The sequence below is a fragment of the Mesorhizobium sp. KACC 23794 genome (assembly GCF_052180275.1).
Taxonomy (GTDB): domain Bacteria; phylum Pseudomonadota; class Alphaproteobacteria; order Rhizobiales; family Rhizobiaceae; genus Kumtagia.
This window is the reverse complement of the sequence record NZ_CP197465.1, coordinates 5,308,051-5,364,352: the sequence shown is the minus strand read 5'-3', so window position 1 is coordinate 5,364,352 and position 56,302 is coordinate 5,308,051. Positions and strand designations below refer to the sequence as shown.

The 56,302-nt window shown below is 62.7% G+C and carries 55 protein-coding genes (2 of these 55 running past the window's edge); 26 read left to right on the top strand and 29 right to left on the bottom strand.

All coding sequences use genetic code 11. The features are described 5' to 3' along the window. A protein-coding gene (locus tag ACSBOB_RS26295) for a type 1 glutamine amidotransferase (RefSeq protein ID WP_442579000.1) crosses the window boundary here: on the top strand, nt 1-302 show its end. Its footprint begins 397 nt before the window's first position; only the last 302 of its 699 coding nucleotides appear in the window; its start codon lies off the left edge, out of view; its stop codon occupies nt 300-302. 275 nt (nt 303-577) lie between these two features. After that, a complete protein-coding gene (locus ACSBOB_RS26290) occupies nt 578-706 on the top strand; it encodes a hypothetical protein (RefSeq protein ID WP_442578999.1) in 129 nt (42 codons plus the stop codon). A gap of 38 nt (nt 707-744) precedes the next feature. Here ACSBOB_RS26290 and ACSBOB_RS26285 read toward each other — a convergent pair whose 3' ends face one another. The 4 genes from ACSBOB_RS26285 to ACSBOB_RS26270 all read right to left on the bottom strand — a co-directional run bounded on the left by ACSBOB_RS26285 (nt 745) and on the right by ACSBOB_RS26270 (nt 5,537). Then, nucleotides 745-1,440 (bottom strand): metallophosphoesterase, encoded by a 696-nt coding sequence (locus ACSBOB_RS26285; protein ID WP_442583834.1) that lies wholly within the window; start codon nt 1,438-1,440, stop codon nt 745-747. Between the two features lie 183 nt (nt 1,441-1,623). Next, nucleotides 1,624-3,024, bottom strand: coding sequence for a sugar porter family MFS transporter (locus tag ACSBOB_RS26280; protein ID WP_442578998.1), 1,401 nt, complete (start codon nt 3,022-3,024; stop codon nt 1,624-1,626). A 237-nt stretch (nt 3,025-3,261) separates the two neighbouring features. Next, on the bottom strand, nt 3,262-4,560 hold the full coding sequence (locus ACSBOB_RS26275) for a hypothetical protein (protein WP_442578997.1): 1,299 nt from the start codon (nt 4,558-4,560) through the stop codon (nt 3,262-3,264). Nucleotides 4,561-4,724: 164 nt separating this feature from the next. Then, nucleotides 4,725-5,537 (bottom strand): FCD domain-containing protein, encoded by an 813-nt coding sequence (locus tag ACSBOB_RS26270; RefSeq protein WP_442578996.1) that lies wholly within the window; start codon nt 5,535-5,537, stop codon nt 4,725-4,727. Between the two features lie 551 nt (nt 5,538-6,088). On the opposite strand from ACSBOB_RS26270, the gene ACSBOB_RS26265 reads away from it, so the two are divergent. The 7 genes from ACSBOB_RS26265 (at nt 6,089) to glcF (ending at nt 12,847) form a co-directional block, all read left to right on the top strand. Then, entirely contained in the window at nt 6,089-7,351 is a 1,263-nt protein-coding gene (locus ACSBOB_RS26265) for a DUF3422 family protein (RefSeq protein ID WP_442583833.1), read from the top strand. Between the two features lie 94 nt (nt 7,352-7,445). After that, entirely contained in the window at nt 7,446-8,942 is a 1,497-nt protein-coding gene (locus ACSBOB_RS26260) for an FAD-linked oxidase C-terminal domain-containing protein (RefSeq protein WP_442578995.1), read from the top strand. Beyond that, nucleotides 8,943-9,551 carry an ASCH domain-containing protein gene (locus tag ACSBOB_RS26255; protein WP_442578994.1) on the top strand — a complete coding sequence of 203 codons (609 nt, stop codon included), beginning with the start codon at nt 8,943-8,945 and terminating at the stop codon, nt 9,549-9,551. Next, entirely contained in the window at nt 9,548-10,750 is a 1,203-nt protein-coding gene (gene glcE / locus ACSBOB_RS26250) for a glycolate oxidase subunit GlcE (RefSeq protein WP_442578993.1), read from the top strand. Before ACSBOB_RS26255 ends, glcE begins: the two co-directional genes overlap by 4 nt. A gap of 28 nt (nt 10,751-10,778) precedes the next feature. Further along, nucleotides 10,779-10,994, top strand: coding sequence for a DUF433 domain-containing protein (locus ACSBOB_RS26245; protein ID WP_442578992.1), 216 nt, complete (start codon nt 10,779-10,781; stop codon nt 10,992-10,994). 93 nt (nt 10,995-11,087) lie between these two features. Beyond that, complete coding sequence (locus tag ACSBOB_RS26240; protein WP_442578991.1) at nt 11,088-11,537, top strand: hypothetical protein; 450 nt, start codon at nt 11,088-11,090, stop codon at nt 11,535-11,537. 8 nt (nt 11,538-11,545) lie between these two features. Further along, nucleotides 11,546-12,847, top strand: a complete 1,302-nt coding sequence (glcF, locus tag ACSBOB_RS26235) for a glycolate oxidase subunit GlcF (RefSeq protein ID WP_442578990.1) — start codon at nt 11,546-11,548, stop codon at nt 12,845-12,847. Nucleotides 12,848-12,931: 84 nt separating this feature from the next. Here the strand turns inward: glcF and ACSBOB_RS26230 are convergent, their stop codons facing one another. From ACSBOB_RS26230 to ACSBOB_RS26220, 3 genes are all read right to left on the bottom strand, one after another. Continuing rightward, on the bottom strand, nt 12,932-13,357 hold the full coding sequence (locus ACSBOB_RS26230; protein ID WP_442578989.1) for a GNAT family N-acetyltransferase: 426 nt from the start codon (nt 13,355-13,357) through the stop codon (nt 12,932-12,934). A 31-nt stretch (nt 13,358-13,388) separates the two neighbouring features. Beyond that, nucleotides 13,389-14,093 (bottom strand): DUF2161 domain-containing phosphodiesterase, encoded by a 705-nt coding sequence (locus ACSBOB_RS26225; RefSeq protein ID WP_442578988.1) that lies wholly within the window; start codon nt 14,091-14,093, stop codon nt 13,389-13,391. A 200-nt stretch (nt 14,094-14,293) separates the two neighbouring features. Continuing rightward, nucleotides 14,294-15,097: a L,D-transpeptidase gene (locus tag ACSBOB_RS26220; protein WP_442578987.1), complete on the bottom strand. Its 804-nt coding sequence runs from the start codon at nt 15,095-15,097 to the stop codon at nt 14,294-14,296. Between the two features lie 237 nt (nt 15,098-15,334). Here ACSBOB_RS26220 and ACSBOB_RS26215 point away from each other — a divergent pair, with 237 nt between their 5' ends. Beyond that, a complete protein-coding gene (locus tag ACSBOB_RS26215) occupies nt 15,335-15,967 on the top strand; it encodes a DNA-3-methyladenine glycosylase I (protein WP_442578986.1) in 633 nt (210 codons plus the stop codon). An 18-nt stretch (nt 15,968-15,985) separates the two neighbouring features. On the opposite strand, the gene ACSBOB_RS26210 is transcribed toward ACSBOB_RS26215, so the two are convergent. From ACSBOB_RS26210 to ACSBOB_RS26190, 5 genes are all read right to left on the bottom strand, one after another. Further along, nucleotides 15,986-16,444 (bottom strand): PaaI family thioesterase, encoded by a 459-nt coding sequence (locus ACSBOB_RS26210; RefSeq protein ID WP_442578985.1) that lies wholly within the window; start codon nt 16,442-16,444, stop codon nt 15,986-15,988. Between the two features lie 82 nt (nt 16,445-16,526). Next, the gene (locus ACSBOB_RS26205) at nt 16,527-16,943 is read right to left on the bottom strand and encodes a TspO/MBR family protein (protein ID WP_442578984.1); all 417 of its coding nucleotides are present in this window, start codon (nt 16,941-16,943) and stop codon (nt 16,527-16,529) included. Between the two features lie 164 nt (nt 16,944-17,107). Further along, nucleotides 17,108-18,394: an RsmB/NOP family class I SAM-dependent RNA methyltransferase gene (locus ACSBOB_RS26200; protein WP_442578983.1), complete on the bottom strand. Its 1,287-nt coding sequence runs from the start codon at nt 18,392-18,394 to the stop codon at nt 17,108-17,110. Between the two features lie 133 nt (nt 18,395-18,527). Next, nucleotides 18,528-19,010, bottom strand: a complete 483-nt coding sequence (locus ACSBOB_RS26195; RefSeq protein ID WP_442578982.1) for a hypothetical protein — start codon at nt 19,008-19,010, stop codon at nt 18,528-18,530. A 33-nt stretch (nt 19,011-19,043) separates the two neighbouring features. Next, entirely contained in the window at nt 19,044-19,253 is a 210-nt protein-coding gene (locus tag ACSBOB_RS26190) for a hypothetical protein (protein ID WP_442578981.1), read from the bottom strand. A 265-nt stretch (nt 19,254-19,518) separates the two neighbouring features. Between ACSBOB_RS26190 and ACSBOB_RS26185 the strand changes: the two genes are divergently transcribed. Beyond that, entirely contained in the window at nt 19,519-19,794 is a 276-nt protein-coding gene (locus ACSBOB_RS26185) for a helix-turn-helix domain-containing protein (protein ID WP_442578980.1), read from the top strand. Between the two features lie 72 nt (nt 19,795-19,866). Beyond that, the gene (locus tag ACSBOB_RS26180) at nt 19,867-21,594 is read left to right on the top strand and encodes a SulP family inorganic anion transporter (protein WP_442578979.1); all 1,728 of its coding nucleotides are present in this window, start codon (nt 19,867-19,869) and stop codon (nt 21,592-21,594) included. A 122-nt stretch (nt 21,595-21,716) separates the two neighbouring features. On the opposite strand, the gene katG is transcribed toward ACSBOB_RS26180, so the two are convergent. Further along, entirely contained in the window at nt 21,717-23,924 is a 2,208-nt protein-coding gene (gene katG, locus ACSBOB_RS26175; RefSeq protein WP_442578978.1) for a catalase/peroxidase HPI, read from the bottom strand. 145 nt (nt 23,925-24,069) lie between these two features. Between katG and ACSBOB_RS26170 the strand changes: the two genes are divergently transcribed. Continuing rightward, complete coding sequence (locus tag ACSBOB_RS26170) at nt 24,070-24,975, top strand: hydrogen peroxide-inducible genes activator (RefSeq protein ID WP_442578977.1); 906 nt, start codon at nt 24,070-24,072, stop codon at nt 24,973-24,975. An 88-nt stretch (nt 24,976-25,063) separates the two neighbouring features. Here ACSBOB_RS26170 and hisG read toward each other — a convergent pair whose 3' ends face one another. The 3 genes from hisG to ACSBOB_RS26155 all read right to left on the bottom strand — a co-directional run bounded on the left by hisG (nt 25,064) and on the right by ACSBOB_RS26155 (nt 28,696). Beyond that, nucleotides 25,064-25,765: an ATP phosphoribosyltransferase gene (gene hisG, locus ACSBOB_RS26165; protein WP_442578976.1), complete on the bottom strand. Its 702-nt coding sequence runs from the start codon at nt 25,763-25,765 to the stop codon at nt 25,064-25,066. Then, entirely contained in the window at nt 25,762-26,865 is a 1,104-nt protein-coding gene (locus ACSBOB_RS26160; protein ID WP_442578975.1) for an ATP phosphoribosyltransferase regulatory subunit, read from the bottom strand. Before ACSBOB_RS26160 ends, hisG begins: the two co-directional genes overlap by 4 nt. A gap of 181 nt (nt 26,866-27,046) precedes the next feature. Further along, nucleotides 27,047-28,696, bottom strand: coding sequence for a histidine--tRNA ligase (locus ACSBOB_RS26155; RefSeq protein WP_442578974.1), 1,650 nt, complete (start codon nt 28,694-28,696; stop codon nt 27,047-27,049). A gap of 1,012 nt (nt 28,697-29,708) precedes the next feature. Here ACSBOB_RS26155 and ACSBOB_RS26150 point away from each other — a divergent pair. Both ACSBOB_RS26150 and ACSBOB_RS26145 read left to right on the top strand, forming a co-directional pair. Further along, nucleotides 29,709-29,951: a hypothetical protein gene (locus tag ACSBOB_RS26150; RefSeq protein WP_442578973.1), complete on the top strand. Its 243-nt coding sequence runs from the start codon at nt 29,709-29,711 to the stop codon at nt 29,949-29,951. A 108-nt stretch (nt 29,952-30,059) separates the two neighbouring features. Beyond that, nucleotides 30,060-30,689 carry a 5'-methylthioadenosine/S-adenosylhomocysteine nucleosidase gene (locus ACSBOB_RS26145; protein ID WP_442578972.1) on the top strand — a complete coding sequence of 210 codons (630 nt, stop codon included), beginning with the start codon at nt 30,060-30,062 and terminating at the stop codon, nt 30,687-30,689. Between the two features lie 15 nt (nt 30,690-30,704). Here ACSBOB_RS26145 and ACSBOB_RS26140 read toward each other — a convergent pair whose 3' ends face one another. Continuing rightward, complete coding sequence (locus tag ACSBOB_RS26140) at nt 30,705-31,022, bottom strand: hypothetical protein (RefSeq protein WP_442578971.1); 318 nt, start codon at nt 31,020-31,022, stop codon at nt 30,705-30,707. An 84-nt stretch (nt 31,023-31,106) separates the two neighbouring features. On the opposite strand from ACSBOB_RS26140, the gene ACSBOB_RS26135 reads away from it, so the two are divergent. Then, entirely contained in the window at nt 31,107-31,610 is a 504-nt protein-coding gene (locus tag ACSBOB_RS26135) for a MarR family winged helix-turn-helix transcriptional regulator (RefSeq protein WP_442578970.1), read from the top strand. 55 nt (nt 31,611-31,665) lie between these two features. Further along, nucleotides 31,666-33,225 carry a glutamine-hydrolyzing GMP synthase gene (guaA, locus tag ACSBOB_RS26130; protein WP_442578969.1) on the top strand — a complete coding sequence of 520 codons (1,560 nt, stop codon included), beginning with the start codon at nt 31,666-31,668 and terminating at the stop codon, nt 33,223-33,225. A gap of 57 nt (nt 33,226-33,282) precedes the next feature. Here guaA and ACSBOB_RS26125 read toward each other — a convergent pair whose 3' ends face one another. From ACSBOB_RS26125 to ACSBOB_RS26115, 3 genes are read right to left on the bottom strand one after another with little or no spacing between them, the layout of a single operon-like run. Next, entirely contained in the window at nt 33,283-34,113 is an 831-nt protein-coding gene (locus ACSBOB_RS26125) for an alpha/beta hydrolase (protein ID WP_442578968.1), read from the bottom strand. A 10-nt stretch (nt 34,114-34,123) separates the two neighbouring features. Next, nucleotides 34,124-35,608, bottom strand: coding sequence for an NAD-dependent succinate-semialdehyde dehydrogenase (locus ACSBOB_RS26120; RefSeq protein WP_442578967.1), 1,485 nt, complete (start codon nt 35,606-35,608; stop codon nt 34,124-34,126). Nucleotides 35,609-35,613: 5 nt separating this feature from the next. Further along, nucleotides 35,614-36,852: an iron-containing alcohol dehydrogenase gene (locus ACSBOB_RS26115; RefSeq protein WP_442578966.1), complete on the bottom strand. Its 1,239-nt coding sequence runs from the start codon at nt 36,850-36,852 to the stop codon at nt 35,614-35,616. Between the two features lie 207 nt (nt 36,853-37,059). On the opposite strand from ACSBOB_RS26115, the gene ACSBOB_RS26110 reads away from it, so the two are divergent. Both ACSBOB_RS26110 and ACSBOB_RS26105 read left to right on the top strand, forming a co-directional pair. Further along, nucleotides 37,060-37,650, top strand: a complete 591-nt coding sequence (locus ACSBOB_RS26110; protein WP_442583832.1) for a GntR family transcriptional regulator — start codon at nt 37,060-37,062, stop codon at nt 37,648-37,650. A gap of 89 nt (nt 37,651-37,739) precedes the next feature. After that, nucleotides 37,740-38,360 (top strand): DJ-1/PfpI family protein, encoded by a 621-nt coding sequence (locus tag ACSBOB_RS26105; protein WP_442578965.1) that lies wholly within the window; start codon nt 37,740-37,742, stop codon nt 38,358-38,360. A gap of 539 nt (nt 38,361-38,899) precedes the next feature. Here the strand turns inward: ACSBOB_RS26105 and ACSBOB_RS26100 are convergent. The 5 genes from ACSBOB_RS26100 to ACSBOB_RS26080 are packed head-to-tail and all read right to left on the bottom strand — an operon-like array spanning nt 38,900 to nt 43,831. Continuing rightward, entirely contained in the window at nt 38,900-40,102 is a 1,203-nt protein-coding gene (locus ACSBOB_RS26100) for a mandelate racemase/muconate lactonizing enzyme family protein (RefSeq protein ID WP_442578964.1), read from the bottom strand. Nucleotides 40,103-40,110: 8 nt separating this feature from the next. Continuing rightward, nucleotides 40,111-40,437 (bottom strand): NIPSNAP family protein, encoded by a 327-nt coding sequence (locus ACSBOB_RS26095; protein WP_442578963.1) that lies wholly within the window; start codon nt 40,435-40,437, stop codon nt 40,111-40,113. A gap of 51 nt (nt 40,438-40,488) precedes the next feature. Then, complete coding sequence (locus tag ACSBOB_RS26090) at nt 40,489-41,847, bottom strand: mandelate racemase/muconate lactonizing enzyme family protein (RefSeq protein WP_442578962.1); 1,359 nt, start codon at nt 41,845-41,847, stop codon at nt 40,489-40,491. A 58-nt stretch (nt 41,848-41,905) separates the two neighbouring features. Beyond that, nucleotides 41,906-43,066 (bottom strand): mandelate racemase/muconate lactonizing enzyme family protein, encoded by a 1,161-nt coding sequence (locus ACSBOB_RS26085; protein WP_442578961.1) that lies wholly within the window; start codon nt 43,064-43,066, stop codon nt 41,906-41,908. A gap of 60 nt (nt 43,067-43,126) precedes the next feature. Continuing rightward, nucleotides 43,127-43,831, bottom strand: coding sequence for a GntR family transcriptional regulator (locus tag ACSBOB_RS26080; protein ID WP_442578960.1), 705 nt, complete (start codon nt 43,829-43,831; stop codon nt 43,127-43,129). Between the two features lie 212 nt (nt 43,832-44,043). On the opposite strand from ACSBOB_RS26080, the gene ACSBOB_RS26075 reads away from it, so the two are divergent. The 7 genes from ACSBOB_RS26075 (at nt 44,044) to ACSBOB_RS26045 (ending at nt 51,876) form a co-directional block, all read left to right on the top strand. After that, a complete protein-coding gene (locus ACSBOB_RS26075; RefSeq protein ID WP_442578959.1) occupies nt 44,044-45,519 on the top strand; it encodes an ABC transporter substrate-binding protein in 1,476 nt (491 codons plus the stop codon). Between the two features lie 72 nt (nt 45,520-45,591). Then, nucleotides 45,592-46,551 (top strand): carbohydrate ABC transporter permease, encoded by a 960-nt coding sequence (locus ACSBOB_RS26070; RefSeq protein ID WP_442578958.1) that lies wholly within the window; start codon nt 45,592-45,594, stop codon nt 46,549-46,551. Further along, nucleotides 46,548-47,426, top strand: a complete 879-nt coding sequence (locus ACSBOB_RS26065) for a carbohydrate ABC transporter permease (RefSeq protein ID WP_442578957.1) — start codon at nt 46,548-46,550, stop codon at nt 47,424-47,426. The genes ACSBOB_RS26070 and ACSBOB_RS26065 overlap by 4 nt, the downstream gene beginning before the upstream one ends. Before the next feature lie 12 nt (nt 47,427-47,438). Beyond that, nucleotides 47,439-48,533 carry an ABC transporter ATP-binding protein gene (locus tag ACSBOB_RS26060; RefSeq protein ID WP_442578956.1) on the top strand — a complete coding sequence of 365 codons (1,095 nt, stop codon included), beginning with the start codon at nt 47,439-47,441 and terminating at the stop codon, nt 48,531-48,533. Further along, entirely contained in the window at nt 48,533-49,705 is a 1,173-nt protein-coding gene (locus tag ACSBOB_RS26055) for a mandelate racemase/muconate lactonizing enzyme family protein (protein WP_442578955.1), read from the top strand. Before ACSBOB_RS26060 ends, ACSBOB_RS26055 begins: the two co-directional genes overlap by 1 nt. A 10-nt stretch (nt 49,706-49,715) precedes the next feature. Then, the gene (locus ACSBOB_RS26050; protein WP_442578954.1) at nt 49,716-50,456 is read left to right on the top strand and encodes a ribonuclease activity regulator RraA; all 741 of its coding nucleotides are present in this window, start codon (nt 49,716-49,718) and stop codon (nt 50,454-50,456) included. Nucleotides 50,457-50,799: 343 nt separating this feature from the next. Then, a complete protein-coding gene (locus ACSBOB_RS26045; RefSeq protein ID WP_442578953.1) occupies nt 50,800-51,876 on the top strand; it encodes an ABC transporter ATP-binding protein in 1,077 nt (358 codons plus the stop codon). A 35-nt stretch (nt 51,877-51,911) separates the two neighbouring features. On the opposite strand, the gene ACSBOB_RS26040 is transcribed toward ACSBOB_RS26045, so the two are convergent. The 4 genes from ACSBOB_RS26040 to arfA form a co-directional block, all read right to left on the bottom strand. Further along, nucleotides 51,912-52,754, bottom strand: coding sequence for a carbohydrate ABC transporter permease (locus ACSBOB_RS26040; RefSeq protein ID WP_442578952.1), 843 nt, complete (start codon nt 52,752-52,754; stop codon nt 51,912-51,914). After that, the gene (locus ACSBOB_RS26035; RefSeq protein WP_442578951.1) at nt 52,751-53,635 is read right to left on the bottom strand and encodes a carbohydrate ABC transporter permease; all 885 of its coding nucleotides are present in this window, start codon (nt 53,633-53,635) and stop codon (nt 52,751-52,753) included. Before ACSBOB_RS26035 ends, ACSBOB_RS26040 begins: the two co-directional genes overlap by 4 nt. Before the next feature lie 57 nt (nt 53,636-53,692). Next, nucleotides 53,693-54,967, bottom strand: a complete 1,275-nt coding sequence (locus ACSBOB_RS26030; RefSeq protein ID WP_442578950.1) for an extracellular solute-binding protein — start codon at nt 54,965-54,967, stop codon at nt 53,693-53,695. A 120-nt stretch (nt 54,968-55,087) separates the two neighbouring features. Beyond that, nucleotides 55,088-56,302 carry the 3' portion of an arabinosylfuranosidase ArfA gene (gene arfA / locus ACSBOB_RS26025; RefSeq protein ID WP_442578949.1) on the bottom strand. 291 nt of this gene lie beyond the right edge of the window, so 1,215 of the gene's 1,506 nt are visible here — the last part of the coding sequence; its start codon lies beyond the right edge, outside the window — the gene reads right to left on this strand; it ends in the stop codon at nt 55,088-55,090.

Sequence of the window (56,302 nt, the reverse complement as noted above, 5' to 3'; positions counted from 1 at the left end):
ATTTCTCGATCTTCCAGTGGCACGACGACACGTTCTCGATTCCCGAAGGGGCGTTGCATCTGGCATCGAGCCATGTGGCCAGCAGCCAGGCGTTCCGCGTCGGCCGCGCCACCTACGGCGTCCAGTTCCATTTCGAGGCCGACCAGAAACTGGTGCGCGAATGGAACGCCGCCTTCGCCGACACCATTGCCCAGAAGCAGCCGCAGTGGCCGGCGCTCTACGAGGCGGAAGCGGCGCGCCACGGCCCCGGCGCCGACGCCGCCGGACTGGCGCTGGCCCGCGCCTGGGTGGGCATGATTTGAGGAAAATGCGGAAATGCGGGGACAGTTTACTTAATTCCGATCACCGCTCTCGCCGCATCACCGGCGGAACCCGGAATTAAGTAAACTGTCCCCGCATTTCCAAGTCCTCGCCGTGACATAAAAATCACGCTTCAAAACACTCTGCGCCAATGATGGATATTTGCGTGGCTTTGCGCGTTTGCCCAGCCTAGAAGGCCGCCTCTCGACGGGGTCTGAAACACAATCGTAACCGTCAACGCGTAAGAATTTAAGCAATTCCAACCGAGATCACCGCTTTGCGTTCCGCTCTCCTGTCCCTAGCAATGCTCGTCGCCATCGTCCTCTGCGGGCTTGGCGTTTATTCGGTGGACGCCAGCGACCAGGTGGTCGTCGACGGCTACGGCGTCGTCGCCGCCACGCACTGATCCTTCCCGGCTGGCCCGGCCGGGTTCTTCAAGAAAATCTAGACCTGCGCGGTGATCAGGCGTTTTTCAGCGCCATTGATCACAAGCGCCGTCAGCACGCCGGAGTGATAGGCGCCGGTATCGACGTTGACGCGATTGGCCAACACTTCCGGCTGGTCGGTGATCGTATGTCCATGCACGATCACCTTCGGATGCAGGCCCGAAAAATCGAGGAATTCGTTGCGGATCCAGATCAGGTGGTCGGGGTCCTGCCGGTTGAGCGGCACACCCGGCCGGATGCCGGCATGGCAAAAGAAGAAATCGCCGAACGACACCGAAAAGCCGAGGTCGAGCATGAACGCCCGGTGCTTTCCGGGCACCTCGCAGCGCAGTTCCGCCCAACTCAGGCGCAGCGCATCCGGACTGTGGAATTTCGCGTCGACGCCGTAGGATTTTGCCGTCTCCTTACCGCCGTAGCGGGCGAACAGCCCGCCGCCGTCTGGATCGTCGAGGAATTCCAGAAATCCCATGTCATGGTTGCCGGCCAGCGTGATGTTGCGCTCGTCGCGTTTGCGCGCCGCGATCAGGAAGTCGATCACGCCGCGCGAATGCGGCCCGCGGTCGACATAGTCACCGAGATGGATGATGCGCCAGTCGGCGACCCTGTCCCGCGCGATCTCGCCGGCGATGCGCTCATGCATCCGCTCCAAAAGGTCGAGCCGCCCATGCACGTCGCCGATGGCATAGAGGCGCATCCCGTCCGGCCCGCGAGCGTCGAGGAAATGCACGCCCCCGGGCCTTGACGCCGGAGACCTGTCGAGATGTTCACTGGCCATGTCTTGCCGTTCGCAGCGCCGATCGAGTTCAGCCATACCGTTAGGACTCGGAGACTGATATCCTGAAATTTCGTCCGCTTCGTGGATTTTTTCAGGGGTAGGTCAAACGCGCCAAAGTCGCTCGATGTCCTCCAGTGAACGCCCCTTTGTTTCGGGCACTTTGCGGTAAACCCATATCCATCCCAGCAGGCAAAGCGCTGCGAAAAGCCAGAAAGTGGCCGGCCTGCCCGCCACCTCGACGAGAGACAGGAAAAATTCGCTGACCAAAAAGGCGGCTCCCCAGTTCACCGCCGTCGCAATCGCAACGCCCCGGCTTCTGATACGGCTCGGAAAGATCTCGTTGATGACCGTCCAGACGACGGGGCCGAGCGAAAACGCAAACGACGCGATGAAGATGACGAGCGCCACGACCGTGATGATCGCGCCATAACTGACGCCATCGCCGGATGTCTCGACGAAATGGAAGGCGAAACCCACGGTCGCCAGGCTAACGCCCATGCCGACCAGTCCCGCCAGCAGCAGCGGCACGCGCCCGATCCTGTCGATGAATGCTATGGCGATCAACGTCGCCAGCACGTTCGTGGCGCCAATGCCCCAGGTTGTCGCGGCGGCCTGTGCCTGCGGCGTCGCAAAGCCCGAGGCGGCAAAGATCGGGTTTGCATAGTAGATGATGGCGTTGATGCCGGTGACCTGCTGGAATATGGCCAGCCCTATCCCGATCGCGAGCGGCTTTCGATAGACCGGCTGGAACACCTCGCGCCACGAAACAGCGTTGGTCTCCAGGCGCAGCGCGTTTTCGATCTCGCTCAATTCGGCCTGGTAGTCATCCTTGCCGAGAAGGCGCGCCAGAATGGTGCCCGCGGCCTCCCGCCGGCCCTGCTTGATCAGCCAGCGCGGCGATTCCGGCGCCATGAGCGCAAAGACGGCCAGCAATAGTCCGGGAACCGCAGCCAGACCCAGCATCAGGCGCCAGTCGGCGCCGTCCGAGAGCGCGCCGTTGACCAGATAGGCGAGAAAGATGCCGACGGTGATGGCCATCTGATAGGCCGAGACGAGGCGGCCTCTCCAGGCTGCCTGGGCCAGTTCGCTTCCGTAGAGGGGAGCGGCGACAGCGGCGACGCCGACCCCGAAACCGACGATCAGCCGTCCTGCAACAAGTACCGTCGTGCGCGGGGCCGACACCTGGATCAGCGCGCCCAGAATGAAAAGAACCGCCGCGGCCAAAACCGTCCTCTTGCGGCCGATGAGATCGGCGAGTTCGCCCGCCGCCAGCGAGCCGAACAAGGCGCCGAGCGTGACCCAGCTTGTGACGACTTCGATCAGCAGAGGGCTGAGGTCCAGTTCCTGCTTGATGCCGCTCAACGCACCCGAGATCACGCCCTGGTCGTAGCCAAAGAGCAGTCCCGACGTCAGGATCACGAGGACGACGATTGCAACGAGGGTGGTCGGGCTTCTTGCCCAGAATGCCGGAGCCGCGGAAGTCGAGGCCGATTGTGTCGCCATGATAGGTGCCTGAAGCGCGGATGGCGGAAACCGTATCAGAAAATCGTGCCGTTGCTACTGGCCCGCGCTACCGTCCCTCTGGGTGCAGCGTGGATATGGGCCAATCTTAAGGATGTCCTGGAATCTTTCGTCTTCCGCTATGAGGCTTTTGTGACGAGTCAGGAACTTAGAGACAGGACGAAAAATCTGGTTATGCGACACACCGTCGCGCAATAATCACCTGTGAGGTCCGTTGGTTTAGTCGTTCGTCGATTTGGTTCCGGTATCCGGGCTACCATTGTCGGGTTTTTGTATAATAAGCGCCTCAATCCGCTCACACTGGCCAAATTCCCGCAGAAAGTTGCCCGAAGCCTGCCTAACGCCTTCTCTGAAGGCATCGGAAGCGCATTTTGAGCGGTCAACGATAAGCCCTACACTGTCGCGCTCGTAGCGAAAGCACACTTCGTACATCCCGTCAGAGCAATGTAGCTGATCGCCCTTCTGTGAAATGAGGTCTCCGATCCCGTCGCCTCGCTCGGTCGTGAACGATCCCCCAATTACCTGGATCGACTGTATGGTTTTCCCGTCTCCGCTCTCGAAATAGAGTTGGATGTCGCCGGACACGACATTCACGCACTCCATGCAGTCCTCCCCGTAGGTGAACTGATATTCGACATCGAGTCCGGAGAGAAATTTTGCAATCCGGTCTCGCGAATACTCGTCACCAACATTGATCCAAGTGCCATAGGTGGTTCGGAAAATGCCGCGTTCGCTCAGCCTGAACGTCTCTGCACTGGCTGAGGTTACTTGCTCGCTCTGGGATTGGGCGAACTGCACGGTGGCCTGGCATTCGCGCAGGAGTGCGAGGGCTTTTGAGGATCCACGCAGGTTGAGGGTGAACCATCCATCATCCCCGAATTCCACGCGCAAGCCCGACGAAGCACCAAATAGATGATCCAAGAGGCCTGCTCGATCGGACTGAAACCTAAGATAATTGTCGGCCACGAACGTACCAGTTGCTGACAGCGCCGGTGCCTTGTCAAAATACATTGTTGCCTGGACGACTTGCCCGACGCTCGCACGGCCCCCATCTAGCCATCTGATGCCCAAGCCAATATCATTGGCCTTTGTAGCTTCGACCACAATTTCGGCTTTGCCATCAGAGAATCGCTGGACCATAGAACATGAGCCGGATTCTGCTGCACCAACCCAACCTGCGTGGGAAAAGCGCCGAAAGGGAGCAGGATTGAAGCACACCCTCGCTCGGTCGCCGATCCAACAGTTCCCGCTCTTTTCGAGGCGTCCGAGATCATCGTGAGCGTGGGGCGCATTGGGCGAGGCATTCCAGAAACCCCGCGCGATGCTTTGACTTTCCAAAATCAGGTAAGCAAAATAGGGTAATATGTTCTTGCCATCCGACCCCACCATGATGGTGTTGTCATTCTGCGAGACCGGGCAATCCCCCTCAACGTAGTACTTGCCGTCCACAGCCAGCACGCAAGCAGTCGCCGCAGAAGCCCGGTGGCCGAGAGACGTGCACAGCAGAAATATCGTCAATGCCAATGCTATCCGTAGCATACCCCGTACCTTCGACGCCTTTATCGATCAAAAGCTCCTTTCGCGTCGCCCGGCCTATCAAACCGTCCTGTGCGATCTCGCGCAAGGTCCCCGGCGACAGCTAATTCAATAGACAGCAAAGGTAGAGCCGCTCCGAATACGAGTTATTCCCCACGCCTAGCGACCACGCGCCTTGTTCCGGCCTCGCCGGACAGCCGCTGTTTCAACCGCAGCTTCGACACGCGCTGCCATTCGCCAGTACGCTCGGCCTGCGCCATCGCCTGTTCGATGAAACTGATGTGATCCATCGCCGCCTTGCGCGCCCCAGCCGGGTCGCCGGCCACCACCGCTGCATGGATGGCCCGATGCTGCTCAAGCAGTTTTTCGCGCGCGTCGGCGAGCGTGAAGACGATCAGCCGGTTCTCGAACACCCCGTCCGAAAGCAGCCGGTAGCAGGCGCGCAGCGTGTGCAGCAGCACGATGTTGTGCGCGCATTCGCCGATCGCATGATGGAACTCGACGTCGATCTCCGCCTGTTCGGAAAAATCGCCGCGCTCATGCGCCTCCGCCATGCGCGCCATGATCCGGTCGAGCAGGGCGCGGTCGTCGTCGGTGATGCGCCGCGCCGCATATTCGGCGGCGATGCCCTCGATCTCGCGGCGGTACTCGAGATAGTCGACCCGCGCCTTGGCATGGCTGACGATCAGCTCCGCCACCGGCGGGGCGAACACCTGGCCGACGACGTCGGCCACATGGGTGCCGCCGCCATGGCGGGTCAGGATCAGGCCGCGACCCTCGACGATCTTCAGCGCGTCGCGCAGGATCGGCCGCGACACTTCGAACAGCCGCGAAAGCTCGCGCTCGCCGGGCAGCCGGTCGCCGCTGCGCAGCACGCCTTCGAGGACGAGGCTCTCGATCTGCTGTACCACCTCGTCGGCGGTCCGCGAATGCTCGATCCTGGAAAAAATTTCGTCCAAAGCAGATCCCGTTCGGCAGCCATCCCGACCATAGGAGCTGGTTTTGCAATTGGTCAAATAAATTATCCAGTCAGCCTTTTTCGGCCTGTGAAACCGCTGGCGCTGGGCCTGCTCCGAAAGCTGTTCTGATAGACCCTCTACGTCAACGCGAAAACGATCCTGCGAGACGCCGTTATCGGCGAAATGGCCGCCTCGGCCGGAGAAAAAGACGCGAAAGTGAAGTCTATCGCGCGGAATTCGACGGACCACCGGGATAAACCCTTGTTCCTGCGAATTATTCGGGACTTCACGCGAAAACGTCGGCGGCACTTTGCTCGATGCCGCGCGGGGAGATGCGACGATGGGAGCGATGACGGAAACAGGCAAATTCAATGGCTTGCGGAAGAGATATCCGCAGATATTGCAACGCGAAAGGATTATTGTGCGATGCAACATCGTTCCGTGTTGGATTTTGTCTTTGCATGAGGCCATAACAGGGTGTTTCGCGGCCTTGGAGCGAGCCTGTGACTGCCGAGCAGCCCGACTTCGTTTCGTCCCTGACCGGCACGGTCATGGGTTTTCCCGCGCATGCCGACCGGGCCGCGGCCCTCGGCGAGGTGCATGCCCGCCCGCATCCGATGCTCGCCCACCCGCGTGTCCTGATCCAGCTCGCCTTCATGACCGAGGGTGGTTTCACCGTCGACCATGCCGTGCTCTGCGAGCTTTCGCGACGCCTCGGCATCGCCGCGCCGGATCGCCAGGCGCGCCACTACACCATGAACTGGGGGCAGGGGACGCTGCGCTGGGAGCGCCACACCGAATTCTCCACCTATCTCTGGGAAGGGCCGCTCGACGAGGCCGGCCGCCAGCCGGAGGACATGCCTTTCGGCAATGGTTTCAGCCCGCCGGGAGCCGTGATCTCCGGCATAAGGCTGGAGATTCGCGGCTGGACCAAGGCCGGCGAGGCGCTTGCCGGCGGCTTCGACCCGTCGGCGCTCTGCTATTCCTCAGTGGAAGGCGGCAGGGCCGCGATCGCCACCGATTTTCGCCAGGACGGCGACGGGCTGACCAGGATCGTCGTTCTCGATCAGGGCCTTACGCCGGCGCGCAGCGGCGCCCTGGCGCAACGATTGCTGGAAATCGAGACTTATCGGACGCTGGCCATGCTCGGCCTGCCGCTGGCGCAATCGCTGTCGGCGCGGGTGCGCCGCATCGAGGATCGGCTGGCTGCGCTGACCGCCGAGATGAAGGCCAGCCCGCGCCGCAACAGTCAGGAACTTTTGGCCGAACTGACCGAGCTTGCCGCGGAACTGGAGGCCGACGCCGCCTCCAGCCTCTACCGCTTCGGCGCCAGCCGCGCCTATGACGTCATCATCCAGGAGCGGCTGGACGCGCTGGGCGAGGAGGCGCTAGCCGGCGGCGAAACGTGGAAGGGTTTTTTGCAGCGCCGCCTGGCCCCCGCCATGCGCACCTGCCAGTCGGTCGAGAGCCGGCAGGAGAACCTTTCCGAAAAGCTCAGCCGGGCCACCACACTCTTGCGCACCTGGGTTGACGTCGAGGTCGAGACGCAGAACCGCGCGCTGCTCGCTTCCATGAACGACCGCGCCAAACTCCAGCTCCGCCTCCAGCAGACAGTCGAGGGCCTGTCCGTCGCCGCCGTCTCCTATTACGTCGTCGGCCTCATCGGCTACCTGGCAAAAGGCCTCTCCCTCTTCGGCCACGCCATCGCCCCCGAACTCGTGACCGCTGCTTCGGTGCCCGTCGCCATCGCCGCCGTGTGGTGGGGCGTGCGCCGAATTCGCCGCGCGCACAGCGAACATGGCCGGCCGCAATAGGTATAACTTATTGAAGTAAAAAGGCTATTTGCAACTTGCGAACTGCTGGAATTGCTGGTAAAAGATTTTTACCACTCGCCAGGACCGTGCAAAAATGTCCGGACTAGCCATGCCGACGCCCGATGCCGCAACGTTGCGGCGCCGCGCCGAGATCGTCGCTAATATCAGGCAGATCGTTCCGGGCGAGGGCGTGGTCGAGACCGTCAACGAGATGCGCGCCTTCGAGAGCGACGGGCTGACCGCCTATCGGCAACTGCCGCTGGTCGTCGTGTTGCCGGAAACCACGCGGCAGGTCTCGAAAATCCTGAAATATTGCGAAGAACGCAACATCCGCGTCGTGCCGCGCGGTTCGGGCACATCGCTGTCCGGTGGCGCGCTGCCGCTGGAGGATGCGGTGCTGCTGGTGATGAGCCGCTTCAACGAAATTCTGGAGATCGACTATCTCAACCGCGTGGCGGTGGTGCAACCGGGCGTCACCAATCTCGGCATCACCCGCGCCGTGGAGGATGATGGCTTCTATTACGCCCCTGACCCATCCTCGCAGATCGCCTGCTCGATCGGCGGCAATGTTGCGGAGAATTCGGGCGGGGTGCATTGCCTGAAATACGGGCTCACCGCCAACAATGTGCTCGGCATCGAGATGGTGCTGATGAATGGCGAGGTGGTACGGCTCGGCGGAAAACATCTGGATTCAGAGGGTTACGACCTGCTCGGCGTGATGACCGGCTCGGAAGGCCTGCTCGGGGTCGTCACCGAGGTGACCGTGCGTATCCTGAAGAAGCCGGAGACGGCGCGCGCCCTGCTGATCGGGTTTCCGACCAGCGAACAGGGCGGGCAATGCGTCGCCGACATCATCGGCGCCGGCATCATCCCCGGCGGCATGGAGATGATGGACCGGCCGGCCATCCACGCCGCTGAGGATTTTGTTCACGCCGGCTATCCCCTGGAATGCGAGGCGCTGCTGATTGTCGAACTGGACGGCCCCGGCGTCGAGGTCGATCACCTGATCGGGCTGGTCGAGGCGATCGCGCTGCGCAACGGCTCGACCACCTGCCGGATCTCGACCTCGGACCAGGAGCGGCTGTCCTTCTGGGCTGGCCGCAAGGCGGCGTTCCCGGCGGTCGGCCGCATCTCGCCGGACTATTACTGCATGGACGGCACCATCCCGCGCAAGGAACTGCCGCGCGTGCTGGCCGGGATGCGCGAGCTTTCGGAGCAGTATGGGCTGCGGGTCGCCAACGTCTTTCATGCCGGCGATGGAAACCTGCACCCGCTGATCCTCTACGACGCCAACAAGCCAGGCGAACTGGAAAAGGCCGAAGGATTCGGCGCCGACATCCTGCGGCTTTGCGTGAAAGTTGGTGGGGTGCTGACCGGCGAACACGGCGTCGGTGTCGAAAAGCGCGACCTGATGCCGGAAATGTTCAACGAGATCGACCTTGATCAGCAGATGCGGGTCAAATGCGCCTTCGACCCGAACCATCTGCTCAACCCGGGAAAAGTGTTTCCGCAGTTGCGGCGCTGCGCCGAGCTCGGGCGCATGCATATTTCCGGCGGAAAACTACCGTTTCCGGACATTCCGAGGTTTTAGGTGCTGTTCAAGCGCGAAACCTTGGAAGGTATCGAGCGAGGCGACGTGACGCTTGCCTTTCGCCGCTGGAAGCGTACGACCGTGAAATCTGGCGGACATGTCAGGACCGCGCTGGGTGTCGTGCGGATCGGCGCGATCGACCTGACGGACGCGGCGGCCCTGACGGAACGGGACGCGCGGGCATCCGGTTTCGCCTCACAGGCGGCGCTGCGAAAAATGCTTGGGCCGGAAAACGGCGATTCTGTCTATCGCATTGAGCTTGCCGGCATCGACCCCGACGGGCGGGTGGCCAAGCGCGAAGCCTCCGAGCCGTCCGAGCAGGAATGGGCCGATCTAAGATACCGGTTCGAGCGATGGGAAAAGGCCGCGCCAGGCTATTTCCCGTCCATCCTGAGCCTGATCGCCACGAAGCCGGCTGTCGCCGCCGGCGAACTGGCCACGGCGCTCCGGGTCGAGAAGCTGAAGTTCAAGCAGGACGTTCGCAAGCTGAAGGAACTTGGTCTGACCGAAAGCCTGGATGTTGGATATCGGCTGTCACCGCGGGGAGGGGTGGTTTTGGAGTGGTTTGAAGCGGGCATGGCGCTGCCGACGAAAGGTTTTACGCCATGACCACCTTTACACCCACATCCGCCGACGAAACTCTGTCCGTCATCCAATGGGCGGCTGCCGAAAACACCCCACTGGAAATCCTCGGCCACGGTTCGAAGCGCGGCATCGGCCGGCCGCCGCAGACGCAACATGCGCTCGACCTGTCGGGGCTGACGGGCGTCACGCTTTACGAGCCGGAGGAACTGGTGCTGTCGGCGAGGGCCGGCACGCCGCTCTCCGAGATCGAGAAACTGCTGGCGGAGCACGGCCAGGAACTCGCCTTCGAGCCGATGGATTTCGGCCCGCTTCTAGGCGGTGGGGCCGGGCGCGGGACGATCGGCGGCGCGCTTGCTGCCAACCTGTCCGGCCCGCGACGGATCAAGGCGGGGGCGGCGCGCGACCATATCCTCGGCATCCATGCCGTCTCCGGTCGTGGCGAGGCGTTCAAGTCGGGCGGCCGCGTGGTCAAGAACGTTACCGGTTATGACATGTCCAAGCTGATGGCCGGCTCGTGGGGCACGCTTGCCGTAGCGACCGATGTCACCTTCAAGGTGCTGCCTGCGGCCGAAACCGAGACGACGCTGGTGCTTTCCGGCTTGCTGGACGATGCGGCAGTGGCGGCCATGGCGGTTGCAATGGGGTCTTCGGCGGAAGTCTCCGGCGCCGCGCATCTTCCGGAGATGGTTGCCGCGCGGATCGGCGACGGTGAGCTTGCGGGCGGCGCGGCGACGTTGCTGCGCATCGAGGGCTTCGGGCCGTCCGTAGAATATCGCGTAAAACATCTGCGCGATGCCTTCGGCCGCGAGGCGCATTTCGAGGAGATTTCCGGTGACGGGTCCAAAGCGCTCTGGCGCGTGGTCAGGGACTGCCTGCCCTTCGCCGATGGCAGTGAAAAGCCGGTCTGGCGCGTCTCGATGGCGCCGGGCGAAGCGCACAAGGCGGTCATGGCGCTGCGCATGGAGGCGGCGGTGGAGGTTTTTTACGACTGGGCCGGCGGTCTGGCCTGGCTGCGCATGGAAGGCGACCCGGAAGCCGAGTTGCTGCGCGGGCTGATCAAAAAATTCGGCGGCGGTCATGCGACATTGGTGCGTGCCAGCACTACGGACCGCGCCGTTAGTCCGGTCTTCGAGCCCCAAGCACCGGCGCTGGCCGAGCTGTCCCGGCGGCTGAAGGAGCAGTTCGACCCGCAAGATATCCTCAATCCGGGGCGGATGGGGTAGATATGTCGTCTCATTTTGGAGATTAGCGATGGACGTCGAGGCTGTTTTGAGTTGCGATAGCGAAGTGATGTCTGGGGCAGTGGTTATTAAAGGCTCGCGCGTGACTGTTGACACGTTATTCTCTTATCTTTCGATCGAAGAATTTTTGGACAAATTTCAAACGATCGGGCGTATCGGAGCTGAATCGGTACTTGCCGTTGCCTTGCATGAGCTGAAACGTCATTTCCCGTATCGCACAAGCTGAGAAGCAACAAAAGATCGGAAGAGGAGCCGAGTCTGCAGCATGTTTCGTTGGAATTCCACACCCCTGATCATTTGTGGCCTCCTTGCGGGGTGCATGGCAACAGAACCAAATCCGCAACTTGTCTCAGCCGCAACCCCATCCGTTGCAACGACATCGATCATCAGTGGCGAGACGGTTCAGCAATGTTTGGCTGAGCAGCGGTTCATAAAGACAGTTTCGGTTGGAGAGCAGGGAATCTATAGCCCTGGGCTGACTTATGCTTTTGCCGAGCGTCTGCAGCGAGTGGCTAGAGATGGCGCGATCTATGCTCCACTCGTACGAGCTTATGAATTTCGTACGGCGGGAACAGGTTATTTGGGGACAAAGGTAGATGGCAGTTTTGCCTGCTACTTCGAGTTAAAGGACGGGAGACTTCGCTATCTCGCAACGTTGCAGGGAGGCCGGGACAATCGCGTCAACAGGCATGAGTTCGACCGCGCGACTTTGCAGGCCTACACAAAGATGTCCGGCAAGAGCCGGGCCGAAGTGTTATTCGGGGGGTGATGGGCGTCATGCAAACCACCTTCACCCCCGCCCAGCTCGCCGATCCGCATGTCGCGGAATCGGAAAAAATCCTGCGCAAATGCGTGCATTGCGGTTTCTGCACCGCGACCTGTCCGACCTATGTGACGCTCGGCAACGAACTGGATTCGCCGCGCGGAAGAATCTACCTGATCAAGGACATGCTGGAGAACGGCCGGCCGGCCGACAAGCAGATCGTCACCCATATCGACCGCTGCCTGTCCTGCCTGTCCTGTATGACCACCTGCCCGTCTGGCGTGAACTACATGCATCTGGTCGACCATGCGCGCGCCCATATCGAGCAGACGTACAAGCGGCCGCTGGCCGACCGGCTGATCCGGCAGGTTCTGGCCTTTACGCTGCCTTATCCCTGGCGGTTCCGCGCCGCGTTGTCGCTGGCGAAACTCGGGCGGCCCTTCGCCGGCCTACTGGCCGGTGTTCCGGCGCTGAAGCCGCTGACGGCAATGCTGAAGCTGGCGCCCGCATCCGTGCCGGCGGCTTCGCCTATGTCGCGGCCGGGCCGTCACGCGGCGACGGGCGAAAAGCGCGGCCGGGTGGCGCTGCTCACCGGTTGCGCGCAATCGGTGCTGGAGCCCGGCATCAACGAGGCGACGGTGCGGCTGCTCAACCGGCTGGGCGTCGAGGTCGTCGTGCCGGAGGGCGAGGGCTGCTGCGGTGCGCTGGTCCATCACATGGGCAAGGAGGACGCCGCGCTCGCCGCCGCGCGCAGCAATGTCGACGCCTGGACACGGCAGATCGAACAGGGCGGGCTCGACGCCATCGTCATCACGGCCTCGGGTTGCGGCACGACGATCAAGGATTACGGTTTTATGCTGCGGCTCGATACCGCCTATGCGGAGAAGGCAGTGAAGGTCTCAGCCTTGGCGAAAGATGTCACCGAATATCTGGTGACATTGGATCTGCCGGAGCCCAGCGTGAAGCCCGGCATGACGGTGGCCTACCATTCCGCCTGCTCCATGCAGCATGGCCAGAAGATCACGCGGCAGCCGAAGGAACTTCTGGCGCGCGCCGGTTTTGTCGTGAAGGAGCCGCGCGAGGGTCACCTGTGCTGCGGCTCGGCCGGCACCTACAACATTTTGCAGCCGGAGATTTCGGCGAGGCTGCGCGATCGCAAGGTCAGGAATATCGAGGCGACGGGCGCAGCACTTGTCGCCACTGGTAATATCGGCTGCATCACGCAAATCGCGTCGGCGGCGAAACTGCCGGTGGTGCATACGGTAGCGCTGCTCGACTGGGCCTATGGGGGGCCGAAGCCCGCCGACTTATCCTAAGGCAGGCCGTTAGTGGCGGTAGAATAAAACGCGCGCCAAATTTCAGGGCTTCCAAGATACTTTGCACCGCGCCGGCAACCCCTGTCAGCGCAGGCGGATCAGGCCCGCTTCGGTCGGCGCGAATTTGCAGGCGTCGAAATAGAAGTCGCGAAGATGCGGGTCGAAGTCGACATGCAGCCATTCGCATCCGCTGTCTTTTGCGTGGCGAACGGCCTCCGCCACAAGCCTTGCGGCGTGGCCACGGCGCCGCAGCCGGAGGACAACCATGGTGTCGAGCAGGAAAGCGTGGACACCGCCGTCCCACGCGACATTGACGAAGCCGACGAGTTCGCCCGACTGGCGCATGCAGACCCAGCCGAGACTGAACCGGTTCACCTGAGCCCACCAGTCGTCGTCGAACAGGCGATGGTCGAAACACGCGGCGTGCAGCGCGTTGAGTTCGCCATTGTCGAACGCCTCACGCCATTCCAAAATGGCGTCGCCTTGACCTTCCGAATCCGCCTGTCGCATGGCACCGTAATGCAAGCTGCCGGGCTGGGGGTCAAGCTTGCGACTCCGCACTGAACCGTTCGTCCGGAGCGGGCTGAGAGCCGCCATTCTGCGGCCAGCGCTCCAGCGCCTGCCGTCCGGCCTCGGTGACGTCGTAGACGCCCCGTTCCGCCCGCAAGAACCAGCCATAGACGTTGCGGCGCAGGATCGAGGCGGCCTTCGGCGCGCCGGGCCTCAGGTCGCGCGGCCGCTTCGGACCTTCGGCGAGGGCGGCGGCGCAGGCCAGCGCCTGCTGGCGGTAGGCGGTCATGATCGGGGCGCGCGACCCGCCGCCGGTCGCCGGATCGCCCTGGCGACGACGATGCTCGTCGACCAGCCGCGAGCGGCGGCGCGGATCGCGGCGCGGCGGCAAGGCGGCCGGGCTGAGCAGGAGTTGGACCTCGCCGTCGGCGGTGACGCCGAGCAGGCCGAAGCCGAGCCGCCGGCACAGATTGCGGAAACGCCTGTCGGCCTCTCGCCCCTTGCCGCGCGCCGACAGACGCGCCGCCAGCCACACTTCGTCGCTGGCGGCGGCGCGGTCGACGCCTTGCAGCAGCAGTTCGAGATTGAACTGCAGTTTCAATTCGCAAATGACGACCACCGGCGGCGTGTCGGGGCCGAGCGCCACCAGATCGCAGCCGCCGACCTCGCCCTTGACCGAATAGCCGAGGCCCTCGAGGAACTGTTTCACGGGCAGATAGAGGGCAGTTTCGAGCATCGCCTCGCCACGCGCTTGGAGACGCGACACTGGCCGATTCGGCCGTGCACGTCATCCCGGCGGCACGACGCCAATGAACGGTTGCAGGGAGACGAAAGGGCAGCGCGGTTTCCCACGCTGCCCTTGCCCCCGGTCAGGAAGCGGCCCCCACCGCTTCCTTCAGCCGCGCCGCCCCCCGCGAGCGCGGTCTCCCCGGTCCGCTATATGACGACGACCCTGGTGCCGACGCCAACGCGCTCATAGAGATCGACCACATCCTCGTTGCGCAGGCGGATGCACCCCGACGAGACGTTGGTGCCGATCGTCCACGGCGCGTTGGTGCCGTGGATGCGGTAGAGCGTGTCGCCGAGATAGAGGGCGCGCGCGCCGAGCGGGTTTTGCGGACCGCCGGCCATGAAGGCGGGCAGGTCGCGGCCCTTGGCGCGCTCGCGCACGATCATTTCGCCGGGCGGGCGCCAGTCCGGCCATTCGGCCTTGCGCGAGATCTTCTGCGTACCGGTCCAGACCATGCCCTCCTGGCCGACGCCGACGCCGTAGCGGCGCGCCTTGCCGCCGGACTGGACGAGATAGAGGAATTTCGAGCTCGTATCGATGACGATGGTGCCGGGTTGCTCCGATCCCGAATACTCAACCTGCTGCGGCAGGTAGATCGGGTCCATCTGCGGCTGGATCTGCTTCTTGCGCGGGGCGGGCACAGCGGCGGTGCGCACCGGGTCGGGCTGGAACAGGTTGAAGCCTTGGCGTGCTACCCGCCGCACCGGAGCCGGTTCGCCGCGCACCGTGCGGCGCTGCTGTACACCCGGCTGGACGCGGACACCGTAGCCGGCCTCGCGTTGCACGATCCTGCGGCCGGGTTCGCGACCGAGTTGTATCACCCAGGGAGCCGAAAGATCGGGGCTGACGACCACCGGCGGACGCTGGGCGTAGCGGTCGTTGGCGACGGCTGGCGCCACCCATAGGCCAAGAAACATGGCCGAAGTCAAAAGGACGAACCTGCTTTTCATTTTACGCGTACTCGTCAACAAGAACTCGCGACACTGGACACGGCGGGGCTTTGTGGGCTCCGTCATGTCAGGAGCGTGACGGCAATCGGAAACCGAAAAGTGAATCGGGTTGCTTAAAAAGCCGGGATTTCCGTAAACCTTTCAGTGTGGTTACCGGCGCGTTCAGCGATTTGGTAAAGGCGCGGTCAACGGGCGAAAATGCACGTTAACCAACGGCTTTCGGCGAGGAGAAGCGGCATGACGGGATTGGTCGAGGGTTCGGATGGCGTGATCCGCTGCGCCTGGGCGGGTGATCTGGCGGACTACCGGCACTACCACGATCACGAATGGGGCAGGCCCGTCACCGACGACCGCCGGCTGTTCGAGAAGATCTGCCTGGAAGGTTTCCAGTCGGGATTGTCCTGGCTGACCATTCTGCGCAAGCGCGAGAATTTCCGCGCGGCCTTCGCCGGCTTCGATTTCGACAAGGTCGCCGAGTTCGGCGAGGCGGATGTCGAGCGGCTGCTCAAGGACGCCGGCATCATCCGCCATCGCGGCAAGATCGAATCGACGATCAACAATGCGCGCCGCGCCAAGGAACTGATCGCCGAGGCGGGATCGCTGGCCGCATGGTTCTGGCAGTTCGAACCGCGGGCTGGGGAGCGTCCGGCGAAGGTGGATCACGCGGCGGTCGTCGCCATGCCGAAGACCGAAGTCTCGGCGAAGATATCGAAGGAACTGAAGAAGCGCGGCTGGAGTTTCGTCGGCCCGACGACGGTCTACGCCTTCATGCAGGCGATGGGGCTGGTGAACGACCACATCGAGGGCTGCCATTGCCGTGCGCCGATCGAGAAGGCGAGGGCGGTTTTTAAAAGACCTGCGCTGCGCTGACAGCCGGACGCCTGCCGTTCAGCCTTCTATGCCGTGACGGCCGGTGACGGTCATCATCGTGCCGGTCATGGTGGCGATCAGTTTGGCTTCGCCATCGGCTGTGAAGGCATAGGCCTGACCGTCGGCGACGATGATGGTGCGGCCGGGTTTGGTGACCGAGCCGCGGAACAGGAATCGTTCGCCCTTGCCGGGCGCCAGCAGGTTCACCTTGAACTCGATGGTCAGCACGGCCGCGTTTTCCGGCATCAGCGAGAACGCCGCGTAGCCGCAGGCCGAATCGAGCGCGGCCGAAATGATGCCGGCATGCAGGAAACCATGCTGCTGCGTCAGCGCCTCCGAGAACGGCATCTCGATCTCGACGATGCCCGGCGTGACGCTGGTGAGTTCGGCGGCCAGCGTTGTCATCGCGTTCTGGCGGGCAAAGGAAGCGCGCACCCGCTCCTCGAAATCCACGCTGGGGACAATCTTTGCCGACATCGCTTCTCACCTCCGATCGCCGCTTATGACAAAGCGGCGGAAGCCACGCAATGACATTTGCTGCATTGCAACAAATGACGGACTAATTGAGGAGGAAAAGCGCGGCGTTGAGCAACGTCGCAAACGCCACCCATGCCAGATAGGGCACGAACAGCCATACGCAAACGCGATCCCGCCGCCAGGCGAGCAGGATGAATGAAACAATTGCCGCAAGAAGAAGCATGATGATGACGAGCGCCAGTCCGATCTGGTGGAGGCCGAAGAAGGCCGGCGACCAACCGAAGTTCAGAACCAGCTGCGCGATCCAGGCCTTCATGAGGGAGCCGTGGGGATCTTGCCAGGCTCGCCAGCCAGCGATCGCGATCAGCACGTAGAGCACGGTCCAGACCGGCCCGAATATCCACGGCGGCGGATTGAAGACGGGCTTCTCCAGTCCCGCATACCACGGACCGGGCGCCGTCAGCAGGCCGATAAGGATACCGCCGCCGACGACCAGCAACAGGAACGCGAATAGCATGGCGCGGCGTGGCATCAAAAGGCCCCGGTCGGGTTTGAGGACTCAGACCTTGTGATGTGGCGCGGCGAGCCCGTCGGGCAAGGGTAGGCGGTCTCGCCGAGATTGCACGCACGCCGACCCGGCCACGCCGGTCGCGGGAAAGTCAGTTATTTCCGGCGCAGGGCGGCGAAGAAAAAGCCGTCCGTGCCGCTGCGCAGCGGCGAGAGCACGATGCCACGCTGGTCCTCGATCAGAGCGGTAGCCGACTTGCCGGGGAACACTTGCTGGAAGTGATCACGGTGATCGACCGCCGAGAAACCGGGATTGGCTTCCACAAAGCGCGCGACCTGGTCGTGGTTCTCGTCGCGGAAAACCGAGCAGGTGATGTACGCGATGAGCCCGCCGGGCTTCACATAGGCCTTGGCATCCTCCAGGATACGCGCCTGCTCGCCCTTGCGCACGTCCAATTGCCGTGTCGTCAGCCGCCATTTGGCGTCGGGCCTGCGCCGCCAGGTGCCGCTGCCGGTGCAGGGCGCGTCGATGAGCACGATGTCCATCTGGCCGGCGAGCTTTTCGACCTCGGGCAATTTCGACAGGACCTGGATGTTGCGAGCGCCCGCGCGGCGGATGCGGTCGAAGATCGGCGCCAGCCGTGCCTTTTCGGCATCGTAGGCAAAAATCTGCCCGGTGTTCTGCATGGCCGCCGCCAGTGCCAGCGTCTTGCCGCCTGCTCCGGCGCAGAAGTCGAGCACCTGCATGCCGGGTTTTGCCCTGGCGAGTGCGGCGGCCACCTGCGAGCCTTCGTCCTGGATCTCGAACCAGCCCTTCTGGAAGGCCGGTTCGGCCTGCACGTTGGGGTGGCGGCCGTCGGCCGCGATCGGTGGAATGCGTATGCCCTCCGGGGCAAGCGCGGTCGCGGCAGCGGCTGTCTGCTCCAGTTCGGCGAGCACGCGGGTCCGGTCCGACATCAGCGTGTTGACCCGCAGGTCCAGTGGCGGCCGGCCGGCGAGCTCGCGTCCTTCCTCGGCCCATGCCGCGCCGAACGTCCGCTGGAGCAGCGGTTCGCACCAGTCCGGACAATCCGCACGGATGACCGCCGGCGCATCGTCGAGCTTATTCGACGCCAGGGCGTCGAGCTCAGCCTGGTCGAGCGGCGCGGGGCCGAAGCGATCGCCATCGAGGGCGCGGTTGATCGCTTCGGGCGTGTGCGTCCACTCCAGCAGCAGGGCGCCGAAGCCAAGCGCACGAGGCGTATCGGCGCCGAACAGCCAGGCCGCCGACCGCTTCCGCCGGAGTGCGTCATAGACGATGTTGCCGATCGCCGCGCGGTCGCCGGCGCCGGCGAAACGGTGCGACAGGCCCCAGTCCTTCAACGCGTCCGCCGCCGGTCGGTGCCGCCGCCCTATGTCGTCGATCACCTCGATGGCCGCAGCCAGCCTTCCGCCCAGTCGCATGATGGATTTCCCGCTTCGGTTTGCCCGTTCGACGCCTTGCTACAGGGCGGAGCGGCATTGAGCAACCGGCGGGATTTCGGTCTTTTGGTCAGGCAGTCAATGGCGGTGAGCGCAAAAATCAGTGGCCGCGACCTCAGTCGCTGCTGCCGCACCCCTCTTCCATCTGCCGCATCATCTTGGGACAGGACTGGATGAGCAGGTCGAGTGCCTGCGAGGCGCCTTGCAGCGGCACTTCGACGGTGTCGGTGACCTTCTGCATGTCTTCGGCGGTGGAAATCACGATGGATCGGCCGTTCTGCTCGATTTCCATGAAATTGACGTTGTCCCTGTAGGTCAGGGACATGGCATCCGCGTCCATGAAGACAAGGCTTTGAGAGTATTTCAGGCTTTCCACATTTGCCATGCAATAGTCGGTCTGCTGCTGCAGGAAGCCGCCGCTGTTGTATTCGAACCGCTCGCCGCCCTTGATCGCAAAGGGACCGGTGAACACGCTTGTCGTTTCCATCTTTTCAAGGGCGCTGACGACCAGACCAGGCGTCATCTTGACGGTGACCGAGTAGCCGACATTGGGGTCGGTGTTGCAGGACAGCCCATACGCATTGTGGCCGACTGTCACGTAGGCGGATGTTCCGAACCTCGGATGCGACCCTTAAGCCCAGACGCCCGGCACCACGGCCGCCACTTTGCTCCTGTTGGATTGCACGTTGGATTGCGGCTTCTTTTTTTGCTTTGGCGCCGGCTCGTCGTTGCACAGCCTGGCGACACAGGAGTGATAGGCCGGATCGTCGGCGCCCTTGGAATCCGCCAGACAGCGCCAGATGCAGCGCTGCACTTCCATGGCTTCGTCGTCCTGCGCCAAGGCGGGGACTGCCGACATCCACAACAGAACAAGAACCCTGATTGTGCTCCCCATAACCGCATCATAGCCGGGCGCCATAGGCGGGCAAGGCGGAAACCGGGGAAATCCCGGCTTGGAGCGCTCCGGGCGGTGCGCGTTGGCATCCGTATCGAGAGCACAACCGGACGAGCCGGTGGTACCATCTCAAGATGCACTATTGACGGTTTTTACTTGAGTGATAGCTTTTCATGTTGGTATGATCAGGCTTCACATTGGAGCATCGGATTTGATCACGGCAGGACAGATGCGGGCCGCGCGCGCCCTCCTCGGAATTGACCAGTCGCGCCTTGCCGAACTGTCCGGCGTCTCGCTGGCAACCATCCAGAGAATGGAAGCGAGCGAAGGCAATGTGCGGGGCGTGGTCGATACGCTGACGAAGGTCGTGGAGGCGCTGGCCGTGGCAGGCATTGAACTGATCGGCGAACAGCAACGCAGCGAGGGCAGCGGCCGCGGCGTCCGGCTGCGCGTTTCCGCCGTCCCGCCGCGGCCGGGAACCGGCTGATCGATCCGGTACGGCGGCGCGGCCGATCACGTTGAAGGGCTTTTGATCACTTTTCCAAAAAGAGCACGGCACATGGTGCATATGTCCAATCAGGTGACTCGGGAGCAGAGACCAGGCTTCCGGGAGATGTTCACGCCCAAGCTGGTGACGGTGCTGCGTGAAGGCTACGGCCGCGAGCGGCTCCGGCATGATCTCGTCTCTGGCCTGACCGTGGCGATCGTCGCGCTGCCGCTGTCGATGGCGATTGCCATCGCTTCCGGGGTGTCGCCGGATCGTGGCCTCTACACCGCCATCGTCGGCGGGTTCCTTGTCTCGCTGCTCGGCGGCAGCCGCTTCCAGATCGGCGGCCCGGCAGGCGCCTTCATCGTGCTCGTCTCCGCCACCGTGCAGGCGCACGGGGTCGACGGGCTGATCCTGGCGACGATGATGTCCGGCGTGATGCTGGCGGCGATCGGCTACGCCCGGCTCGGCACCTTCGTCAAATTCATCCCGTATCCGGTGACTGTTGGGTTCACCGCCGGCATCGCGGTGATCATCTTCGCCAGCCAGATCGGCGAATTGTTCGGCTTGACCCTGTCCGGCCCGGAGCCGGGCGAATTCATACCCAAGCTGGAGGCGCTGGCCAGCGTTGCCTCGACCGCCAATGTCGCGACCATTTGCGTCTCGGTGCTGACCATCGTGACGATCGTCGTGTTGAGACGCTGGCGGCCGGCGTGGCCGGGCCTGCTGATCGCCGTGCTTCTGGCGTCCGTCGCGGCAGTGGCACTGGCGCTCCCGGTCGAAACCATCGGTACCAAGTTCGGCGGCATTCCCCGCACGCTGCCGGCGCCGATGCTTCCGGCATTCTCTCTGGACAAGGTAATGGCCGTGCTGCCGGCGGCGATCTCCTTCACCCTTCTTGGCGCGATCGAGTCGCTGCTGTCGGCGGTCGTCGCCGACGGGATGACAGGGCGGCGGCATCGCTCCAATTGCGAACTGGTCGCGCAGGGTTTCGCCAACATCGGATCAGCCCTTTTCGGCGGCATCTGCGTGACCGGAACGATCGCGCGTACGGCGACCAATGTCCGCTCCGGCGCCGAAAGCCCGGTGTCCGGAATGGCGCATTCCGCCTTCCTGCTGGTCTTCATGCTGCTTGCCGCGCCGCTGGCCAGCTACATCCCGCTGTCGGCCCTGGCCGGTGTGCTCGCCGTTGTCGCCTTCAACATGGTCGAGCGCGACGCCTTCGCGGCTCTCCTGCGCTCGTCCTGGGGCGACGCCATCGTGCTGCTGGTGACGTTCGGGCTGGTGGTCTTCCGCGACCTTACCGAGGGCATCGTGGTCGGCTTTGCCTTGGGCGCCCTGCTGTTCATCGACCGCATGTCGAAGAGCGTCGCCCTGGAGGCGCAGCCGCCCCTTGCCGCACAGGATGTCGCCGACAGCGAGAATGGCGACCGGCAACCCTATCGCGCCGAGACCGGGAGCGATCCTGAGATCGTCACATACCGCCTCTCCGGCGCCTTCTTCTTCGGCGCCGCATCGACGGTCGGCACGACATTGGACCGGATCGCCGACAGCCACAGCAGCTTCATCCTCGACTTCTCGGCTGTACCCCTGCTCGACTCGACCGCCGCCAACATCATCGAACAATCCGCCCGCAAGGCTAAAAAGCGCGGCATCCGCTTCTTCATCACCGGCGCTTCGCCGGCGGTCCGGCGCATGCTCCTGACCCATGGGGTGCGGCCGCCGCACGTCGACTATGCCGCGACGATTGCCGACGCGCGGGCGGAACTGAGCGCCATGCCGGCCGGCGAGCGCACGTAAGACCCGCATTCAAAGGAAAAGGCCGGGACGATTGCCCGGCCTTTTCAACGATTGTATTGCCGCCGCACGGGCGGAAGCGGCTTGCTTTCTGCCGCTTCCCGCGTTGCCGGCGGTGCGACCGATCAGACGAGGTCGAAGCGGTCGGCGTTCATCACCTTGGTCCAGGCCGCCACGAAGTCCTTCACGAACTTCTCCTTTGCATCGGCGCTGGCGTAGACTTCCGCCAGGGCGCGCAGGATCGAGTTCGAGCCGAACACGAGGTCGACGCGGGTGCCGGTCCACTTGACGGCGCCGGTCGTGCGGTCACGGCCTTCGAACACGTCCCTGGTGTCTGACGTCGCCTTCCACTCCGTGCCCATGTCGAGCAGGTTCACGAAGAAGTCGTTGGTCAGCGCGCCCGGCTTGTCGGTGAGGACGCCGTGCTTGGAGCCGTCGACGTTGATGTCGATGGCGCGCAGGCCACCGACCAGCGCCGTCATTTCCGGAGCGGTGAGGGTCAGCAACTGGGCCTTGTCGATCAGCAGCGCTTCAGCCGACACAGCATAGCGGCCCTTCTGGTAGTTGCGGAAACCGTCCGCAACCGGCTCCAGGTAGGAGAACGACTCGACATCGGTCTGCGACTGGCTGGCATCGGTACGACCGGCCGAGAACGGCACCGCAACCGAGTGGCCGGCAGCCTTCGCCGCCTGCTCGACGCCGACGTTGCCGGCGAGCACGATCAGGTCGGCAAGCGATACCTTCTTGCCGCCGGTCTGGTCTAGGTTGAACTCCATCTGGATGCGCTCCAGCGCCTTGAGCACCTTGGCGAGTTGTTCCGGCTGGTTGACGGCCCAATCCTTCTGGGGGGCGAGGCGGATGCGCGCGCCATTGGCGCCGCCGCGCTTATCGCCGCCGCGGAACGTCGAGGCGGAGGCCCAGGCCGTGCCGACCAGTTCCGAGACGCTGAGGCCGGAGGCGAGCACCTTGGCCTTCAGCGCGGCTTGGTCGGCGTCGTCGATCAGCGGATGATCGACCGCGGGAACCGGATCCTGCCAGATCAGCTCTTCACGCGGAACTTCCGGGCCGAGGTAGCGCGAGCGCGGGCCGAGATCGCGGTGGGTGAGCTTGAACCATGCGCGGGCAAAGGCTTCGGCAAAGGCCTGCGGGTTCTGCAGGAAGCGGCGCGAGATCTTCTCGTATTCCGGGTCGAAACGCAGCGCGAGGTCGCTGGTCAGCATCTTGGGCTTCTGCTTCTTCGACGGATCATGCGCGTCGGGGACGATGTCGCCAGCATCCTTGGCGACCCACTGGTGGGCGCCGGCCGGCGACTGCTCCAGTTCCCATTCGAACTTGAACAGGTTCTCGAAGAAGAAGTTGCTCCACTGCGCAGGCGTCTGCGTCCAGGTCACTTCGAGGCCGGAGCCGATGGCGTCGGCCCCCGAGCCGGTGCCGAAGTTGCTCGTCCAGCCAAAGCCCTGCGCTTCCAGTTCGCCACCTTCCGGCTCGACGCCCTTGTGGGATTCAGCCGCCGCGCCGTGCGTCTTGCCGAAGGTGTGGCCGCCGCCGATCAGCGCGACGGTTTCCTCGTCGTTCATCGCCATTCGCTTGAACGTCTCGCGGATGTCGCGCGCCGAGGCAAGCGGATCGGGGTTGCCGTCCGGACCTTGCGGATTGACGTAGATCAGGCCCATCTGGACAGCGCCCAGCGGCTTGTCGAGATCACGCTCACCGGAATAGCGGCTGTTCTTGTTGTTCGGGTCGTTGCTCGCGGCGAGCCAGGCGGTCTCGCTGCCCCAGTTCACGTCCTGATCCGGCTCCCAGGTGTCCTCACGGCCACCGGCGAAACCGAAGGTACGGAAACCCATGGTCTCCAGTGCGACGTTTCCGGTGAGAATCATCAGGTCGGCCCAGGAGATCTGCTGGCCGTATTTCTGCTTGATCGGCCACAGCAGCCGGCGCGACTTGTCGATGTTGACATTATCCGGCCACGAGTTCAGCGGAGCGAAGCGCTGCTGGCCACGGCCGCCGCCGCCACGGCCGTCGCCGGTACGGTAGGTACCGGCGCTGTGCCAAGCCATGCGGATCATCTGCGGCCCGTAATTGCCGAAATCGGCCGGCCACCAGTCCTGCGAGTCGGTCATCAACTGGCGCAGGTCGTTCTTCAGCGCCTCGTAGTCGAGCTTCTTGAACTCATCGCGGTAACTGAAGTCCTTGCCGAGCGGATCGGACTTGGACGAATGCTGGTTGAGCAGGTCGACGCGTAGCTGGTTCGGCCACCAATCCTTGTTGGTCCTGGGGCTGTGCGCTACCGGGCACTTGCCGGGGCCCTTGTCATCCGTTTTCGCGTCCATGGCTTCTCTTGCCTCCCTCGTATGGTGGGTTCTTGCTGAAAGGATCGACCAGACGCCGGCCTGGCAATCTGGAACGATTCCAGATTAGGCCCTTGTGTCGATAATGACAAATTGCCTTTCCTGATTTTTCCGATAATTTCCTCTTATGACAAGCCTGACCATCCGCCAGATGCTGTACTTCGACGCTCTTGCGCAGACTCTGCATTTCGGCCGAGCCGCCGAGCTTGCCGGCGTGACGCAGCCGGCGCTGTCGTCGCAGATCGCCGAACTGGAAGAGCGGCTGGGATGCCGTCTGTTCGAGCGGGGCGGGCGCTCTGTCCGGATGACCGAGGAGGCTGCCGCCCTGCAGCCCCGCATCGAATCGATCCTGGCGCAGATCCGCGAGGTCGAGACGCTGGCGAGACGAGGCCGTCGCACCATGCAGGGGCGTTTCCGGCTGGGCATGATCCCCACCGTGGCGCCCTACCTGCTGCCGCAGGTGCTGCCGGAGCTCAAGACGCGGTTTCCCGAACTCCAGTTGGAACTGCGCGAGGCGGTCACCATGTCGCTGGTGTCGGAAACCACCGCGGGCCGCATCGACGGTTTTGTCGCCGCGCTTCCACTCGACCATCCGGGGTTGGTGACCGAGACGCTGTTCGACGACCGCTTCTTCCTCGCCGTGCCGGAAGAGGACGCGGATTTCGTCGCGCCGCCGGTGCCGCCGGAAAGCCCGGCGCTGGAGCGGCTGATGCTGCTGGAGGAAGGCCATTGCCTGCGCGACCAGGCGCTGAAGATCTGCGGCAGCGTGCGGCCGACCGCGCTTTCGAGCTACGGCGCGACCAGCCTGACCACGCTGTTGCAGATGGTCGGCCATGGGCTGGGCGTCACGCTGATACCGGAAATGGCGGCCGAATCCAGCCGGGTGATCCGTGACCTGAAGATCGTGCCTTTTGCCGAGCCCGTGCCGTCGCGGCAGATCGCCCTGGCCTGGCGCAGGAACAGCCCGCGGCAGGAGGAGTGCCGCGAGCTTGCCGGCATTTTGCGCGGATTGCGGGAGAAGGGGATGGCGTGAACGAAGGGGACAGTTTACTTTTTTCCGCCAGCACCAGCCTTGACGCACTTCGACCTTTCTGTGGAAAAAAGTAAACTGTCCCCGGCACTTAACCCACGCTCGCTCTCACCTTCCCCAGGATGTCCTCCAGCGCTGCCTGATCTGCCGCGTCGCGCTGCCGCCGCGAGGCGACAAGACACGCCTGCGAGCGCAGGATAACCCCGTCGGACAGGATCTTCAGGTGGTTGGCGCGCAAGGTCGAGCCGGTGGAGGTGATGTCGACGATGACGTCGGCGGAGCCGGCGGCTGGCGCGCCCTCTGTGGCGCCGAGGCTTTCGACGATGCGGTAAACCTGGATGCCATGCATCTGCGAGAAGAATTGTTGCGTCAGCCGCCAGTATTTTGTGGCGATGCGCAGCCGCCGGCCGTGGCGCTGGCGGAAATCGGCGGCGACATCGTCGAGATCGGCCATGGTGTCGACGTCGAGCCAGACTTCGGGAACCGCGACCACCACATCGGCCTGGCCGAAGCCTAGTCGAGCGGCAATCTCCATGCGTGCTTCCCAGTCGGCGCGGCTTTCGCGCACAAGATCCTCGCCGGTGACGCCGAGATCGACATTGCCCTGGCCGAGTTCTCCGGCGATCTCGGAGGCCGACAGGAACGCCACCTCGATGTCGTCTCGGCCTTCGACGCGGGCGCGGTATTTCCGGTCGTCGCCGGGCAGGCTGACCGGCAGTCCGGCGGCCGCCATCAATTCCAGCGCCTGCTCGCGCAGCCGGCCTTTGGAGGGGATTGCAAGGGTGAGCGTCATGCGGCGCTCCCGCGCAAGGCTTCGATGCGGTCCAGCCATACGGAGAAACCGACGCCCGGAATGGCATCTTTCGCGCCGAGCAGAGTCAGCAGGCGATCGTAGCGCCCGCCGCCGGCCAGCGGCTGCGCGGCGCCCGGCGCGGCGATCTCGAACACCATGCCGGTGTAATAATCCAGCGGCCGGCCGAAGCCTGCGTCGTAGGTCACGTCGCCGATCGCCTTGTCGCCGACAGCCTGCGCGCGCGCCTTGAACAGGTCGAGCGCCGTGTCGAGATAAAGCTCGGCGTCGTCGGCAAAACGCGCCAGCGTCTCGGTGGCGTCGGCAAGCGGCACACGGATCGCCAAAAACTGTCTCAGCGCGGCGAAGGCCTCGTCGGAGAGGCGCACGGCGCCAAGTTCGGCCTTTTCGATGAGCCGCCGGGAAATCTCGTCCGGCGTGCGGCCGGCCGAGGGCGTCAGCCCCTGGTCTTCCATCGTCTGGCCGATATGGGCGGCCAGCGCCTCGCCGTCGCGCGCCGCCACCAGCCGCGCGGCGGGCTGGCCGAGGCCGCGCTTGCGCTGCGGGTTGGCGAGGTCGGCGAGGGCCGCGGCAAGCTGTTCCGGCGCGCCGAAGGCGCGCGCCAGCCGTTTTTGCCAGCCGCGCGGCAGGCCGAGCGCGGCGAGTACGGCCTCGAACACCGACTGGTCGCCGAGCGTCACCGACAATTCTACGCGGGGCAGGGCGAGTGTCAGCAAAGCGTGGGCGTCGGCGATCAGCCTCGCATCGGCTCCGGCGACATCGGTATCGCCCAGATCCTCGATGCCGGCCTGAAAGAATTCCGCCCGGCCCTCGCGACGCTGGCGAAAGACTTCGCCGAGATAGGCGTAGCGGCGCGGCGTGCCGGATTGCGTGCGGATGTGGTCGAGGCAGACCGGGATGGTGAATTCGGGACGCAGGCAAAGCTGCTCGCCGGTCTCGCTCTCGGTCAGGAAAATGCGGCGGCGCAAATCCTCGCCCGCCATGTCGAGGAACGGATCGGCCGGCTGCAGGATCGCCACGTCGACGAGGTCGGCGGCGCGGGCGGCGAACAGCGCGCGGATGTCGGAGGGGAGGGTGGTCATGGCGTCGACGCCTCGCGCGAGGCACCCCCCTCTGTCCTGCCGGACATCTCCCCCTCAAGGGGGGAGATTGGCTGGCCGCTTGGCTTTCGCCAATCGCCAACGGCGCAGTAGGAGCGCCCATGGCGAAGCTGCTGATCTCCCCCCTTGAGGGGGAGATGGCCGGCAGGCCAGAGGGGGGTGATCATGGACCCGACCGCTCCGCCGCCTGCGCATCCAGCACTTTTCGCACCGCCTCGACCAGTTCGCTTTCCGCCACCGAGATTTGCGCCGGGCGGCCTTCGCGCCAGGCGGCGTTGTCGGAAATCTCCTTCGACAGTTGCTCGCCGAGCGCCATGTCCTTGATCTGCACTTCGCCCCTGGCGCGCTCGTCGCCGCCCTGGATGACGACGCAGGGCGCACCGCGCCGGTCGGCGTATTTCATCTGCGGCTTCATGCCGGAGCCCCCGAGATACATTTCCGCCCGGATGCCTGCCTGACGAAGCGAGGCGACCATCTTCTGGTAACGGCCGAGGCTTTCCGTATCGCGGTCCATGACCAGCACGACCACAGGTCCCAGCACATTCGACGTGTCGAGTTTTCCGAGATTCTTCAGCGCCGTCATCAGGCGCGAGACGCCGATGGAGAAACCCGTCGCCGGCACCGGCTCGCCGCGGAAGCGCGACACCAGCCCGTCATAACGCCCGCCGCCGCCGACCGAGCCGAAACGCACGATCTGGCCTTCGTCATTGGGGATTTCGGCGAGCAGTTCGGCTTCGTAGACAGGGCCGGTGTAATATTCGAGGCCGCGGACGACGGAGGGGTCGATGCGGATGCGCCGGGACCCGTACCCCGCAGCCTGAAACAAGCTAGCCATCTCTATTAATTCGTTGGCACCGCTCACATCGACGTTCTTAAATGCCAGCCTATGGCGGTATTGCTCTGCGTTCTGATGGTTATCGTAGTACCAAACCGCGTCCTTTAGACCCGAATAGGGTTCCGGCGGACCTCCCTGTCCAAACATCTCTGAACCTGGTCGAGTCCACTCGTCTTCGGTTGGTGCCGGACTTTCAGGTGTGATTGGCTTCCAAAGTAGTTCATTTTGCAAAAGCAAGAATGATAGCAAGAACCCAATCTGCTCGTCATCCAACCCTGCACCCTTGGTAAAATCCCCTTCGCCTTCCTTGCCGCCGTCCCAGCGGCCGGCGCCCAGCAGCAGGCGCACGCCCTCCGGACCGAACTTATCCAACTTGTCGATTGCCCGCAGCACGATCAGCCGCCGCGCGGCGTTCTCCGCGCCGCCGAGCCCGATCGCCTCCAGCACCCCGTCCAGCACTTTTCGGTTGTTGACGCGGATGACATACTGCCCGCGTGGGATACCAAGTGCCTCCATCACGTCGGCCATCATCATCGCCATCTCGGCGTCGGCGGCGACGCCCGGCGTGCCGACGGTGTCGGCGTCGAACTGCATGAACTGGCGGAAGCGGCCGGGGCCGGGCTTTTCGTTGCGGAACACCCAGCCGGAGCGATAGCTGCGGAATGGTTTTGGCAGTTTTTCGTAATTCTCGGCGACGAAACGCGCCATCGGCGCGGTCAGGTCGTAGCGCAGCGACAACCACTGCTCGTCGTCGTCCTGGAAGGAGAAAACGCCCTCGTTCGGGCGGTCCTGGTCGGGCAGGAATTTGCCCAGCGCGTCGGTGTATTCGATCATCGGCTGGTCGGCCGGCTCGAAACCGTAGAGTTCGTAGACGGCGCGGATCTTCGCCATCATCGTTTCCACGGCGCGGATATCATCCGGAAAGCGGTCGGCAAACCCGCGCGGCAGGCGCGCCTTCGTCTTTTCCGAGCTGGTCATGGTCGTTCGCTTTGTGCTGAGGGTCGTTCGCGGCGCCTGCGTCCTAGCGGATGGCGCCGGGTGCGGCAAGGGTTTGGGCTCGGGCGTTTTCCCTCCCCCTTGAGGGGAGGGTGGCCGCGAAGCGGCCGGGTGGGGTCGTCGCGGCCAATCGCCGACCTTTCTTTGCGTCTCTTTGCGTCGGAGCACTGCCGCTGTGACCCCACCCCCGGCCTGCGGCCGGACCCTCCCCTCAAGGGGGAGGGGAAGTCGGCGCACTTCCCCGCCGCCACGCTGCGAAAATCGCCCTGGCCATTGAGGAGTCGGGAAGACGGGCGGCCGTTCGATCGCCAATCTGGGTATAAACATGCGACCTTGCGGCCGCCCGTCCGGCGCATGCTTTTGCCATCCCGTTCCGCTACGCAAACCATCGCCTTACGGCTTGCACCTGCGATGTCGTTTCGTACTGGCAGACATACTCCAGGTTGTGTATGTGGGAACTCTTGGGACAGCCCCCGGCCTTCGCGGCCACGCTAGCCGCTATCTCCAGGACGCCGGTCCCTCCCCGCAAATCACCGTCATGACCGGCGTTCCCGCGGAAGGAACTGGAGGGATTATGGGTGAGATCGCAGGGGCAGGGGACAAAAAGCCTGAGAAATCCTGCGCCGGTATACCTCCCGATATCGGAGAGCTAGCCATTTCAATGGCTTGGCAGGGATGGGGGCAAAACAAAAAAATAAAATCGACAAAAAGACGCTTTTCCGGTCCCCCTTCTGCGAGCTTTTTCGCGGACATCCGGCGCCCGCGGACCTTGTCCGCCTCGCGTCCCAACCCGCCCGGGCAATAACACTGGCGTTTTGTCTGTTAACCATTGCGGCGGAAATGCCGCGATCAATCCGCAGCGCCGCCACAAACCAGCCCCGATTTCGCGCCGGATACGAAACTATACCGAAACACGACCGCAGGTCGCGCGGCATGGACCGGATACCGGCCCATGGCAAAACGCGGCGCAATCGTTGAACCGAAAGTCAGGACCATGACCGCCCTCGTCAGAAACATCCCGGAAGCACCGAAGAACCGCAAGGTTTTGCCGGAGCGTGCCGTCGCGGTGGCCGACAAGCGGAATTTCGGCTTCGGCATCGAAGCCGAGCGTGCGCACGCAAGCGGCGAACTCGGCGGCGCGGCGCTGACCATCCTGCTGGTGCTTTATCCGGCCGTCGCGTCGGTCGCGGTGGTCCTGGCGTCCTTCATGCTCTCCGGCGCCGCCGGAGCGGCCTGAGGCAGATCGTCCTTATCCCCGGGCCACGCTGCCCACCCCTGTTGCTTTTTGGCGGCCGCGCCTCGACAAGAGGCGGATGACTTCAACAATGGCGCTTGAGGGGGCGGCATGATCGAGACGGTCGGGGGAAAAAAACTGCTGTTCGCCATGGCGGCGGATGCGGAATACGGTCCGCATCTGAAACGCCTGTTCACGCCGCTGATGACCGGCGTCGGCCCGGTCGAGGCCGCACTCGCCATGGGCGTGGCGCTGGCCAGGCTGGAGGCGGCGGGAACGCTGCCCGACCTCGTGGTCTCGCTGGGCTCGGCCGGCAGCCGCTCGCTGGAGCAGACCGAGATCTACCAGGCGGTGTCGGTGACCTATCGCGACATGGACGCCTCGCCGCTGGGGTTTGAAAAGGGCACGACGCCCTTCCTCGACCTGCCGGCGACGGTGTCGCTGCCGCACAGGATTCCCGGCATCCGCGAGGCGAGCCTGTCGACCGGCGGCATGATCATTTCAGGCAACGCCTATGACGCGATTGCCGAGGACATGGTCGAGATGGAGACTTTCGCCGTGCTGCGCGCCTGCCAGACCTTTTCGCTGCCGCTGGTGGCGCTGCGCGGCATTTCCGACGGCAAGGCCGAACTGCGCCATGTCGGCGACTGGACCGAATATCTGCACGTCATCGACGAGAAACTGGCCGAGGCGGTCGGGCTGCTGGAGAAGGCGATCGTGGAGGGCAGGGTCGCCCTCTAAGTCGTCAAGGCGGACCTAGCGCGGCAGGTTGCGCGAATTGCCGAACTCGATTGCCGCGATGTCGGCTCTCGGCGTGCCGCCGCCGTCGAGATAGGCGATCGAGCCCTGCCGGTGGTCGAGTTTCCAGCTGCCGCTCGGGCCGTCGTTCCAGTCGACCGCGTAGCCGTCGTCGAGCAGCCGCCATTTGCCGCTGTAGGACACGCCGTCCGGCAGCAGCATATGGGCGTCGCTGTCGTTCTGGTAGTAGATGATCGCCTGTCTGCCGCCCATGTCCAGCACGTGGGTGGTTCCGGACATGATGACGGCCAGCGTGTCTTTTTCGAGAATGGACATTTTTGTCTCCATAGTGGGAAGTTGAGGAATGGTCTCGACCTGCGCGTATTGGTCAAGTAGCTTGACAATATAGGATTGCCCAAAATGGTCAAGAGACTTGACGAAAAATCCGAAGAGCTGCCCGATCACGTCGGATGGCGGCTGTGGAATGCCAGCCGGGCATGGCAGGCGGATTTTGCCGCCGCCATGCGCGGGGCAGGGCATCCGTGGTTCACGGAGGCGCGCGCCACGCTGCTTGGGCATCTCGCGCGAAAAGGCACCCGCCAATCCGAGCTGATCGAACGCATGGCGATCAGCAAGCAGGCCGTGCAGCAACTGCTCGACGGGCTGGAAGCCGAAGGCGTGGTCGCGCGCCTGCCCGATCCGCAGGACGGCCGCGCCAAGCTGGTGTGCTACACGCAGAAAGGCCTGGCCGCGTTGCGGGACGGCGACCATATCAAGCGCGAGATCGAGCGGCGTTACATTGCGCGTCTTGGCCCGGCGCGGTTCGCGGCGCTCATGGACGCGCTGCGGGCGCTCGACGAACGCCGATCGGAATCAACCGGCGAGGACGCGGATGCATCGCATGAAGACCCGGAATCGAAGTGACAGCTTCGCGCGCCAACCCATTGCATCGACTCGCAACTTTCTCTAAACGCCCGCCATGAAAAGCACCGCATCCGACACCATCCTCATCGTCGATTTCGGCAGCCAGTTCACCCAGCTCATCGCCAGGCGGGTGCGCGAGGCGGGCGTGCATTCCGAGATCGTGCCGTTCCAGTCGGCGGAAGCGGCGTTCAGGCGCATTGGTCCGAAAGCGGTGATCCTTTCCGGCGGGCCGGCCTCGACGACGGAGGAGGGCAGCCCGCGCGCGCCGCAGATCGTGTTCGAGGCGGGCGTGCCGGTGCTCGGCATCTGCTACGGCCAGATGGCGATGTGCGTGCAGATGGGCGGCGTCGCCGAAAGCTCCAACCATCGCGAATTCGGCCGCGCCTTCGTCGAGGTCGAGAAGGAATGCCCGCTGTTCGACGGGCTGTGGGCGACGGGCCAGCGCCACCAGGTCTGGATGAGCCACGGCGACCGGGTGATCTCGCTGCCGCCGGGTTTCGAGATCTTCGGGCGGTCGGAAGGCTCGCCATTCGCCGTCTTCGGCAATGTCGAGCGCAAGATGTATGGCATCATGTTCCACCCCGAAGTGGTGCACACGCCGGACGGCGCGAAACTGCTGCGCAATTTCGTGCATGGCGTGGCCGGCATCGCCGGCGACTGGACCATGGCGGCCTATCGCGAGAAGGCCGTCGAGGCGATCCGAAAACAGGTCGGCAAGGGCAAGGTGATCTGCGCGCTGTCGGGCGGGGTGGATTCCTCGGTGGCGGCGCTGCTGATCCACGAGGCGGTCGGCGACCAGCTGACCTGCATCCTGGTCGACCACGGGCTGATGCGCAAGGACGAGGCGCAGAACGTCGTCGCCATGTTCCGCGAGCACTACAACCTGCCGCTGATCCTGGTCGACGCCGCCGACCGTTTCGTGTCCGCCTTGGAGGGCGAGGCCGATCCGGAAAAAAAGCGAAAAACCATCGGCCGGCTGTTCATAGAAGTGTTCGAGGAGGAGGCGGAGAAGCTGGGCGGCGCCGATTTCCTGGCGCAAGGCACGCTCTATCCCGACGTCATCGAGAGCGTCTCCTTCACCGGCGGGCCCTCGGTGACGATCAAGTCGCACCACAATGTCGGCGGCCTTCCCGACCGCATGAACATGAAGCTGGTCGAGCCGCTGCGCGAACTGTTCAAGGACGAGGTGAGGGCGCTGGGCAAGGAACTCGGCCTGCCCGAGCATTTCATCGGCCGCCACCCGTTCCCCGGCCCGGGGCTGGCCATCCGCTGCCCGGGCGGCGTGACCCGCGAAAAACTCGACATCCTGCGCGAGGCCGATGCGATCTATCTCGACGAGATATGCAAGGCCGGCCTCTACGACGCCATCTGGCAGGCTTTCGCCGTGCTGCTTCCCGTGCAGACGGTGGGCGTGATGGGCGACGGCCGCACCTACGAATTCGTCTGCGCGCTTCGCGCCGTGACCTCGGTCGACGGCATGACCGCCGATTTCTACCACTACGACATGGGTTTTCTGGGCGCGACGGCGACGCGCATCATCAACGAGGTGCGTGGGATAAACCGCGTGGTCTACGACGTGACCAGCAAGCCGCCCGGGACGATCGAATGGGAATGATTTTTGGCCCATCCAAACGTAACCGAATGTACGTTACGGCACACTGGCGAAGGCGAGTCAGTGTCGTGCAATCAGCGAGGAGAGGTGCCTGCCTGCTTCGGTGTCGGAAAATCCTAGATCGAGGACGCTGCTCATGTGGTCCGCGCCGGGCAGGGCGGAAAGCGAGACTTCGCAGCCCGCACGTTTCAGTTGCCACGCGAGGCCGCCGGCTTGTGTATGGAACGGTTTCGTCTCCCGCTCGCCATACAGGATCACTGAGTTCACACGGGGCTGGAAAGCATCGTCGATCGGTGAGAATTGGCGCACCTCGTCGTCCGTCAGCTGGATGAGTGGCTGCAGGAAAGATTCGCGTAACGGCCGAATATTATAGATCCCGCCGAGCAGGAGAGCGCCACGAGGCGGGCTCTCTTCGCCCTCCGTAAAAAGGAAGGTCGCCAGATGTGCCCCGGCCGAGTGGCCGCTTACTGTCAGCCGCGACGCGTTTCCGCCATACCGGGCAATGTTTTCCGCCACCCATGCCTTCGCGTCGCGAACCTGGCGCACCACGTCGGCCAGCCTGACGGAGGGCATCAGGTCGTAGTCCAGCAAGACTGCGATCGCGCCAGCGTCGACGACAGTTCTGGCAATGTATGAGAAATCGTCCTTGGAGAACATCCGCCAGTAGCCGCCATGGATGAAGATATGGACAGGCAGGCGGCCAACATTCCCATGGTCACGCCCGTCGGATGGAATGAATATATCAAGCCTCTGGCCAGGCGCCGGGCCATAAGGCAGGTCACCGATCACCTGAAGCTCGCTTCGTGTTTCGGCGCTGAGGCGCCTGTATTCGAGCACTTTTTCGTCGAAATCGGGAACGTGATCGCGTGTGCGGAACGGGTCGGTCGCCAATGCCGCGGTCCTACAGAGTCACCGCTATATATTGCGGCTCGGTGAATTCGAGTACGCCATGCTGACCGCCCTCGCGGCCAAGTCCGCTCTGCTTCATGCCGCCGAAAGGGGCCGCTGGATCCGAGACGAGGCCTCGGTTCAGCGCGACCATCCCGGCCTCGATGCGACGCGAGACCTTCAGGCCCCGCCCGATGTCCTTGGTGAAGACATAGGCTGCCAGCCCGTATTCCGTGTTGTTGGCCTTTGCGATGACCTCGTCTTCGGTGTGGAATTTCGTGATCGGCGCAACAGGCCCGAAGATTTCCTCATGCGTCATTTCGGCATCAGCCGGCACGTCGATCAGCACGGTCGGCGGATAGTAGAATCCAGTTCCTGCCGGCTTCGCGCCGCCGCATAGCGCCTTCGCTCCACGGTCGACTGCATCTCTCACCAACTCGTCGATCTTAATGACAGCCTTGGCGGTGATCATCGGGCCACATTCGGTAGCCGGATCGCTTCCCGCGCCGATTGCGAGGGCTTCCATGCGCTTTGTCAGAGCCGCGACGAAGCTGTCATAAATCCCCGACTGGACGTAGATGCGGTTGGCCGCCGTGCAGGCCTCGCCGGCGTTGCGCATCTTCGCAACCATCGCGCCCTCGATCGCCGTTTCAAGATCGGCATCGTCGAACACGATCAGCGGGGCGTTGCCGCCGAGTTCCATGGAACAGCTAAGAACGGTTTTCGCTGCTTCGGCGAGAAGCGTGCGGCCGACCCCTGTCGAGCCGGTAAAGGAGAGTTTCCGCACGCGCGGGTCAGCGAGCATCGCCGAGGTTACCGGACCTGGGGTTGAGGTGGTGATAACATTCACCACGCCGTCCGGCACTCCTGCTTCCTTGTACAGCGCGGCCAGCGCATATGCCGTGAGGGGCGTCTCTGTGGCGGGTTTCAGCACGACAGTGCAGCCCGCGGCGAGTGCCGGCGCTATCTTGCGCGTGGCCATCGCGGCTGGGAAGTTCCAAGGGGTGATCAGCACGCAGATGCCGATCGGCTGATATTCGACGACGATATGGTTGGCTCCTGCGGGCGCGCGGCCGAAGTCGCCAGCGATGCGGACCGCCTCCTCGGCGTTCCAACGGAAAAACTCCGCAGCGTAGGCGACTTCTCCCCGCGCGTCGCGCAGGGCCTTGCCGTTCTCGAGAGAGATGAGCAGCGCCAGCGCCTCAGAACGCTCGGTCATCAATTCGAAGCAGCGCCGCAGAATTTCGGAACGCTTCCGAGGCGCGGTCGCTGCCCAGCCGGGCGCGGCTTTGGCTGCGGCATCCACGGCCGCGGCCGCATCGTCAAGGTCCGCATTCGCGACATGGGTCAGGATTGCCTCGGTAGACGGGTCCACGACAGGAATGCGGTACGCGCCATGGCCTTCCAGCCATTCTCCGCCGATAAAAAGTCCTTTCGAGCAGGTTTCGAGGTCCAGTCCCGTGGTATCCAGGGCGGTGGTGCGGGCGGCGACATTCATCGAAATCATCCTCTTGCTGCGTCAGCGGCGGCAGACAGGTCGCCGTCATAGGCGGCGCGCATCAGTCGCTTCATGGCATCGAGATCGAGCGCGCGCGGGTTGTTCTTGATCAGGCGCTCGATGCCGACCGCCTGTTCGGCTGTCCAGTCGAGCTTGTCTTCCGGGAGACCCAGCTTGGCCAACGTCGGCGTGATTCCGATCGCCGCGAAAAGGCGAATGATCTCGGCGATTGCGGCGTCGGCCTTTTCGTCCGGCGATCCTCCGCCCGTCGAAAGGTTCAGCGCATCCGCGATCTCCGCCATTTCTGCAAGCGACGCCGGGCGGTTGTAGGTCATGACGTAGGGCAGCATGGTCGCCACGCCCAAACCATGCGGTGTATTGGTCAGGGCGCCAACGGGGTATTGAATGGCATGTGCCGCTGCCGTGCCTGCCGTTCCGAAGGCGCAGCCCGCTGCGAGCGCGCCCATCATGACGTCTGCCCGTGCAGCCTCGTCGGTTCCGTCCGTGTAGGCTCGAACGAGACTTCGGCCGAGCAACCTGATCGCGAGCAGCGCGAAGTGGTCGCTGAGCACGCTCTTGCCAATAAACACGTGCTTCTGCGCGAGCTGCGGGTCTGTGCCGCGACGCGCGGCGGTAAAGGCTTCGATGGCGTGGGTCAACGCATCGGCGCCAGCAATCGCCGTCAGGAACGGAGGACACGTGATGGTGAGATCCGGGTCGCAGATGGCCGCCGCAGGGATGAGGTATGGGCTGGAAATGCCGACCTTGAGCGTGCGGCTGGCGTCGGAGATAACCGCGACCGGGGTCGCTTCAGAGCCCGTTCCGGCTGTGGTCGGCACAGCGATCACTGGAAGTGTTGGACCGGGGACCTTGAATTCCCCGTAGTAGTCGCGCAACGCCCCGCCGTGTGTCAGCAAAAGCGAGGCGCATTTGGCCATGTCCAGGCAGCTTCCGCCGCCGATGCCAACCACAACGTCTGGACCGAAGGAGCGGGCCTCCTCTGCGCAGAGCCCGACGCTATCGTATGGCACGTCGGGTTCAACGCGGTCATGGACGTATGTCTGGAGGCCGGATGCCTTCAGGGCGTCGACGATCTTGGCGAAGGCAGGTGTCGATGCGAACCGTGCATCCGTGCAAATCAGGGCGCGCGCGCCGAGCCGCGCTGCGACGACACCGGTGGTGGTTGAAAGCCCTTTGCCGAACAGAATTTCTTTGGGAGGCCGCAGTGCCGCAAACATGCTCAAAAGAGTCTCCGATATGAAATCTTATAGGATATATGATTGACGCAGCCGAAGCATCGCGATAGGATTCCGGTATGTCAAGAGGCAAACATGATCAGCCAGCTTTCGTCTGACCTCCTCGATGAGTCCGGTACAGTGGGCGGGTTCAAGGCTATCAACAGGCATCACGGCCTTGCTGAAGAGGCTTATGAGGCGATCTTCGCCCAACTCATGGCCTTGAGGATTGCGCCGGGCTCCCGCATCACCGTCGACAATCTGGCGCGTGAACTGAATGTGTCGCAGACGCCGATCCGCGAGGCCCTCGGCCGCCTCGAGGGTGAAGGATTGGTGATCAAGACGCATCTGATCGGCTACAGCGCGGCGCCGCAGATTTCACGCCGCCGTTTCGATGAACTCTATGATCTTCGTCTTTTGCTGGAGCCAGAAGCCGCAGCGCGGTCGGCACGACGTTTGGATGAGAGGAGGCTTGCTGAATTAAAGGAAGTCGCGGGCGTTATGTCTCGGGGTCACGGGGGCGACGAGCGTGTTCGGTACTCGTCCTTCGCCCGCCTGGATGCGATCTTCCACGACCGGATACTGGAATTTGCGGGTAACGACCTGATACGTCAAACTCTGGCACACCAGCACACGCATTTTCACATATTCCGTCTCATGTTCCATTCTCGCGTCACCGAGGAAGCGCTCGATGAACACCAGGCATTGCTCGTGGCATTTGCGGCGGGAGACGGTAAGGCGGCCGAGCGTGCGATGCGCGAACACATAGAACGCTCGCGCGACCGGCTGTTGCCCGCATTTGAATAAGTGCTGACGCCGCTGCCTGCTTGATTGAATACCGGGGATTGGATGTTGAACCCTGGAATCTGCCCTGTAGCACCCAAACGGAGGAATAAATGAACGGCAAAAAGATATTGATGCTCACTGGCGAGTTTACCGAGGAGTACGAGATCTTCGTATTCCAGCAGGGGATGGAGGCGGTCGGACATACAGTCCATGTCATCTGCCCGGACAAGAAGGCGGGAGACAAAATCCAGACCTCTCTGCACGACTTCGAGGGGCACCAGACCTACATTGAGCGCTACGGACACCTGGCCGACATCAACAAAACATTCTCCGAGGTAAAGCCGGAAGAATACGACGCCGTCTATTGCGCCGGCGGTCGCGGCCCGGAATATATCCGCACCGACAAGCGCATCCAGGCGATCGTCAAGCACTTTCACGACGCGGAAAAGCCGATCTTCACGATTTGCCACGGAGTGCAGATCCTTGTCGCGGTTGACGGCGTCGTGCGCGGTAAAAAGGTAGCCGCGCTCGGCGCTTGCGAACCTGAGGTAAAGCTCGCCGGCGGCACCTATATCGACGTCAAGCCTACCGAGGCTTATGTCGACGGCACCATGGTCTCGGCCAAGGGCTGGACGGGTCTCGCCGCCTTTATGCGCGAGTGTCTCAAAGTGCTGGGCACGGAGATTCGACATGGCGCAACGGTTGGCAGTGTTAAAAAAGCCGCTGCCTGATATCAGCGGCCTCGCTGGACCCGCTACCGTCCTTCGGGAGGGTAGCGGGTCCACGCAGCAATTAGATCGTCAACGATCCGACCCGAGTTAAAATTGGATAGGATAGGTGGCTGCACGCTTGGCTATCACCATCCCGGCGTGGGTGTTGCCCGAAACGATCCTCGGCGTCACCAGGCGTTAGTAATTGTAAGGCCGCCGACGCCGCGTACGGCGAGCCTGGGACCAGCCACCGCCATCCTGTCATTCCGATCCCATCTTCCCGGATACATCCCAGGTGGAAATCGTGGTGGCAAACATGTCGCCGAGCCAGCGCGAACAGACGAAGAAACAGTGCCCCCCCGGTCCTGCCAATTCGTCGGGCTTCGGCCCGAATCTATCGCGCTCTGCGCCTTGGGTTTAGACGGCAAGCCGTTTAGTTCATCGATTTGCTGAGTTGTCATAGACGTCCTGTTTGGCAAAAGTCCGGCGTCTGAGTTGCGGATGCAGGACTTTCTCGTTTCGAGATCAGCTCGGTTGTTGCCTGCCGGCAAGCCGTATCTTCAGTCGAAAAAGCCGGCGTCCTCTTCCTTGAGATATTTCTTCGCGCCTTCGGCATCGATATCGACGCCAAGTCCCGGCGCTTCGAGAAGATCGACCATACTGTCTTGGACGATCTGCCCTTTCGGCAGACCTATGACGATGTCGTTCCACCACGGATCAGAGGCGCTGGGATATTCGAAGGCGATGTAGTTGGCGGGCAGGGTGGCGCACACATTGATCAGCGCGCCGAGGCCGAGCAGGCCGTTGGCTGTTCCGTGCGGCGCCATCATGATCGAGTGCATATAGGCATGCTCGGCCACCCATTTCAGCTCGGCGATGCCGCCAATGTCCGCCGGGTCGGGACCGATGACACGCACGGCCTGCGTCTCGATCAGTTCCTTGAAGTTATGCCGCAGATAGATCTGCTCGCCGGTGTGGATCGGCGTCGAGGTCGACATCGTGAGCTCGCGATAGGCCTGCGGATTGACCCACGGCACGTAGTCGCCGGTCAGCATGTCCTCCAGCCACATCAGATTGTACTTTTCCATGGCTTTGGCGAAGCGGATGGCGTCCGGCAGGAACCAGCCGGGGCCGCAGTCGAGCGCCAGCGAAACCTTGTCGCCGAGCACCTCCTTCATGGCGATGACGCAGTCGATCATATGCGCCATGCCGCGCTCGCTGATCTGACCCTGGTCCATGGCGCCGTGATAGCCGGCGGCCTTCTGGCGCACCCCGTAGTGGAAATCGTCGATCGTGTCCTTCATGTTCGAATGGAAGCTGATGCCCTGCTTCACCATGAAGAAGTTTTCGGGCAGCTCCATCATCCATTTGACGTCGGCGGCGTAATCCTCGGGCTGGTCGCCGGTGCGCTTCCTGCGGATCGAGCCGTTATAGACCCGCACCTTGTCGCGCACCTTGCCGCCGAGCAGCTTGTAGACCGGCACGCCGGCCGCCTTGCCGGCGATGTCCCAGAGCGCATGCTCGATGACGCTGACCGCCGCGCCATAGGGCTTGAACGAGCCGCGCTGCCGGATCTTCAGCATGACGCGCTCGACGTCGGTCGGGTCCTCGCCGATCAGCGCATCGCGGAAATGCAGGACGAAGGGTTTTAGATAAGGCTTCGTCCACTCCACCTCGCCCAGGCCATATATGCCTTCGTCGGTCCCGATGCGGACGATCGGATGTTTACCGATGACAGCGCAGCGCAGGTCGGTGATTTTCATGGTCGCCCCTACTTCACCGACGAGAAGCCGGTCGGCGCCAGCAATTGATTGCTGATGTTGGCGACGATCTGTCCGTCGCGTTCCGATTCATCGCGCACCCTGAGCCAAACCGGGTCGGTAGCGAAAGCCGTCCATTTCGTCTCGCGCTCGGCCAGGGATTCCCAGGCGAGGAGGTATGTGAGGTGCTGGTTGCTTTCGCCCACCAAAGTCGTGAAGAACCCAGCCTGGCGGATGCCATGCTTGTCCCACAGGCTAAGCGTATGGTCGTTGAACCGCTTGAGCAGCGCTGGCAACCGGCCGGGCAGGCACTCGTAGATTCTAAGCTCGTAGATCATGGTTCTTTCCGAAATTGTTGTGCGTTTATCATTCCGATGGCACGGCCCTGGTCAGCTCCAGGCCCGATCCCAGGAAAATTCGTCGTCCCACCGGTCGGTCGGCTGCCAGATACCTTTCACGCCTTCCTGGAGGTGCTTGACGATAACGTCATCAACCACATCGTCGATGCCGAGGCCAGGCTTGTCCGGCACGGTGATGAACCCGTCCTTGACCAGTGGTTTGGGCAGGCCGGTGACGATATCGTCCCACCAGTCCACCTCGACGCTGTGATATTCGAGCGCCATGAAGTTTTCCGTCGCCACCGCGACATGCGCGGCGGCCATCGCCGCGATCGGGCTCTCCGCCATGTGGATGGCCATGGCGACACCCCGATCCTGAGCAGCATCGCCGATCTTCTTGGTTTCGAGGATGCCGCCGGTGGTGAGCAGGTCCGGATGGATGACCGAGATACCGGCGTCGAGCAGCGGCTCGAAGGCTTCCTTCAGATAGATATCTTCGCCCGTGCAGATCGGCACCGACGTCGCCTGCTGCAATTGCCGGTACTGATCGGTGTACCGCCAGGGGATCACGTCCTCGAGCCAGGCCGGTGCGTATTTCTCGATCCGCCGGGCGAGGCGGATGCCGTCTTGCAGCGAGATGTGGCCGACATGGTCTATCGCGAGCGGGATCTCGTAGCCGATGACCTCACGGACCTCGTGGATGTATTGCTCGAGCAGGTCGATGCCTTTCTCGGTGAAATGCAGGCCGGTGAACGGATGCATCACGTTCTGTGCGTCGTAAGCGAGATTGCGGGTCTTGCGCTCTTCGAGCGAGCGGCCGCTGCTACGAGGATTGCCGCGAAGCCCGTCGAGCACGCCGGCGGGTCCGGCCACCGCACCCGGTATGTGGGCGATCTGCATCAGGCCGAGATCCATTTTCAGGAAAGTAAAGCCGAGATCCATCCGCGCCTTGAGCCGCTTGCCGGTTTCGGTGCCGCTGGGTTTCTCCGCGTCGGTGTCGCAATAGACACGTACATGATCGCGGAACCGCCCCCCCAGCATCTGGTAGATCGGCACGCCATAGGCCTTGCCGGCAAGGTCCCAGAGCGCGATCTCGACCGCCGATACGCCGCCGCCCTGCCGTCCATGGCCGCCGAACTGCTTGATGCGGCGGAACAGCCGGTCGACGTCGCAGGGATTTTCGCCCAAGAGCCGGCTCTTGAGCATCAGCGCATAGGAGGCACTTGCGCCGTCACGCACTTCGCCCAGGCCAACAATGCCCTGATTGGTGTAGATCTTGACGAGCGCCGAGGTGAACGGCGCGCCGACGATCTCGGCGACACGCAGATCGGTGATGCGCAGGTCGCCTGGCCGCGAGCTGGTGCGGACATTGTTCTCGATCATCTCGGCGGGCGTGCTGCGGCTTGTCATTTTGCACTCGTCTCCTGGGATTAGCCGCTTAGCCGGCCTAAGCGCTGGCAAACTGCACCTACTCGACCTGGTTTGCCTCCAGGTAGTCCCGGTTCATTGCGATACCGAGCCCTGGCTTCCGGTTGAGCTTGAGGCTACCGTTCGAATTGTCGAGCGGCGTGTCGATGAGCACGTCATATTTGTGGAGGTTCCACTCGGATGTCTCGAGCTTGTAGAAGTTCGGCACGGTCATCATCACCTGCGCTCCGGCGACGACATTGATCGGACCGGCCGCGTCATGGGGAGAGACCGGAATGTAATACGCCTCGCACAGGGCCGATATCTTCTTGAGCTCGGTGATGCCGCCGGTCCAGGTAACGTCCGGCATGATGTAGTCGGCCAGCTTGTTCTCGAGAATCGGCACGAAATCCCATTTGGTGTGTCCGCGCTCGCCCCAGGAGATCGGGGCGTTGACCTTGTCGCGAACCTGCTTGAGCGCATTGAAACTCTCGGGCGGAACAGGTTCCTCGAACCAGTCGATCTGACCTGCATCCTCAAGCGTACGGCAGAGCCGGATCGCGGTCGGGACGTCGAACCGGCCGTGCGCATCGATGAGGATTTCGATGTCGGGGCCCGCTGTCTCGCGGATGAGCGCGGTGAGTTCGGCGGCCTCGCGCTCGTCCTTGCGCGTCATGGACCCGTCGAGATAGCCGTCGCGCTGCTCGCGGGCCTGGCCATCCACATGTGGGCCCTGTTGTGGAAAGGGGTCGAATTTGAGCGCGGTGTGTCCGGACTTCACGATGTCCGTGATCTCGGCGATCACGCCCTCTCTGCTGGTGAACTTGCGCTGGTCGGGATGCGTGTAGAGCGCGATTTCATCCCGCACAGGGCCTCCCAGAAGCTCGTAGATGGGCTTGTCAAGGCTCTTGCCCCGGATGTCCCATAAGGCGATGTCGATCGCGCTCACGCATTCTACCGCGGCGCCGCGGCTGCCCATATAGGTGAAGCCGCGAAACAGCTTGTGCCAGAGTTGCTCAATACGCGCCGGGTCTTCGCCGATCAGCATCGAGCCGATCTGCCGAAGCATCGCGGTCAGACCGCGATTTGCGATCTTTGTCGTGGTTGTAATCTCGCCCCAACCGATGATCCCCTCGTCGGTGTTGACCTCGACGAACAGGAACTCACCCCAGTACGAGGCGGTCGACTTTATCAGCCAGGGTCGGACGTTCGTTATCTTCATTTTTGATCTGCTCTCTCCATACAGAGGTGGAATTCGCGCCGCAGCCGGACCGGCGGCAGCCTAGCTGGCGCGTGCGGCATTGGCTGCGCGCATCTGCTCGAGGATGTGCCTGCCCGAGCCCTCAACATGGCGGGCGACAAGTTCGGCAGCCTTGTCTGCTTCGCCCGCCTTGATGAGATCGATCAGTTCGCGATGATCGCGCAGCACCTGAGCGCGCCGGGACAGCGTAAAATTGAAGCGGCGACTCACGGCGCGGAGCACCTCACGATGCTTCCACCAGAGCTCTGCCGCATGACGGTTGTAATGGCGCTGATACATGATGGTGTGGAACGCCGTATCGAGCTCACTATGCCGAAACTGGTCGGCAAAGTTGTTCTCCTCGATAAGGCTTTGAATGCGTTCGAGTTCAACGATGTCCTCGTGCGTCGCCATGCTGGAGACGAACCAACGGGTAAGCGCCGGTTCGATGAGAACGCCAATCTCATAGATGTCGCGCACGAAATCCTGATCGATCGGCCGGACGCGCGCGCCACGGTTGGGTGTGAAGATGACGAAGCCCTCGCCCCTGAGCAGTTGCAGCGCTTCGCGGATCGGATTGGTGGAGGTGCCATGCCGCTCGGCCAGGTCAGCGACGACCAGACGTTCGTTCGCCCTGAGACGCCCTTCGATGATGTCGTCCCGGATGAGCTCATAAACGGATGCCCCTTCGGTAGAGGCGCCAGTCGCGTCGATGCCCATCGGCGGCCTGGCCTTGAAATCCATCATCGCCCACTGACCCTCATAATCGTTCTATCCTTCTGACATTGTCTTCGGTTTGCGTCAAATAATGTATGATCTAAAAAGATTGACACGCAATCCTTCTTCTGGGACGGTGGCCAGCTATCCGAGGGCACACAAAAACAAGCAGCCCGTCCCTACGGTCAGAAGCCAAACGCCCGCCGCCATCGAGGCAGCGGAGAAGAATTGGGAGGATTCCTATGACACGCTTGAAATTCGGCGGTGCCCTGGTGCGCGGCGGTATCGCCCCCGCCCTTATCGCGTCGCTGCTGTCGACTTCGGCACTCGGTGCGCCCGTCGATCTGAGTAAATGGTCGCCGGAATACGTGCGCTCCATTGCGGGCACGGAGGAATTCGATACGGCGCAGGCCTGCAGCAAGGTCACCCCGCTCGACTACAAGGGGCGCCTGACGTTCTGGTATCAAGGCGTGTTCGAGGGCGACCCCGACTTGCTGCGCCAGTACTACAAGGATTTCTTCGAATCCTTCCGCAAGACCTATCCGAACATCCAGCTTGAGGATCAGGCTCTCACCTACAACGACCTGCTCGACAAGTTCCGCACCGCGCTCCTTGGCAATGCCGCGCCGATGGCGGTCCGCCTGCAAATCCTGGGAGGAACCGAATTCGCTTCCAAGGGCTATCTGGAGCCGCTCAAGCCCGAAGACGTCGGCTGGTCGACCGACGACTTCTGGCCCGGCGCCATGAAAGCCGTGACCTGGGATGGAGTGGGCTACGGTATTCCTACCAACAATGAGACCATGGCCCTGATCTGGAACGCCGATATCTTCAAGCGTGCAGGTCTCGATCCGGACAAGGCGCCGGCAACCTGGGACGATGTCGTCGCTTATTCCAAGCAGATCCACGACAAGCTCGGCATCGCCGGCTACGGCCTCGTCGCCCGCAAGAACGCCGGCAACACGCCCTACCGCTTCATGCCCCAGCTATGGGGTTTCGGCGGCGGAGTCTTCGACGAAGCCGATCCGGCCCCGAACTATGGCGAGATCAGGCTGAACAGCGAAGCCAGCAAACGAGCCCTGCAGGCGTCGTATGACATGTATGTTCGCGACAAGTCGGTCCCCGTTTCAGCCCTCACCAACCAGCAGGCGGACAACCAGCCTCTGTTCGTCGCCGGCCAGTTGGGCATGATGATCTCGCACCCGTCCGACTACAACGTCATGCTCGACCTGCAGAAGAAAGCCACGGGCGCCGACAAGGAAAAGGCGCAGACCGTCATCGACAACATGCGTTACGGCCTGATCCCGACCGGTCCGGACGGCAAGCGCGCGGTCGTCTTCGGCGGCTCCAACATCCACATCCTCAAGCCCGAATATGTCGAGGGCGGCAAGGTGGACGAGCCGGCCGCCAAGGCCATCATCTGCTTCTGGACGAGCCCCGAATGGTCGCTGAAGATGGCTTATGCCGGCTCCAACCCGGGCAATCTCAACGGCTTCAAGACCAAGTGGATGAAGGAACGCCTCGACAATATCAAGTTCCTCGATGTCACCACGTCGATGCTGCCGTACGGCATCCCGTTCCCGGCCCTGCCGCAAGCTCCCGAGATCATGAACATCATTGTTCCGGACATGCTGCAGAACGCCTTGACCGGCGCCATGACCGTCGACCAGGCGGCCGACGACGCGGCCGCCAAGGTGAAGGAGTTGATGGGCGGGCTCTAGCCGCCTCTCCAGACCCCGGCCGGCAGCCCCACGCTGCCGGCCAATTCGCACCACGACAAGGGCTCGCCCACGATGACCATGGTGACAGGGGAGGCTGGCAGGGCCAGCAAGCCGCGCGCGACGCGTTCCGACCTGCTCCGGCAGATATGGATCAGTCGGGCCGACTATCTTTACGTGATGCCGGCCATCGTGGTGATGCTCGTCGTCATCGCCTATCCGATCTACTACACGATCGACCTGTCCTTCTTCAAAACGCCGCCCGGGCTGCAACTGAAGGACAAGAGTTTCATCGGACTGGAAAACTACACGACCATCCTCACCAGCGCCGTGTTCTGGCGCGTCACGCTTAACACGGTGATCTGGACGCTCAGTTCCACCTTAATCGCCTTCGTTCTGGGTTTTGCCCTGGCGCTTGCGCTGCATCGCGACTTCCTAGGGCGCGCCATGTTGCGCGCCATCTTCATCGTCCCCTGGGTGATCAGCGCGGTAGCCGCCTCCTACATCTGGAAGTGGATATATCACTCCGATTTCGGCATCATCGGAGTGGTGCTCGTGCAACTGGGGATCGTCGACCGGCCACCGAATTTCATCGACAGCGTCAGCACGGTCCTGGCTTCGCTTATCGTCGTCAACATCTGGCGCGAGTTTCCCTTCGCCATGATCATGATGATGGCGGGGCTGCAAACCGTTCCCGAACAGCTTCTGCGTGCAGCGCAAGTCGATGGCGCCTCGGCATGGCAGCGCTTCTGGCACGTCACCTTTCCGCATCTGCGCGGAGTGTCCACGGTTACGATCCTGCTGCTCGCGGTAGCGAATTTCAACTCCTTCATCATTCCCTGGATCATGACAGGCGGCGGTCCCTCGAATGCCTCCCACATCTGGATCACGCACATCTACGAGCTCGCCTTCGGGCGCCAGCGCTGGGGGGTGGCGTCCGCCTACTCCGTGCTGCTGTTCATCATCCTGATGACGCTGGGCTATTTCTACGTGCGCGCGCTCAGCCAGGGCGAGAGAAAGGAGCCGGGGGCATGAGTTTGCCGGCTGGAGGCTCGACGCCCCGTCGCAGGCGGATCGATGGCTGGCGCTGGATCGGCCGATTCTTCCTGCTGTTCATGCTGCTCTACACCGCGGTGCCGATGGCATGGATGTTGCTGACGTCCATCAAGTCGCAGTTTGCGGCCATGACGTATCCGCCCGAGTGGTGGCCTAGCGAACCAACACTGGCGAGCTACAAGAACCTGCTCGATCCCCAGAACAGTGTCGGCAAGGACTTCCTGCAGTTCTTCTGGAACAGTCTGATCGTTTCCACGCTGACGACGATCCTTTCCGTACTGGTTGCGGTGCCGGCGGCGTACGCATTTTCGCGCTTCAGCTTTCCGGGACGAAAGTTCCTGTTCTTCTCGGTGCTGCTGCGCAACATGTTCCCGGCGGTGATCTTCCTTGTCCCGCTCTTCATCCTGATGCGCTGGCTGGGCCTGGTGAACACGCACGGTTCGCTGGTGCTCACCTACATGACCTTCGGCCTGCCGCTCGCCATCTGGCTGCTCAAGGGATTCTACGACAACATTCCGATACAACTCGAGCAGGCCGCGCGCATCGACGGTGCGACGCGGCTGCAGGCCTTCATCCTGATCGTGATGCCGCTTTCGGTGCCGGGGATCATTGCCACGGCGATCTATTCGTTCATCGGCGCGTGGAACGAATACATCTACGCCTACACGTTTATCTCAAGGAACGACCAACTGACCCTGCCGGTCGGCGTCCAGCGATTCTTTTCGGAAAACACGACCGATTTTCCGGGGCTGATGGCCGCGAGCTTCATGATGAGCGTGCCGGTCGTGGTGCTGTTTCTCGTCCTTCAGAAGTACTTCGTCCGCGCGCTGACGGAAGGCGCAGTGAAACATTAGGAACCTGACCTCATGGCCCACGTGATCCTCAAAGATCTCGTCAAGACCTATGGCGCAGTCTATGCCGTCAGGGACGTATCGCTGACCGTAAACGACGGTGAGTTCGTCGCCCTCGTCGGACCGTCCGGGTGCGGCAAGACCACGACCCTCAACCTCGTGGCCGGGCTCATTCCTATCACCAGCGGCGACATCGTGATCGGCGATCGCGTGGTCAACGACCTCGATCCGAAGGACCGTGACATCGCGATGGTGTTCCAGAACTACGCGCTCTACCCCAACAAGACGGTCTACAAGAACCTCGCCTTCCCCTTGCAGATGCGCAAGATGTCGTCGTCCGAGATCGACCAGAAGGTGCGTGACGCCGCGCGCATGCTGGACATCACGCACCTTCTCGAACGCCTCCCTCGGGAGCTGTCGGGCGGCCAGCAGCAGCGTGTCGCACTGGGCCGTGCGCTGGTCCGCGATCCCGCAGTGTTCCTGATGGACGAGCCGCTGTCCAACCTCGACGCCAAGCTGCGCGTGCAGATGCGATCCGAGATCAAGCGGTTCCATCAGGATTTCGACGCGACCATCATCTACGTAACCCACGATCAACTCGAGGCCGTCACGATGGCAGACAAGATGGCTGTGATGAATGGCGGCTACCTGCAGCAGTACGACACGCCCGCGCAGGTCTTCGCCAATCCGGTGAACCTGTTCGTGGCCAGCTTCATAGGCAGCCCTGCCATGAGCCTCATCCCGCTCGAAGCGGGTACTGTCGACGGTCGAGTGGTCCTCGGCAGTGCGGAGGGATGGACTCTTACGCTTGCCGACCAGAACGCGCGAAAAGTCGGGAACGCAAAGTCCAGAAAAGTCGTGCTGGGCGCGCGTCACTCGACGATCCGGCTACACAAATCGCAAGTCGATGGAAGCGTGCCGGCGAAAGTCTACACGGTCGAGCCGACGGGTGACGTGACCTTCGTGCAGGTCTTCCTGTCCGGAGCCGTCGTCAACATCAGCCTGCCGCCGACGTTCGACGTCAGCCCCGACGAAGAGGTGTGGCTCGAATTCGACCAGGATCGCGTGCATCTCTTCGACGGCGAAACCGAATTGGCCCTGCAAAATTGATGACATTGCCGAAACTCAAGATCACAGCCATCAAGCCCTATCCGGTCTGGGTCGGTATCCGCAACCAACTGATAGTCAAAGTCGAAACCGATCAGGGGGTCTTCGGCTGGGGCGAAAGCGGACTGTCGTCCCGCGAGAAGGCGGTGGTCGGCGCCATCGAGCATTACCGCGAATTTCTCATCGGCCAGGACGCGATGCAGACCGGCCGCATTTGGCAGGAGATGTATCGCAGCCAGTATTTCGAAGGCGGCCGCGTCCTGCAAGCCGCGATCTCGGCGATCGACATCGCCCTGCATGACATCAAGGGCAAAGCGCTGGGAGTACCGGTGTATGATTTGCTCGGCGGCAAGCAGCGCGATCTCATTCCGACGTTCGCGACCACACGTTCGGAAGCATCGAGCGAGGAAGTCATCGAGCAGGTGCTCGAACTCAAGGCCCAGGGATGGGAAGCTATCCGCCTCATCCCGGCAGGCCAGCGATCGGAGAAAATCTACGAGCCGCGCGAGAGTATCGCCGAGACCGCCAAATGGACGGTCAAGTGCCGTGAGGCGCTGGGGGACGAGGTCGTTCTTGGCATCGACTTCCACCATCGCCTGAGCGTGGCCGAGGCCGCCAGCTACTGCCAGAAGATGCCGCGCGGGACTCTCGACTTCCTCGAGGAGCCCATTCGCGATGAAACGCCCGGCGCCTACGAGGCATTGCGAAAGCTGACCGACGTCCCGTTCGCGATCGGCGAGGAGTTCTCCTCCAAATGGCAGTTCCTGCCATTCATCGAGGGGGATCTGACGCAGTTCAATCGCATCGACATCTGCAATGTCGGCGGCCTGACCGAGGCGATGAAGGTCGCCGCCTGGACCGAAGCCCACTACATCGACATGATGCCCCACAACCCGCTTGGCCCCATTTGTACCGCGGCGACGGTGCATTTTGCGGCCGCAGTTCCGAACTTTGCGTGGCTCGAGACACGCGCATCGCCGGGCGAGTTGTATCACGGCTTCGACAACCCCGAACTCTTCCCCGGACTGCTCGCGCTTGAAGGGGCTCACTATCGCGTCAGCGACAAGCCAGGTCTCGGCGTCGACGTCGATGAGGCCCTTGTCGCGAAGCAAAGCTACAGGCAGTGGGAAGCGCCCCACCTGGTGCGCAGGGACGGTTCGGTCACGAACTGGTAGGGAGACAGTCATGGAAATAGCCAAGATCGAACGCCCCTCCAGGGACCTGGTCGAGAGGGTTCGTCAGGTCGGCGCCGCCACCGCGAGCGCGACGCTGGCGCATATGGGAATCCGCAACTGCTTCATGGAAGGCCCGGTTGCGCGCTCACCCGGCCAGGTGGTCGCCGGGCCTTGCGTGACGTTGCAGATGATGCCGAAGCGCGAGGACCTGTTCGGGGAAGGCGAATATGCCGACGTTGAAAAGCAACTGCACCGGCACGTGCTCTACCAGGTCGAAGAAGGCGACATCGTGGTTGTGGATGCCCGCGGCGACATGACCTCCGGCATCTTCGGTGACATGATGATGACCTATTTCAAGGGGCTGAAGGGCGCCGGGGTGGTGATCGACGGTTGCGTGCGCGATTGGGCCAAGGTGCAGCAGCTTGGCATCCCGATGTGGCTGAAGGGGGTCACGCCGAACTATCACGCGCAGACGGCGCTGATGCCGCTCGCGGTCAACGTGCCGGTAGCCTGCGGTGGCGTCACCGTGATTCCCGGCGACATCATTGTCGCCGACGACGACGGAGCGGTGTGCGTTCCTGTCGCTCTGGCCGAAGCGATGATCGCGAAGGCCCACAAGGATCATGGCTGGGAGGAATTCTCGCGCGAGAAGCTCCTCGCCGGTGAATCGCTGAAACGCTATTACCCGCTGCATAAGGATGCCTGGCCGGAATACGAGGCGTGGCTGGCGGAGCGTGGGTTGAAGGAGTAGCTCCGTCCGCGAGTACTCTGGTCGCGTGTCGGGTTATCTCGAGCCTTCCGACGAACGGAACGCCGGGCGCGTCGGTTTCTTCGGGCTCCTTGTTTGGTAGCGAACATCGTTATGCCAGACGCTGGCCGGTGTGGTGAAGAGGGGCACGTGCCATCGCCGGTCGCGTTCGCATACGCCTCGCATCGCGTCCGCGATAAGGGTATCCCCGACAGGGCGGCCTGGAGCACGGCAGAAAATCGCGAAACACTGACGGCTCATGGTTTGCTCGACAAATGACGCCACCGCCTTGTATACCTTGACGGCGGATATTTATCCGAAATGATGGAACAGAGAGGGAGCGCCAATGGCTGGAATTTCATTATCCCGCGTCTGGAAGCGCTTCGGCTCGGTAGACGTCATCCGTGACGTGAGCCTCGACATCGAGCCTGGAGAGTTGGTCGTTTTTCTCGGCCCATCCGGCTCCGGTAAGACGACGCTGCTGAGGATGATCGCCGGTCTCGAAAGCATCGACAAGGGCACGCTGCTGATCGACGGCGTTCGCTCGGAAGGCCTCGCGCCGGGCCGGCGCAACGTCGCGATGGTTTTCCAGAACTATGCGCTCTACCCGCACATGACCGTCGCCGAGAACATGGCGTTCGGGCTTCGGAACATTCGCGTCGCGCCGGATGTCATAGACCAACGAATCGCCGAAGCCGCGCGAATGCTGGAGATGGAAGCACTGCTCAACCGGCGGCCGTCGCAACTCTCGGGCGGCCAGCGACAGCGCGTGGCAATCGGGCGAGCAATCGTCAAGGAGCCGAAGGCCTTCCTGTTCGACGAACCGCTCTCAAATCTCGACGCGGCGCTTCGTGCGCGCACACGTGTCGAACTCGCCGAATTGCACCAGCGTTTACAGGCAACGATGATCTACGTGACTCACGATCAGGTAGAAGCAATGACGCTCGCCGACCGCATCGTGATCCTCAACAATTGCCGGATAGAGCAGGTAGGGACCCCCATTGAGGTGTATACGCGGCCCGCGTCGCGATTCGTTGCGACTTTCGTGGGTTCTCCAGCGATGAATATCCTGCCCGTCGCGGTTTCGGGCGCGGGCGATCGCCTCAATGCACGCCTCACTGACGGATCGCTCGTTGAACTCAGGGGGGCGCCGACCGATATGGATTGGCGAGAACTCGGCGTGCGTCCGGAGTCGCTGACCGTCGTCGCGAAAGGCGGTGAAACATCCGCCACGGCCACCGTTGTCGAACGGCTTGGCGAGCGCACGCTCATCTATGCGCGGCTGGCGGATGGGACGCAGGTAACGGCACAGGATCGTGGGATTACGAGCGTCGAACCGGGGAGCACTATCCAGCTGGAATTCGATACGGCCGGCTTGCATCTTTTCGCCGCCGATGGTTCCGCCTGGCACGCGTCTGAATGACCAATCCGGTCGCTTCGGCAGCAGACGTGCCGAAGCTAACCTTTGATGCCGGCCGATAGCGTGATGGCTTCCGTCACACGGCGTTGGAACAGGAGATATGCCAGCGCCACCGGCAGTCCCGCCAGAACAGCTGCCGACAATTCGCGAGCGTAGTAGACGCCGAAGGCGTCATTGACCTGGGTGATGCCGACGGTGATCGTCATCATCTCGGTGCGGGTCACCGAGAGGAATGGCCACAGGAACGCATTCCAGGTCCAGATGAAGCAGACGATCGACAGCGCGGTCGTCACGCCCCAATTCATCGGCATGTAGACCTTGAAGAGAATTGCGAATTCGGAGGCATTGTCCATGACCGCGGCCTCTCGAAAGTCCCGCGGAACCTGGTCGAAGAACTGCTTGTAGACGATGATGATCACGGGGTGGATCAGCTGCGGCAACATGATGCCGGCCCAGCTGTTCAGCAGGCCGAGGTTCGCGACCAGAACGAAATGATTGATGATGAGCGCTGAAATCGGAACCATGAAGGATGCGAGGATCAGCCACCACAGCGTCATCCGCCCTGGGAAACGCAACTGCGAGATCGCATAGCCGCACAGCATGGAAGTGACGATGCAGATAACCGTCACGCCGATGGCGACTGCCACGGAGTTGATGTACCAGGTGCCGATCTGCGTGGTGGTCAGGGCGTGGATGTAGTTTTCGAGCGTCGGCGTTTCGGGCCAGAGTTCGATGTAGGGCCGGACGACTTCGTCGTCGGGCTTGAGGGACGAAATGACGCCCCAGTAGAGCGGGAACGCCCAGAGGACGGCGGCGGCAAGCGTCAAGGCGGTGATAACTCCGCCCCAGAAATTCCAGCGACGCGCATTCGAGGCGTTCATTTCCGCCCCCCGTCTGCGAGCCGCAGGAGCTGGAACTGGACGACCGAGACGACGACGACCAGCACGAAAAGCGCGACCGCCGCCGCCGCCGCGCGGCCGCCCTGGTCTTGCTGAAAGGCACGCTGGAAGACGTAATAGACGAGCACCATGTTGTCGTTGGGCCGGCCGCCGATCGAGAACAGATAAACCTGATCGAAGATTTTGAGCTGCAGGATGAGCTGGATGGTGAATACCAGCGAAGTGATCGGCCACAGCAGCGGCCAGGTGATACGCGTGAATGTGGTCCAGCGCGTTGAATTGTCGAGCGCCGCGGCCTCATAGATCTCCGGCGGTATGGCGCGCAGTCCGGCGAGAAAAAGGAGTATCGAGAAGCCGGCCGTCCACCAGATTGTGACCCAGGCGACCGCGGGCAAAAACCAGGTGCGCGATTTGAAAACCGGCACCCGCGGGATGTCCAGCCAGTCGAGAACGTGCATCGCTATGCCGAACTGGAAATTCAGCGTCCAGTCCCAGATCAGGTACACGACGGAGACCGGCAGAATGTAGGGCAGAAAGAACAGCGCCAGGACCATGGCCTGGAATCGGCCTTTCAGGCGCGACACGCCGAGCGCGATCAACAGGGCTACGATCGTGCCGGGAATAACCGTCATCAGCACGAAATAGGCGGTGTTCCAGACCGCACGGCGGAACATGGGGTCGTTGTCGAGGCGCAAATAGTTGTCGAGACCGACCCAGTTGCCGGCTCCGATCAGCGGCGCATCGGTGAACGAGATGCGCAGCATCTGCACCGTCGGATAGACGAACACCAGCAGATAGATCGCCAGGAACGGGGCGACCAGCACCAGCGCGACCAGAAATTCTGTGCGGGGGTTGCGAAGCATGGCTTCTTCTCAAATGCGGCCGGGATCACCAATCAAGGCGACCCCAGCCGCAGAGGCTTACATGCTGTTCAGTTCTTCCTTGATGGATTCAACAGCCTGGGCAGGCTCCATCTCTCCGTTGAGGGTCGGCACGAAGTAGTTGGACATGATGTCGAATATCGGCCCGGCGACACCCGCCTTCGTGGACTTGGGATCGAAGATCATGTTGGCCGTCAGGGTCGAGTAGGCGGCGTTGGGCTCCATCGCCTTATATTCGGCGGTTTCGGTGACCGGCCTGTAGGCCGGGATGTGTCCTGCTGTCGCCCAGAACAGTGAGTGCTTGTCGATCCACGAAATCACTTCCAGGACCGCAGCCCGCTTCGCCGGGTCGATTTCCTTGCCCTTGTTCTTCGGGATGGCGAAGGTATGGCTGTCGGCATAGGTGCAAGGCTTGTCGAAGATCACCGGAATCTCCACCGCTCCCCAGTCGAACAATTTGCCCTGCTTGGCGAGGTCGGTCATCGTGGGGACTTCCCAGACACCGTTGATCATCATCGCGGCCTTGCCCGACGTGAAGAGGGCCACGGTCGCGGGATAGTCGGTATAGGTCGACTGCAGCCCCGCCTTGGTCCAATCCTGCAGGACGGTCAGGGAGTTCGCCAGTTTCGAAGCGTTGTCTCCAGCGAGGAACTCGTTACCGGTGAGCAACTCCCCTCCCTGCTGGCACATCAGCGAGTAGATGGTACGATACATGAAGTTGCCGTCGGCGGTGACGCTGCCCAGCGGGAATTCTATGCCGGCATCCTTCAATTTCTGCAGTGTTGCCGTGAAGTCCGCCTTGTTGCCCAATCCCATCGGGCGGCCGTCGTCGCCGAGCACGCCTGCCTTCTTCAGAAGATCGCGATTGTAGTACAGCACGATCGGATGGGTATCGAGCGGCACGGCATACTGCTTGCCGTCGACCTTTACGGCGTCCATCGTCGCGGGAGCGAAGTCCGACTCCGACAGGCCCATTGCGCTCATGTCGGCGGCAGTGATCTCCTGGAGAATATCCTGGCTTACCGCAAGCGGGATGCGGCTTGCGTGATATGTCATGACATCCGGCGCCTCGCCGACGGCGGCCGAGGTCTGAACCTTGGCGTAGAACGGCGTGCCCCATTCCAGCGTCGTGGCGTCGATCTTGATCTTGCCTGCGTGGGCGGAATTGAAATCGGTGATAAGCTGCTTCATGCGCACACCGTCGCCGCCGCCAAGGAAATCCCACCAAAGGACTGTTTCTTCTGCCTGGGCTGCTGCGACCCACAAACCTCCCGCGGCAACCAGAGCCGCGGCCGTCATCCTGCGAAAGCTCATCTCAGTCTCCTCCCGATACGACGGTTAAACCCGCCTTAGAACACTCCCCCGATGCTACACCAAACCATGTCGCTTGCAACGGATATTGCGGTATATATCGGATATCCGGATATAAATGCCTCAGAGCGTCACGCGCACCATGGAATAGGAATGCGGCGGCAACTTCAGCGTCATGGCTCTGCCCTCAAGCTTGGCGCCGTTGCCTTTGCTGGGCGAAACGTTGTCCGGCGCTTCCCTGGTGTTGCGGGCCTCGAGGTCGTCGTGCCGGATGAGCGTGTGTTCGACCGCCTTGGCGTTGAAACCCTCAAGTGCGACGTCGGCCTCGATGGCCTCGGATCCATGCCGGTTGATGGCAAAGAAGGTTATCGTGCCGGCATTTGAATCATGCACGCCGGCGAGATCGAGCCATGGCACCTTGTCGGCCACGTCGGCGTTATAGCTCGGCACCTCGACGGCGAGCTGCAATGCGGTCCCACGACCGTGCCTGGAAGCGAGCATGAAGGGCCAGTAGATCGTCTGCCGCCAGGCACTGCCGCCCGGCTCGGTCATGATCGGCGCAATGACGTTGACGAGCTGCGCGATGCAGGCAATCCGAACCACGTCGGAACGCCGGATGAAGGTGTTGATGATGCAGCCTACCTGCAGCACGTCCTCGAAATTGTAGATGTCTTCCAGGAGCCTTGGGGCCTCGGGCCAGTCCCACGACTTCATGCGCGCCGCGTCCTGCCTGCGCTCGTGGTACCATACGTTCCATTCGTCGAACGATATCTTGACGTCGCGCTTGGAGCGGCTCTTTGCCTTCACGAAATCGATGATGCCGGAAACCGTGCCGATATATCGGTCGAGTTTCTCAGGCAGCGCCAGATACTCGGACGTGTTCTTTTCGTAATTCTCGAAGTACATGTGCAGAGAAATGTAATCGACCTGGTCGTAGGTCGCTTCCAGCACCGTCGCTTCCCACTGCGGATAGGTGGGCATGTTCGAGTGAGACGAGCCGCAGACGACCAGTTCCAGGGTGGGATCGAGCCCGCGCAACGCCTTCGCGGTCTCGTTCGCCAGATGACCATACTCGGCTGCCGATTTATGGCCGACTTGCCAAGGCCCGTCCATTTCGTTGCCGAGGCACCAAAGGCGGCAGTTCCAGGGTTCCGCGCGTCCGTTCCTGGCTCTGAGGTCGGACCAGTAGCTGCCGCCCGGGTGGTTGACGTACTCGACGAAGGCCCGCGCCTCGTCGAGGCCGCGCGAGCCGAGATTGACCGCGAGCATCATCTCGGTCCCAGCCTTTTCGGCCCAGTCGGCGAATTCGTGGATGCCGACCAGGTTCGGCTCCGTGGT

Coding starts and splice junctions, on each gene's coding strand:
- ACSBOB_RS26285 (WP_442583834.1), bottom strand. CDS start 1,440: ATGCGCCTCTATGCCATCGGCGACGTGCATGGGCGGCTCGACCTTTTG.
- ACSBOB_RS26280 (WP_442578998.1), bottom strand. CDS start 3,024: ATGGCGACACAATCGGCCTCGACTTCCGCGGCTCCGGCATTCTGGGCA.
- ACSBOB_RS26265 (WP_442583833.1), top strand. CDS start 6,089: ATGGGTTTTCCCGCGCATGCCGACCGGGCCGCGGCCCTCGGCGAGGTG.
- ACSBOB_RS26260 (WP_442578995.1), top strand. CDS start 7,446: ATGTCCGGACTAGCCATGCCGACGCCCGATGCCGCAACGTTGCGGCGC.
- glcE (WP_442578993.1), top strand. CDS start 9,548: ATGACCACCTTTACACCCACATCCGCCGACGAAACTCTGTCCGTCATC.
- ACSBOB_RS26245 (WP_442578992.1), top strand. CDS start 10,779: ATGGACGTCGAGGCTGTTTTGAGTTGCGATAGCGAAGTGATGTCTGGG.
- ACSBOB_RS26240 (WP_442578991.1), top strand. CDS start 11,088: ATGGCAACAGAACCAAATCCGCAACTTGTCTCAGCCGCAACCCCATCC.
- glcF (WP_442578990.1), top strand. CDS start 11,546: ATGCAAACCACCTTCACCCCCGCCCAGCTCGCCGATCCGCATGTCGCG.
- ACSBOB_RS26230 (WP_442578989.1), bottom strand. CDS start 13,357: ATGCGACAGGCGGATTCGGAAGGTCAAGGCGACGCCATTTTGGAATGG.
- ACSBOB_RS26225 (WP_442578988.1), bottom strand. CDS start 14,093: ATGCTCGAAACTGCCCTCTATCTGCCCGTGAAACAGTTCCTCGAGGGC.
- ACSBOB_RS26220 (WP_442578987.1), bottom strand. CDS start 15,097: ATGAAAAGCAGGTTCGTCCTTTTGACTTCGGCCATGTTTCTTGGCCTA.
- ACSBOB_RS26215 (WP_442578986.1), top strand. CDS start 15,335: ATGACGGGATTGGTCGAGGGTTCGGATGGCGTGATCCGCTGCGCCTGG.
- ACSBOB_RS26210 (WP_442578985.1), bottom strand. CDS start 16,444: ATGTCGGCAAAGATTGTCCCCAGCGTGGATTTCGAGGAGCGGGTGCGC.
- ACSBOB_RS26200 (WP_442578983.1), bottom strand. CDS start 18,394: ATGCGACTGGGCGGAAGGCTGGCTGCGGCCATCGAGGTGATCGACGAC.
- ACSBOB_RS26180 (WP_442578979.1), top strand. CDS start 19,867: ATGGTGCATATGTCCAATCAGGTGACTCGGGAGCAGAGACCAGGCTTC.
- katG (WP_442578978.1), bottom strand. CDS start 23,924: ATGGACGCGAAAACGGATGACAAGGGCCCCGGCAAGTGCCCGGTAGCG.
- ACSBOB_RS26170 (WP_442578977.1), top strand. CDS start 24,070: ATGACAAGCCTGACCATCCGCCAGATGCTGTACTTCGACGCTCTTGCG.
- hisG (WP_442578976.1), bottom strand. CDS start 25,765: ATGACGCTCACCCTTGCAATCCCCTCCAAAGGCCGGCTGCGCGAGCAG.
- ACSBOB_RS26160 (WP_442578975.1), bottom strand. CDS start 26,865: ATGACCACCCTCCCCTCCGACATCCGCGCGCTGTTCGCCGCCCGCGCC.
- ACSBOB_RS26155 (WP_442578974.1), bottom strand. CDS start 28,696: ATGACCAGCTCGGAAAAGACGAAGGCGCGCCTGCCGCGCGGGTTTGCC.
- ACSBOB_RS26150 (WP_442578973.1), top strand. CDS start 29,709: ATGACCGCCCTCGTCAGAAACATCCCGGAAGCACCGAAGAACCGCAAG.
- ACSBOB_RS26145 (WP_442578972.1), top strand. CDS start 30,060: ATGATCGAGACGGTCGGGGGAAAAAAACTGCTGTTCGCCATGGCGGCG.
- ACSBOB_RS26140 (WP_442578971.1), bottom strand. CDS start 31,022: ATGTCCATTCTCGAAAAAGACACGCTGGCCGTCATCATGTCCGGAACC.
- ACSBOB_RS26135 (WP_442578970.1), top strand. CDS start 31,107: ATGGTCAAGAGACTTGACGAAAAATCCGAAGAGCTGCCCGATCACGTC.
- guaA (WP_442578969.1), top strand. CDS start 31,666: ATGAAAAGCACCGCATCCGACACCATCCTCATCGTCGATTTCGGCAGC.
- ACSBOB_RS26120 (WP_442578967.1), bottom strand. CDS start 35,608: ATGAATGTCGCCGCCCGCACCACCGCCCTGGATACCACGGGACTGGAC.
- ACSBOB_RS26110 (WP_442583832.1), top strand. CDS start 37,060: ATGGCCTTGAGGATTGCGCCGGGCTCCCGCATCACCGTCGACAATCTG.
- ACSBOB_RS26105 (WP_442578965.1), top strand. CDS start 37,740: ATGAACGGCAAAAAGATATTGATGCTCACTGGCGAGTTTACCGAGGAG.
- ACSBOB_RS26100 (WP_442578964.1), bottom strand. CDS start 40,102: ATGAAAATCACCGACCTGCGCTGCGCTGTCATCGGTAAACATCCGATC.
- ACSBOB_RS26095 (WP_442578963.1), bottom strand. CDS start 40,437: ATGATCTACGAGCTTAGAATCTACGAGTGCCTGCCCGGCCGGTTGCCA.
- ACSBOB_RS26090 (WP_442578962.1), bottom strand. CDS start 41,847: ATGACAAGCCGCAGCACGCCCGCCGAGATGATCGAGAACAATGTCCGC.
- ACSBOB_RS26085 (WP_442578961.1), bottom strand. CDS start 43,066: ATGAAGATAACGAACGTCCGACCCTGGCTGATAAAGTCGACCGCCTCG.
- ACSBOB_RS26080 (WP_442578960.1), bottom strand. CDS start 43,831: ATGATGGATTTCAAGGCCAGGCCGCCGATGGGCATCGACGCGACTGGC.
- ACSBOB_RS26075 (WP_442578959.1), top strand. CDS start 44,044: ATGACACGCTTGAAATTCGGCGGTGCCCTGGTGCGCGGCGGTATCGCC.
- ACSBOB_RS26070 (WP_442578958.1), top strand. CDS start 45,592: ATGACCATGGTGACAGGGGAGGCTGGCAGGGCCAGCAAGCCGCGCGCG.
- ACSBOB_RS26065 (WP_442578957.1), top strand. CDS start 46,548: ATGAGTTTGCCGGCTGGAGGCTCGACGCCCCGTCGCAGGCGGATCGAT.
- ACSBOB_RS26060 (WP_442578956.1), top strand. CDS start 47,439: ATGGCCCACGTGATCCTCAAAGATCTCGTCAAGACCTATGGCGCAGTC.
- ACSBOB_RS26055 (WP_442578955.1), top strand. CDS start 48,533: ATGACATTGCCGAAACTCAAGATCACAGCCATCAAGCCCTATCCGGTC.
- ACSBOB_RS26050 (WP_442578954.1), top strand. CDS start 49,716: ATGGAAATAGCCAAGATCGAACGCCCCTCCAGGGACCTGGTCGAGAGG.
- ACSBOB_RS26045 (WP_442578953.1), top strand. CDS start 50,800: ATGGCTGGAATTTCATTATCCCGCGTCTGGAAGCGCTTCGGCTCGGTA.
- ACSBOB_RS26040 (WP_442578952.1), bottom strand. CDS start 52,754: ATGAACGCCTCGAATGCGCGTCGCTGGAATTTCTGGGGCGGAGTTATC.
- ACSBOB_RS26035 (WP_442578951.1), bottom strand. CDS start 53,635: ATGCTTCGCAACCCCCGCACAGAATTTCTGGTCGCGCTGGTGCTGGTC.
- ACSBOB_RS26030 (WP_442578950.1), bottom strand. CDS start 54,967: ATGAGCTTTCGCAGGATGACGGCCGCGGCTCTGGTTGCCGCGGGAGGT.